This window comes from Desulfovibrio sp. UIB00 (genome assembly GCF_022508225.1).
Taxonomy (GTDB): Bacteria; Desulfobacterota; Desulfovibrionia; order Desulfovibrionales; family Desulfovibrionaceae; genus Desulfovibrio.
The window spans coordinates 1-56995 of the sequence record NZ_JAETXJ010000006.1 but is presented as its reverse complement, the minus strand read 5'-3'; the positions used below and the strand labels follow the sequence as shown (position 1 = coordinate 56995).

At 56.1% G+C, this 56995-nt stretch carries 54 protein-coding genes, 2 tRNA genes and 1 other RNA gene (1 of these 57 cut by a window edge); 34 read left to right on the top strand and 23 right to left on the bottom strand.

Annotated features, from left to right (window positions below):
• The 9 genes from mfd to JMF94_RS10560 form a co-directional block, all read left to right on the top strand.
• Positions 1–442, top strand: the 3' end of a protein-coding gene (gene mfd, locus JMF94_RS10600) for a transcription-repair coupling factor (RefSeq protein WP_240825066.1). Its footprint begins 3002 nt before the window's first position; only the last 442 of its 3444 coding nucleotides appear in the window; its start codon lies beyond the left edge, outside the window; its stop codon occupies positions 440–442.
• A 53-nt stretch (positions 443–495) separates the two neighbouring features.
• Entirely contained in the window at positions 496–1752 is a 1257-nt protein-coding gene (locus JMF94_RS10595) for a peptidylprolyl isomerase (RefSeq protein WP_240825065.1), read from the top strand.
• 114 nt (positions 1753–1866) lie between these two features.
• Positions 1867–2826, top strand: coding sequence for a SurA N-terminal domain-containing protein (locus JMF94_RS10590; RefSeq protein WP_276612906.1), 960 nt, complete (start codon positions 1867–1869; stop codon positions 2824–2826).
• Between the two features lie 81 nt (positions 2827–2907).
• Entirely contained in the window at positions 2908–3945 is a 1038-nt protein-coding gene (locus tag JMF94_RS10585) for a helix-turn-helix domain-containing protein (protein WP_240825063.1), read from the top strand.
• Positions 3942–4694: a DNA repair protein RecO C-terminal domain-containing protein gene (locus JMF94_RS10580; RefSeq protein ID WP_240825062.1), complete on the top strand. Its 753-nt coding sequence runs from the start codon at positions 3942–3944 to the stop codon at positions 4692–4694. The genes JMF94_RS10585 and JMF94_RS10580 overlap by 4 nt, the downstream gene beginning before the upstream one ends.
• A gap of 109 nt (positions 4695–4803) precedes the next feature.
• Positions 4804–5682, top strand: a complete 879-nt coding sequence (gene glyQ / locus JMF94_RS10575) for a glycine--tRNA ligase subunit alpha (RefSeq protein WP_240825061.1) — start codon at positions 4804–4806, stop codon at positions 5680–5682.
• Positions 5683–5685: 3 nt separating this feature from the next.
• Entirely contained in the window at positions 5686–7770 is a 2085-nt protein-coding gene (gene glyS / locus JMF94_RS10570) for a glycine--tRNA ligase subunit beta (RefSeq protein WP_240825060.1), read from the top strand.
• Between the two features lie 198 nt (positions 7771–7968).
• Positions 7969–8235, top strand: coding sequence for a 30S ribosomal protein S20 (gene rpsT / locus JMF94_RS10565; protein WP_240825059.1), 267 nt, complete (start codon positions 7969–7971; stop codon positions 8233–8235).
• Positions 8236–8401: 166 nt separating this feature from the next.
• Positions 8402–8478, top strand: a tRNA-Arg gene (locus JMF94_RS10560).
• Positions 8479–8903: 425 nt separating this feature from the next.
• Here JMF94_RS10560 and JMF94_RS10555 read toward each other — a convergent pair.
• Entirely contained in the window at positions 8904–9575 is a 672-nt protein-coding gene (locus tag JMF94_RS10555; RefSeq protein WP_240825058.1) for a Crp/Fnr family transcriptional regulator, read from the bottom strand.
• A gap of 218 nt (positions 9576–9793) precedes the next feature.
• Between JMF94_RS10555 and JMF94_RS10550 the strand changes: the two genes are divergently transcribed.
• From JMF94_RS10550 to JMF94_RS10535, 4 genes are all read left to right on the top strand, one after another.
• Positions 9794–11242: an aryl-sulfate sulfotransferase gene (locus JMF94_RS10550; protein ID WP_240825057.1), complete on the top strand. Its 1449-nt coding sequence runs from the start codon at positions 9794–9796 to the stop codon at positions 11240–11242.
• Between the two features lie 92 nt (positions 11243–11334).
• Positions 11335–12735: an SLC13 family permease gene (locus JMF94_RS10545; protein ID WP_240825056.1), complete on the top strand. Its 1401-nt coding sequence runs from the start codon at positions 11335–11337 to the stop codon at positions 12733–12735.
• A gap of 27 nt (positions 12736–12762) precedes the next feature.
• On the top strand, positions 12763–14349 hold the full coding sequence (locus tag JMF94_RS10540; RefSeq protein ID WP_240825055.1) for an outer membrane homotrimeric porin: 1587 nt from the start codon (positions 12763–12765) through the stop codon (positions 14347–14349).
• A gap of 40 nt (positions 14350–14389) precedes the next feature.
• Positions 14390–15757, top strand: coding sequence for an aryl-sulfate sulfotransferase (locus tag JMF94_RS10535; RefSeq protein ID WP_240825054.1), 1368 nt, complete (start codon positions 14390–14392; stop codon positions 15755–15757).
• A gap of 204 nt (positions 15758–15961) precedes the next feature.
• Here JMF94_RS10535 and gcvH read toward each other — a convergent pair whose 3' ends face one another.
• The 4 genes from gcvH to JMF94_RS10515 all read right to left on the bottom strand — a co-directional run bounded on the left by gcvH (position 15962) and on the right by JMF94_RS10515 (position 19970).
• The gene (gene gcvH / locus JMF94_RS10530) at positions 15962–16342 is read right to left on the bottom strand and encodes a glycine cleavage system protein GcvH (protein ID WP_240825053.1); all 381 of its coding nucleotides are present in this window, start codon (positions 16340–16342) and stop codon (positions 15962–15964) included.
• A 25-nt stretch (positions 16343–16367) separates the two neighbouring features.
• The gene (locus JMF94_RS10525; protein WP_240825052.1) at positions 16368–17741 is read right to left on the bottom strand and encodes an FAD-dependent oxidoreductase; all 1374 of its coding nucleotides are present in this window, start codon (positions 17739–17741) and stop codon (positions 16368–16370) included.
• Between the two features lie 9 nt (positions 17742–17750).
• Positions 17751–18572 (bottom strand): glutaredoxin family protein, encoded by an 822-nt coding sequence (locus tag JMF94_RS10520; protein WP_240825051.1) that lies wholly within the window; start codon positions 18570–18572, stop codon positions 17751–17753.
• A 63-nt stretch (positions 18573–18635) separates the two neighbouring features.
• The gene (locus JMF94_RS10515) at positions 18636–19970 is read right to left on the bottom strand and encodes an MFS transporter (protein WP_240825050.1); all 1335 of its coding nucleotides are present in this window, start codon (positions 19968–19970) and stop codon (positions 18636–18638) included.
• A 330-nt stretch (positions 19971–20300) separates the two neighbouring features.
• Here JMF94_RS10515 and JMF94_RS10510 point away from each other — a divergent pair, with 330 nt between their 5' ends.
• Together JMF94_RS10510 and tnpA are read left to right on the top strand one after the other, a co-directional pair.
• Entirely contained in the window at positions 20301–21833 is a 1533-nt protein-coding gene (locus JMF94_RS10510; protein WP_240825049.1) for an outer membrane homotrimeric porin, read from the top strand.
• A gap of 179 nt (positions 21834–22012) precedes the next feature.
• Entirely contained in the window at positions 22013–22465 is a 453-nt protein-coding gene (gene tnpA / locus JMF94_RS10505; protein ID WP_240825048.1) for an IS200/IS605 family transposase, read from the top strand.
• 376 nt (positions 22466–22841) lie between these two features.
• Here tnpA and JMF94_RS10500 read toward each other — a convergent pair whose 3' ends face one another.
• Entirely contained in the window at positions 22842–24290 is a 1449-nt protein-coding gene (locus JMF94_RS10500) for an aryl-sulfate sulfotransferase (protein ID WP_240825047.1), read from the bottom strand.
• Between the two features lie 298 nt (positions 24291–24588).
• On the opposite strand from JMF94_RS10500, the gene JMF94_RS10495 reads away from it, so the two are divergent.
• The 3 genes from JMF94_RS10495 to JMF94_RS10485 all read left to right on the top strand — a co-directional run bounded on the left by JMF94_RS10495 (position 24589) and on the right by JMF94_RS10485 (position 29073).
• Positions 24589–25257 (top strand): Crp/Fnr family transcriptional regulator, encoded by a 669-nt coding sequence (locus JMF94_RS10495; RefSeq protein WP_240825046.1) that lies wholly within the window; start codon positions 24589–24591, stop codon positions 25255–25257.
• A gap of 372 nt (positions 25258–25629) precedes the next feature.
• Positions 25630–28509 (top strand): response regulator, encoded by a 2880-nt coding sequence (locus tag JMF94_RS10490; RefSeq protein WP_240825045.1) that lies wholly within the window; start codon positions 25630–25632, stop codon positions 28507–28509.
• 84 nt (positions 28510–28593) lie between these two features.
• The gene (locus tag JMF94_RS10485; protein ID WP_240825044.1) at positions 28594–29073 is read left to right on the top strand and encodes a cupin domain-containing protein; all 480 of its coding nucleotides are present in this window, start codon (positions 28594–28596) and stop codon (positions 29071–29073) included.
• Positions 29074–29156: 83 nt separating this feature from the next.
• On the opposite strand, the gene JMF94_RS10480 is transcribed toward JMF94_RS10485, so the two are convergent.
• Both JMF94_RS10480 and JMF94_RS10475 read right to left on the bottom strand, forming a co-directional pair.
• A complete protein-coding gene (locus JMF94_RS10480; RefSeq protein WP_240825043.1) occupies positions 29157–29585 on the bottom strand; it encodes a DUF302 domain-containing protein in 429 nt (142 codons plus the stop codon).
• A gap of 375 nt (positions 29586–29960) precedes the next feature.
• Positions 29961–30413: a hypothetical protein gene (locus JMF94_RS10475; RefSeq protein ID WP_240825042.1), complete on the bottom strand. Its 453-nt coding sequence runs from the start codon at positions 30411–30413 to the stop codon at positions 29961–29963.
• 13 nt (positions 30414–30426) lie between these two features.
• Here JMF94_RS10475 and JMF94_RS10470 point away from each other — a divergent pair, with 13 nt between their 5' ends.
• From JMF94_RS10470 to JMF94_RS10450, 5 genes are read left to right on the top strand one after another with little or no spacing between them, the layout of a single operon-like run.
• The gene (locus tag JMF94_RS10470; RefSeq protein ID WP_240825041.1) at positions 30427–32502 is read left to right on the top strand and encodes a TonB-dependent receptor; all 2076 of its coding nucleotides are present in this window, start codon (positions 30427–30429) and stop codon (positions 32500–32502) included.
• Positions 32503–32559: 57 nt separating this feature from the next.
• Positions 32560–33588 carry an ABC transporter substrate-binding protein gene (locus tag JMF94_RS10465; protein ID WP_240825040.1) on the top strand — a complete coding sequence of 343 codons (1029 nt, stop codon included), beginning with the start codon at positions 32560–32562 and terminating at the stop codon, positions 33586–33588.
• Complete coding sequence (locus tag JMF94_RS10460; protein WP_240825039.1) at positions 33575–34588, top strand: iron ABC transporter permease; 1014 nt, start codon at positions 33575–33577, stop codon at positions 34586–34588. The genes JMF94_RS10465 and JMF94_RS10460 overlap by 14 nt, the downstream gene beginning before the upstream one ends.
• The gene (locus JMF94_RS10455) at positions 34581–35339 is read left to right on the top strand and encodes an ABC transporter ATP-binding protein (RefSeq protein ID WP_240825038.1); all 759 of its coding nucleotides are present in this window, start codon (positions 34581–34583) and stop codon (positions 35337–35339) included. The genes JMF94_RS10460 and JMF94_RS10455 overlap by 8 nt, the downstream gene beginning before the upstream one ends.
• A complete protein-coding gene (locus JMF94_RS10450; protein WP_240825037.1) occupies positions 35336–36370 on the top strand; it encodes an energy transducer TonB in 1035 nt (344 codons plus the stop codon). The genes JMF94_RS10455 and JMF94_RS10450 overlap by 4 nt, the downstream gene beginning before the upstream one ends.
• A 33-nt stretch (positions 36371–36403) precedes the next feature.
• On the opposite strand, the gene JMF94_RS10445 is transcribed toward JMF94_RS10450, so the two are convergent.
• The 3 genes from JMF94_RS10445 to JMF94_RS10435 are packed head-to-tail and all read right to left on the bottom strand — an operon-like array spanning position 36404 to position 38557.
• Positions 36404–37225, bottom strand: a complete 822-nt coding sequence (locus JMF94_RS10445; RefSeq protein ID WP_240825036.1) for a class I SAM-dependent methyltransferase — start codon at positions 37223–37225, stop codon at positions 36404–36406.
• Positions 37222–37995 carry a DUF364 domain-containing protein gene (locus JMF94_RS10440; protein WP_240825035.1) on the bottom strand — a complete coding sequence of 258 codons (774 nt, stop codon included), beginning with the start codon at positions 37993–37995 and terminating at the stop codon, positions 37222–37224. Before JMF94_RS10440 ends, JMF94_RS10445 begins: the two co-directional genes overlap by 4 nt.
• Positions 37988–38557, bottom strand: coding sequence for an FmdE family protein (locus tag JMF94_RS10435; RefSeq protein ID WP_240825034.1), 570 nt, complete (start codon positions 38555–38557; stop codon positions 37988–37990). Before JMF94_RS10435 ends, JMF94_RS10440 begins: the two co-directional genes overlap by 8 nt.
• A gap of 354 nt (positions 38558–38911) precedes the next feature.
• Here JMF94_RS10435 and JMF94_RS10430 point away from each other — a divergent pair, with 354 nt between their 5' ends.
• Positions 38912–39076: a chaperone protein gene (locus JMF94_RS10430; protein ID WP_240825033.1), complete on the top strand. Its 165-nt coding sequence runs from the start codon at positions 38912–38914 to the stop codon at positions 39074–39076.
• A 319-nt stretch (positions 39077–39395) separates the two neighbouring features.
• Here the strand turns inward: JMF94_RS10430 and JMF94_RS10425 are convergent, their stop codons facing one another.
• The 10 genes from JMF94_RS10425 to JMF94_RS10380 all read right to left on the bottom strand — a co-directional run bounded on the left by JMF94_RS10425 (position 39396) and on the right by JMF94_RS10380 (position 45984).
• Entirely contained in the window at positions 39396–39854 is a 459-nt protein-coding gene (locus tag JMF94_RS10425; RefSeq protein WP_240825032.1) for a hypothetical protein, read from the bottom strand.
• Positions 39855–40096: 242 nt separating this feature from the next.
• Positions 40097–40172 (bottom strand) — tRNA-Thr (locus JMF94_RS10420).
• A 57-nt stretch (positions 40173–40229) separates the two neighbouring features.
• Positions 40230–40610 carry a hypothetical protein gene (locus tag JMF94_RS10415; protein ID WP_306666374.1) on the bottom strand — a complete coding sequence of 127 codons (381 nt, stop codon included), beginning with the start codon at positions 40608–40610 and terminating at the stop codon, positions 40230–40232.
• Positions 40611–40657: 47 nt separating this feature from the next.
• Positions 40658–41647, bottom strand: coding sequence for a tRNA glutamyl-Q(34) synthetase GluQRS (gene gluQRS, locus JMF94_RS10410; protein ID WP_240825031.1), 990 nt, complete (start codon positions 41645–41647; stop codon positions 40658–40660).
• Between the two features lie 4 nt (positions 41648–41651).
• The gene (locus JMF94_RS10405; protein WP_276612905.1) at positions 41652–42164 is read right to left on the bottom strand and encodes a rhodanese family protein; all 513 of its coding nucleotides are present in this window, start codon (positions 42162–42164) and stop codon (positions 41652–41654) included.
• A gap of 19 nt (positions 42165–42183) precedes the next feature.
• Positions 42184–43353: a C40 family peptidase gene (locus tag JMF94_RS10400; protein ID WP_240825029.1), complete on the bottom strand. Its 1170-nt coding sequence runs from the start codon at positions 43351–43353 to the stop codon at positions 42184–42186.
• Between the two features lie 88 nt (positions 43354–43441).
• Positions 43442–43837, bottom strand: coding sequence for a flagellar basal body rod C-terminal domain-containing protein (locus tag JMF94_RS10395; protein ID WP_240825028.1), 396 nt, complete (start codon positions 43835–43837; stop codon positions 43442–43444).
• Positions 43838–44020: 183 nt separating this feature from the next.
• A complete protein-coding gene (folE2, locus tag JMF94_RS10390; protein ID WP_022657494.1) occupies positions 44021–44800 on the bottom strand; it encodes a GTP cyclohydrolase FolE2 in 780 nt (259 codons plus the stop codon).
• Positions 44800–45216, bottom strand: coding sequence for a nickel-responsive transcriptional regulator NikR (gene nikR, locus JMF94_RS10385; protein ID WP_233483062.1), 417 nt, complete (start codon positions 45214–45216; stop codon positions 44800–44802). The genes folE2 and nikR overlap by 1 nt, the downstream gene beginning before the upstream one ends.
• 57 nt (positions 45217–45273) lie before the next feature.
• Positions 45274–45984, bottom strand: a complete 711-nt coding sequence (locus JMF94_RS10380; protein WP_240825027.1) for a 50S ribosomal protein L11 methyltransferase — start codon at positions 45982–45984, stop codon at positions 45274–45276.
• Positions 45985–46230: 246 nt separating this feature from the next.
• Between JMF94_RS10380 and ilvA the strand changes: the two genes are divergently transcribed.
• On the top strand, positions 46231–47766 hold the full coding sequence (gene ilvA / locus JMF94_RS10375; protein ID WP_240825026.1) for a threonine ammonia-lyase, biosynthetic: 1536 nt from the start codon (positions 46231–46233) through the stop codon (positions 47764–47766).
• 112 nt (positions 47767–47878) lie between these two features.
• On the opposite strand, the gene JMF94_RS10370 is transcribed toward ilvA, so the two are convergent.
• Entirely contained in the window at positions 47879–48379 is a 501-nt protein-coding gene (locus JMF94_RS10370) for a protoporphyrinogen oxidase (RefSeq protein WP_240825025.1), read from the bottom strand.
• Between the two features lie 77 nt (positions 48380–48456).
• Positions 48457–49398 (bottom strand): spidroin-2, encoded by a 942-nt coding sequence (locus JMF94_RS10365; RefSeq protein ID WP_240825024.1) that lies wholly within the window; start codon positions 49396–49398, stop codon positions 48457–48459.
• 136 nt (positions 49399–49534) lie between these two features.
• On the opposite strand from JMF94_RS10365, the gene JMF94_RS10360 reads away from it, so the two are divergent.
• From JMF94_RS10360 to JMF94_RS10320, 9 genes are all read left to right on the top strand, one after another.
• Positions 49535–50119 carry a manganese efflux pump MntP family protein gene (locus JMF94_RS10360; protein WP_240825023.1) on the top strand — a complete coding sequence of 195 codons (585 nt, stop codon included), beginning with the start codon at positions 49535–49537 and terminating at the stop codon, positions 50117–50119.
• A 44-nt stretch (positions 50120–50163) separates the two neighbouring features.
• Positions 50164–50574 (top strand): OsmC family protein, encoded by a 411-nt coding sequence (locus tag JMF94_RS10355; RefSeq protein WP_240825022.1) that lies wholly within the window; start codon positions 50164–50166, stop codon positions 50572–50574.
• A 99-nt stretch (positions 50575–50673) separates the two neighbouring features.
• On the top strand, positions 50674–51819 hold the full coding sequence (locus JMF94_RS10350; protein WP_240825021.1) for a glycosyltransferase: 1146 nt from the start codon (positions 50674–50676) through the stop codon (positions 51817–51819).
• Positions 51820–51906: 87 nt separating this feature from the next.
• Positions 51907–53262, top strand: a complete 1356-nt coding sequence (glmU, locus tag JMF94_RS10345; protein WP_240825020.1) for a bifunctional UDP-N-acetylglucosamine diphosphorylase/glucosamine-1-phosphate N-acetyltransferase GlmU — start codon at positions 51907–51909, stop codon at positions 53260–53262.
• Positions 53263–53394: 132 nt separating this feature from the next.
• Positions 53395–53640, top strand: a complete 246-nt coding sequence (gene zapB, locus JMF94_RS10340) for a cell division protein ZapB (protein WP_215647360.1) — start codon at positions 53395–53397, stop codon at positions 53638–53640.
• Positions 53641–53646: 6 nt separating this feature from the next.
• Positions 53647–53919: a cell division protein ZapA gene (locus JMF94_RS10335; protein WP_022657505.1), complete on the top strand. Its 273-nt coding sequence runs from the start codon at positions 53647–53649 to the stop codon at positions 53917–53919.
• Positions 53920–53931: 12 nt separating this feature from the next.
• A non-coding RNA gene (ssrS, locus tag JMF94_RS10330) (6S RNA) lies at positions 53932–54115 on the top strand.
• A gap of 211 nt (positions 54116–54326) precedes the next feature.
• On the top strand, positions 54327–55886 hold the full coding sequence (rny, locus tag JMF94_RS10325) for a ribonuclease Y (protein WP_240825019.1): 1560 nt from the start codon (positions 54327–54329) through the stop codon (positions 55884–55886).
• 256 nt (positions 55887–56142) lie between these two features.
• Complete coding sequence (locus JMF94_RS10320) at positions 56143–56601, top strand: TRIC cation channel family protein (protein ID WP_240825018.1); 459 nt, start codon at positions 56143–56145, stop codon at positions 56599–56601.
• Positions 56602–56995 lie beyond the last annotated feature (394 nt).

Here is a 56995-nt window from a genome sequence, read left to right as displayed (position 1 = left end):
ACTTACTTTGGGCTTGCCTGCGCATATTCCCGCATCGTACATTGAGGACGGGCGCGAAAGGCTGCGCTGCTACAAAACGCTCACATCGGCCTCTGGCGGCGCGGCGCGTGAGGAAGCGGCCCTTGGCATACGCGACAGGTTTGGCCCCTTCCCCGAAGAACTGCGCAACTTCCTTGCCGTGCTGGATTTCAAGCAGTTCCTCACAGAGTTGCAGGTGCAAAAGGCCGATGTGCACATCAACCATGTGCGGCTTGTCTGGCCGGACGGGCAGACCGCCGTGCAGCCTGAGCGCATAGTAGCCCTTACGGCTTCCATGAAGGACGCGCGCATGCTGCCGCCTGCCGGGCTGCATCTGCCAATGCCGTCTGATGTTTCGTTCCCCGAAGGGTTGGACAGGTTGCGTACCGCCCTTGAAGGTATTCGTGTTAAAGCCGGGGCATAGGTGCTGGTTTGTGGCTGTGTCTTTTTTTCAGGTCATAGAACTGGTCTGAATATATGGGAAAAATGGTGGACGGATTCATGCAGCCCCTCATAGCTTTGGCGCGTTTTTTCCAGAACGTCGCTCGGTCTGCCCGACTGGCCCGCCCACTAGGCGTGGCGCTGGCCTGCTCTTTTTGCCTGCTGCTGGCGGCCTGTTTTGAAACCCGGCTCCCCGACGGCGTGGTGGCTACAGTCAATGGCGAGCCCATCAGCTTGCGCAGATTGCAGACCCTGCTCGACAGCCGTTCTCCTTCTCTTGGGGCCATGCGCACTCCATCGCTGGAAAACATGCGGCGCGAATACGGCGAAGGGCTGGGCACTCTGATCATTTACGCTCTGGTGCGGCAGGATTTGCAGCGGCTTCAGATGTCGGTCAGCCCTGCCATGCTGGATACAGCCATGGCAGAAGTCAGGAATGATTACGGCGGCGCTGACGGGCTGGAAAAATATCTGGCTGAAGAATCAATTGACCCTTCAGAATGGCGGGCTTTGCTGCTTGACCATCTCTCCATGCTCACATTTGAAAAGCGGGTTCTTGCAGCTGGCATCCGTGTTTCGCTGCCCGAACTGCGCGACTACTACCAGACCCACGAAGACGATTTTCAGATGCCGGAAACTCTGCGCGTCTGCCTGATTTCTGGTGAATCGCGCAAGGACGTGGAAGGCTTTTGCGCGGTGTTTCCCGGTGGCATGAGCGAGGCGCGCAGCAAGGTGCAGCTCCAGTGCCAGAATGTGCGGCCAGCCGATCTGCCTCAGGGATGGCGCAAGGCAGCTGCCAGTCTTAAACCGGGACAGTGCGCCCCCGTGCGGCAGGAAGAAGGCCTGTGGCGTAGCCTTGGGCTGATTGAAAGCCGCCCGCCAGCGCACATTACCCTGGCGGAGGCCTATCCGCTGGTGGAAGGCATCCTGCGGGAGCAGAAGATGTCCGAGGCTTTTGAACGCTGGCTTGAAAAGGCTCTGGCCAATTCCCTCATCATGGTGGGCAAGGAGCTTGCCCCCGATCTGCTCGCACCCCCGGCGTCACACGCTGGCGGGCAGGGCAGCGATGCCCCCGCCGTGCCGGATGTTTCTGGCGCTGCGGAGGACATGAAGGCTCTGCCCCCAGGCAAGGATGATGTGTACGAGGGTGATGTGCTTGAAGGTTCCCACGATCCCAGGGCCAATGGAGCATTGGAAAATCAGGGGCATAATCCTGAAACGGCTCCTGCTTCAAAAGCCTCGGGCGACCAGCAGCGCAGGCGCGATAACGGCGGCTCCGTGCGGCGCCGCTGAGGGCTTGCATGCAACGTGCCCCGGCTACTGGCTGGCTGATGGCTGCGGGTGCAGCCGTTGCATTGCATGTTGCGCTGGATTGGGATATAATTTTACAGATAAAGCGCGGAATTTTTGCGCGCAAGCAGGGAGTATAACGTGAGAAAAACGCTTATTTTGGCGCTGGTTATCTGTTTTATGACCGCTTTTGGCGCTCAGGCCGCACAGATCAACAAGGTGGCGGCCGTGGTGAACGGTCAGGTTATCACCATGTTTGACCTGCAGAAAAACGCTGTTCCTGATCTTATGCGGGCGCGTATCAATCCCAACGATCCCGCCCAGGCCAAGGCCGTGGACGCCGTGCTGCGCAAGGCGCTGGACGGCATGATCATGGATATTCTGGTTGCGCAGGAAGCCAAGCGTCTCAAAATTTCCATTTCTTCTTCTGAAATTGACAGCGAAATCACCAAGATCATGAAGGCGAACAACCTTACTAAACAGCAGTTTGAAGAACGCCTGGCCCAACAAAAGACCAGTGTTAGCGAACTGCGTGGCAATATTGAAAAAGGTTTGATTCGCCAGCGTGTTATGGCAATGGAAGTGGGTCGCCGGGTTGTTGTGACCCCCGATGAGATCAAGGCCTACTACGATGCGCACAAGGACACCCTGTATGACCGCTCAGGTCTGCACATGGCCCTTCTGGTGTATCATCCCAATGCCAATGCTGCGGCCTTGGCTGCGCAGATCAAGTCTGGCGCGGTTTCGTTTGAGGAAGTGGCGCGCAAGTATTCCATCGCTCCCAATAAGGAAAACGGCGGCGACATGGGCCCCGTGGTGTGGGACAAGCTCAACCCCGAGTGGGAAGCCCGCCTCAACAGCATGAAACCCGGCGATGTAACGGAGATTTTTGAACTTCAGGGCCGCAAGGCGCAGGTGCGCCTGTACCGCCCTGGCGGCGGTGAACTCAAGATGCTCACCTTTGAGCAGGCCAAGCCGATGATCGACGGCATCCTGCGCCAGCCCAAGGCCATGGAGCGTTTTGAGGACTACACCAACCAGCTTCGCAGTCGGGCCGTTATTGATATCAGAATGTAGCAGGGCCGCCACGGGTGGTTCCGGCTTTTTGCTGGCAACCGCCGCCCCCTCGGGGCGGCAAGACCATTATCGAGGCTTTTCATGACCTTAGTGGAATTGGGCGCTGCTTTGCGCGTTGAGCGCGAAAAGCGGGGTCTGGACATGGAAGATGCGGCAAACAGGCTGAAAATCAGCGCCCGTCTTCTGCGCGCTTTGGAGGAAGGGGACGAGACGTCCTTGCCCCCTCTGGCGTACACCAAGGGGTTTATCCGTTCATACGCGTCCTATGTTGGCCTTTCGGCTGAGGAAGTCAGTGAGGCGCTTGGGGCGCTTGAGGCTGCTTCTGAACCCGTTGCGCCGCAAAATGTTTATGAGCCCGAGATGGTTCTCACCCCGAGGCGCAATCTCAAGCCCATTCTGGCCGGGCTTTTCATGGTGTGCGTGGTCGCTGTGGTGATGGTTGCCTGGCAACAGGGGGTATTTGACTTCCTGAGTCGGCAGACGCGCCGTCTGGCGCAGCCTGCCCCCTTGCAGAGCGCCGAGTCTGTTGACCCCGGCAATCTGGCCAGTCGGCCTTCCGCCCCTGCTGCTCCCTCTCAGGGACAGACTCCGGCTCCGGCGGTTGTCAGCCAGCCGCAAAGTGCTGCTGCTCCTGCACTGGGACAGGCTCCGGCCCAGGCGACTGTGCAAAGCTCCGCGCAAACTTCGGCGCAGGCTTCGGCCCCATCGGCGGGTCAGCCTGTCCAGCCTGCTGCCCCTGGTCTGCCCCCGGTGCGCGGCACTGCCGCAAACGCGCCGACTGCTGGTGCGCCCGCTTCAACGGCTCCAGCTACTCCGGCGGCCTCTGCCGCTGCGCCCGCTGCCGCTTCGCAGAGCAGTGACGTGCCCGTAGGCGCTCACAAGCTGATTATCACCGCTACAGAAGAATGCTGGATTCACTCCAGCGCTGACAAGACCGACACTCGCCAGTTTTCTCTGCATAAGGGCGATACTTTTGCCCTCACGTTCAGCAAGAGCCTGGAATTGAAGCTCGGCAACGCTGGCGGTGTGCGCCTGCGGTATGACGGTGAAGAACTGCCCCCGGCGGGGCAGAGCGGCCAGGTGCGCAACCTGGTGTTTCCCCCTGCGGACAGGCCATGACCGAATGGGCAGATCACGCGCTTGTGCTGCGAATCGGGCACTTTCGCGAATCAGATCTGTGGCTGAAAATGCTTTGTCGCAAACACGGCCTGCTGACGCTGTTCGCCTTTGGTGGCAGCCGCAGCAGGCGTCGTTTTTGCGGCTGCCTGGATGTACTCAACAGCCTGCATTGCAGGGTAAAGGCCTCGGGGCGCGGTAGCTTTCTCAACCTTGAGGAAGCCGTGCTGCTGGGCGGGCCGCAAAGCTTGCGCGGCAACTGGCGGCGCATGGGGCTGGCGGCCAACTGCCTGCGGTTTGTGGAAGCGCTTGGCGTCAATGACGAAGGCGCGGACGAGGCCTTTCTGCTGGTTGAAGATTTGCGCAAGACGCTGGAAGAAGCGGAAAACGTGCCTTCGCTGTTGCCCCTGTTTTTCCGCCTGCGGTTTGCTGGTGTTTTGGGGTTTGCGCCTGACCTGGGCAGGTGCGGCACCTGCGGCGCAGTCATAACCGGCCCCGCGCAGTTTGTGGTTGACGAGGCCCAGTTGCGTTGCCCGTCGTGCCGCGCGACAACGGGGCCAGCACGGTATGGCGTGGAGCTGGGCGCGTCCGGGCTTGACCTTTTGCGTCATGTGCAGCAAGAATTTCCCTCCGGCTGGCATGCGGAAGAACTGCCTGTGGCAGATCGGCGCGCGTGCGCCAAGGTTATTGATGGTTTTGTGCAATATCACCTGGGTCTCTCGTGGGAAGGGGGCTACTTTCGCCACGTGTGACCGTGTTTGCGCCGAAATTTTCGATTCGGTTTGGGATGGTTTGGGGCGGCGTTATTAATGAACAGCCGCGCGTATGCGTCTGAAAAAGGCTACGAACAAAGGACAGCGCATGTATTTTCAGGATGTCATTTTAACTTTGCAGAACTACTGGGCCAACCAGGGTTGCGTCATCGAACAGCCTTCGGGTGTGGAATGCGGTGCCGGTACGTTCAACCCCAACACGTTTTTGAGGGTTATTGGGCCGGAACCGTGGAGTGTGGCCTATGTGGAGCCCTCCCGCCGTCCTACTGATGGCCGCTACGGCGAAAATCCCAACCGCCTGCAACGGTATTTCCAGTTTCAGGTGATCATGAAGCCCTCGCCGGACAACGTGCAGGATCTGTATCTGCAAAGCCTCAAGGCGCTGGGTATCAACCCCGCGCAGCACGACATCCGCTTTGTGGAGGACGACTGGGAATCCCCCACACTCGGCGCCTGGGGCCTTGGCTGGGAAGTGTGGCTCAATGGTATGGAAGTGAGCCAGTTCACCTATTTTCAGCAGGTGGGTGGCATTGACCTTTCGCCCATCAGCGTGGAACTGACCTACGGCCTTGAGCGCCTTACCATGTATTTGCAAGGCGTTGAATCCGTGTATGATCTGGCCTGGAACAAAAACGTCACCTACGGCCACATCTACCACCAGAATGAAGTGGAGCAGTCACGCCACAACTTTGAAGCCAGCAATCCTGAAATGCTGTTGCGGCATTTCAGCGATTTTGAAGGGCAGTGCAAAGCCCTGCTTGAGCTGGGATTGCCCTGGCCTGCCTATGATTATTGCCTCAAGTGCTCGCATACATTCAATCTTCTGGACGCCAGAGGAGCCATCTCCATCACAGAACGCACCGGCTACATAGGCAGGGTGCGCGCCCTGGCGGCTGGAGTGGCGCGACTGTACGCAGCCCAGCGTGAAGAACTGGGCTATCCCATGCTCAAAAAGGATGCGAGGTAAGCCGTGGCGACCTTTGTGCTTGAAATCGGCAGCGAAGAGTTGCCTTCCCGTTTTCTGGCCCCCGAAGAAGGGGAGCTGGCCTCACGTTTTAGCGGCGCTTTGGACGAAGCCGGGCTTGAATACGGCGCGCTGCGCGTCATGAGCACGCCCCGGCGCGCGGTGGTGATTGTTGAAGACCTCAACCCCGTGCAGGTGGAGAAGGAAGAGGTCGTCTCCGGCCCGCCCGCGCGCGTGGCCTATGACGCTGAAGGCAAGCCCACAAAAGCCCTTGAGGGGTTTGTGCGCACCAATGCCTGCGCTCTTGAAGACGTTTTTCGGGTGGAAACGGACAAGGGCGAATACGTGGCCGTGCGCAAACGCACCGGCGGCGCGTCCGCAGCTGGTTTGCTTGCGGATATCTGCCCCACGGTGATTACCGCGCTTTCATTCCAGAAGCGCATGCACTGGGGTTCATATTCGCTGGCCTATGCCCGCCCGTTGCGCTGGATACTGGCGCTGCTTGATGATGCCGTGGTGCCCTTTACTGTTGGCCCCATGACCTCAGGCCGTGAGACCAGCGGCCACCGCATCCACGGCGCTGGCCCCTTTGCCGTGGCGCATGCCAATGAATTTCTGGCCACCCTCGCCGGGCCTTGCGCTGTTACCATTGATCCTGCCCAACGCCGCAACGTCATTATTGAGGGCGGCAATGCCCAGGCGGCTGCCGCTGGCGGCAAAGTGCTGTGGAAAGACAGCCTGCTGGACGAAGTGCAGGGCCTTGCCGAGCACCCGGTGCCGCTGCTGGCCGATTTTGATCCCGCCTATCTTGAGGTGCCGCGCGAAGTGCTGCTTACCAGCATGGAAAGCCACCAGAAGAGCTTTGGCATTGAAGGTGCCAATGGCGAACTGCTGCCGCATTTTCTCACCGTGCTGAACATCACCCCCGAAGATATGGGCGTGGTCAAGCGCGGCTGGGAACGCGTGCTGCGCGCCCGGCTTGAAGACGCCCGCTTTTTCTGGCAGGCCGACCTGCGCGATACCTTTGACCACTGGCTGCAAAAGCTGGATACGGTCATTTTTATCGGCGGGCTTGGCAGCATGGGCGACAAAACCCGCAGGCTTGAGGCTTTGTGCCGCTGGCTTGCCGAAAGCTGCGCGCCCGAACTTGCCGACGATGCCGCGCGCGCCGGGCGCCTTTCAAAGGCGGATCTGGTGAGCGGCCTTGTGGGAGAGTTTGATACCCTTCAGGGTATCATGGGCGGCATCTATGCTGGCCGCAAAGGAGAAAGCAAGGCCGTGGCCGAAGCTCTGGGCGAACAGTATCTGCCCGCCGGGCCGGATTCTCCGCTGCCCAAGAGCCTCGCAGGCGCGCTGCTCTCTATGGCGGATAAGGCCGACACTCTCGCAGGCTGCTTTGGCCTTGGCATGATCCCCACTGGCGCTGCCGACCCCAACGGCCTGCGGCGTTGCGCGCTGGGCATCATCCGTATCATGCTTGAGTTCGGTCTTGCGGTTGACGTGCGACAGTTCTTTGCCATGGCGCAACAGCTTTATGGTGATCGCCAGTGGAAGCTCGCCCCGCACGATGCTCTGGACAAGCTCATGGAATTTTTTGCTGCGCGTTTGCGCAACTATTTCATGAGTCAGGGACAGGACACGCTGCTGGTGGATGCGGCCCTTGGCGCGGGCGCGGAAGATGTGAAAGACTGCGGCGCACGCCTTGCGGCGCTGGCGGCATTTAGCCAGGCGGCGGACTATGAAGCTGCGGTGCAGACCTTCAAGCGCGTTGCCAATATTCTGCGCAAACAGGGGCAGACTGAGGAACTTTCTGACCACTGGGATCCCGCCTTGCTGCGTGAAGACGCAGAAAAAGCGCTGGCATCCACACTGGAAGAAATGTTGCCTCGCCTTGATGCTCTGTGGGCCGCCCACGACCATGCCGCTGCGCTGGCCTGCCTGAGTGCGGTACGCCCCGCTGTGGACGCATTCTTTGCAGGTGTGATGGTTATGTGCGATGATGCGGATCTGCGCCGCAACAGATTGAGCATGCTGCACGGCCTTGGCTCGCGGTTTGCGCGTCTGGCCGATTTTTCTGCTTTGCAGATGTAGGTTGTGTAACGGTTTTGCCGGAGGTGTGGGGCGCTTTTGACGGTTCCCCGCATCTTCAAACAAGAAAATATTTGATAAAAAGACACGATTGCTTGACAGCTAATCGTGCCAGTGGTAAGAACCCTTCTTCGCGACAACGCGCTAACTTTTGTTTTCATGGCTTGCGCGGGCAAGCCCAACATATGTGGAGGATTCAAAGTGGCCAACCATAAGTCAGCCCTCAAGCGTCACAAGCAGAGCTTGCAGCGGGCAGGCCGCAATCGCGCCGCCCGTACCCGCGTGAAGAATGCCATCAAGCAGGTTCGCGCCGCCATCCAGAGCAACGAACAGGGCCAGGCCAGCGAAGCCCTGTCCAACGCCACTTCCGTGCTTGCCAAGGCTGCCGGTAAGGGCGCCATGCACTGGAAGAAAGCCGCACGCAAGATTTCGCGTCTGGCTCATGCCGTTAACGGCATCAGCGCTTAGTAGTTTTCTTTACTGGTTTGAGGCGTGCTTGCCCTAGGGGCGAGCACATTCCCTTACGGGAAGTTGCAGAAAATAATTTTTAACAAGTTCACAGGCTTTTCAAAAAATATTTTGAAAAAAAGCTTGACGGCGACTGTGACTTGAGTTAGTTTCCTCTTCGTTGAACGCGCTCGTAGCTCAGCTGGATAGAGCAACAGGCTACGAACCTGTAGGTCAGGAGTTCGAATCTCTTCGGGCGCACCATTAAAATCAAGCCCTTACGGTGATTAACCGTAAGGGCTTTTTTGCGTCTTGCTCACTTTTAGCTATATTTTAGGGCTCTACACCAAAGACGGGGGCAACCCGCTTCAGCGAACACTCAATTCGCTCATTCATTCAGTTGCGGTGTAGCTGGGGAGAGTGTTGAGCACTCATCCTGAAAAACTTGCGTGGAAACAATTTCCCGCAAGGCTGTGATCAATTCCCACTAATCTCACTGGCAATCATACTAATGCCCAGCTTTCTTTCACAAACGGCGGGTTGTGCGCGGCACTGCACCCTGCCGAAATGCGAGAGCGTCTCATGCTTTTACCCGAAGGCTGCCCAATCTGACGCGTATATCTCCGGGTATCAGAATTTGACGCACCCCCTCACCGAAAATGATTTCCCTTTCTCTGTGCTGGAGCACATTAACTCCCTGCCAGCATAAAAAATTCTTCAGGCCGCAGAATTGTTACGGTTTTGCCGGAGAATGGTCCAAAGAGGCCGCTTTCTTCCTGCTGCCGCAATATCTTGTACAAAGAAATTCTGTGTACACCCAAAAGGCTGGCCATCTCCTGTTTGGAGACGCCCATATCGGCCGTAAGGGGATCGCTGCCGGGGATTATGTGCTGCGCCAAGAACTTGCATGTACGCACAAGTACGTTATCGAGGTACAGAGACGAAGCCTGATTTGAGAGCACCCGTAATTTGCGGGACATGGAGCACAACAGGTTGATGAGCAGATGGGGATAGTCCTTGCAGATTTCTTCTACATTTTCAGCAGTAAAAGCATAACTCACGCAGCTTGTTGAGCATGAAAAATAACTCTCGGCAGGCATGGGATCAAAGAAAGGCGTTTCGCCAAAAACGCAACCCTCGTGAATATACCAGAGGATTTTTTCCACCCCTTCCAAATTCTGATTCGTCAGCCGAACCCTACCTCGATCTAAAAAGTACAATTCCCGCCCAAATTGTACGCGATGGCCCTTGGGCCAAACAAGTTTTCGCCCCAGATGCAATACAGAACGCCAGCTGGAATTCATTTCGCGCATTTCCTTGAAGGCCAGGCTGCGTCCACAATTGATGCCGCGTTTTTCCATGTTGCCTCCTTAGAACAGTTGACCTGGCTTTCTGATAACAGGTTTTTATTTCAAAATGCAATTAATTGTGAAAAATGTTGCAAATGAAACACACGCCGTGGCTGAATCCGTACTATTCTGCCCCATAGAGTGGATCAAATACCTTGCGCGCTGTTCTTTGTGCTTCTGCCGGAGATTGCCGCATTCCGCAAACATTAATTGGCTTGGAGGAATTTAATATGGGCCATCCAACAATTTATCCCACTGGCGTTACCATATTCAAACCCGAAAAATGCTGGGGTGGGTACACTATTTTTCAAGCGCAGGAAGTAGGCGCAGTGCTTATGGATATGAATGGACATGAAATAAATGTCTGGAAGGGTGTTCACGGAATGCCCAATAAAATTTTCCCTGGCGGATATCTTGTGACAAGCAGGGGACGCCGCAGTGGCAAATTCAGTGTGCAGGACGGCCTTGATGTTGTCCAGGTTGACTGGGACGGCAACATCGTATGGAAATTCGACCAGAATGAATTTGTTGAAGATCCTGGTTACCCTGGACGCTGGCTCGCGCGTTATCACCACGACTTCCAGCGCGAAGGCAACCCCGTGGGCTACTATGCACCTGGCATGGAACCCAAGGTGCTTGAAGGCAAAACCCTTATCCTGGCGCACCGCAATGTGCGAAATAGCGCAATCAGCGACAAGCAGTTGCTTGATGATTTGATCCTTGAAGTGGACTGGGAAGGAAACATTCTCTGGGAGTGGTCGTGCAACGAGCATTTTGACGAAATGGGCTTCCGCGAAGGCCCCAAAAACACGCTTTGCCGCAACCCCAATTACCGCCCGACCCAGCCCGAAGGCATGGGTGACTGGATGCACATCAACTCCATGTCTGTGCTTGGCCCCAACAAGTGGTACGACGCTGGCGATGAGCGTTTTCATCCCGACAATATCATTGTTGATGGGCGCGAGGCCAACATCATCTTCATCATCAGCAAGAAGACCGGAAAAATCACCTGGAAGATCGGGCCGGACTACGACACCTCCCCCGAGCTCAAGGCCATAGGCTGGATCATTGGTCAGCACCATGCGCACATGGTGCCGCACGGGCTGCCGGGCGCTGGCAACATCCTGGTTTTCGACAACGGTGGATGGGGCGGCTACGACGTGCCCAATCCCGGCTCCCCCACAGGCGTAAAAGCCGCCCTGCGCGACCATTCCCGCGTTCTTGAGATAGACCCTGTTTCTCTCAAGATTGTCTGGCAGTACACCCCCAAGGAAGCCGGATTTCTTGAACCCATGGACAGCAACCGCTTCTACAGCCCCTTCATCAGCGGTATGCAGCGCCTGCCCAACGGCAATACCCTCATCACCGAGGGGTCTGACGGGCGCGTATTCGAGGTTACCCCCAACCACGAAATAGTGTGGGAATTCATTTCACCTTACTGGGGGAAACATGTGCCCATGAACATGACCTACCGCGCATACCGAGTGCCTTACGAATGGGTGCCGCAGGTGGCAAAGCCAGTAGAAACGCCGATTGAACCGCTGAATGTTTCCACCTTCCGTGTGCCTGGAGCCGCCGCAGCCGGAGATCGCGCCAAAGAAGTGACCGTTGAGGGCTGCCAGCCATACGAAGGCAGTAACGCGCTCTGCGTGGCTTCTGTGGAAGATCCCAAGGGTTAGCTTTAGAGAAATTTCGCTTTGAAGTGATTCCGGGTTCGCCTCTGCCCAGTAGCGGGGCGAACCCGAGATCCCCGCTTTCACAGGAGATCATCATGATTATCAAGACTTCAGACATGACGCCCGGGCTGCTTGCCAAATGGGGCATCAATCTGGCGCTCCCCCTAGCCTTGTATTTCGTCCTTCCCCGTAGCGAAAGTCTTACTCCCCCCATGATAGCATTTTTGGCGGTCACGCTCTGGGCTGTAATTGCCTGGGCACTGGATACGCTGAACGACATTGCCGTGGGTATCCTGCTACCCATCCTTTACGTACTGCTTTGCAGTACTCCCCAGAAGGTTGTTTTCGCTTCATGGCTTTCCGAGGTGCCGATCATCGTTATTGGTGGTTTCACCTTGGGCAAGATCATTCAGGTGACAGGCCTTGGCAAACGCATTGCCCTGACGTGCGTCAAGCTTACCGGCGGCAGTTTTTCCGGAGCACTTGCAGGCATTACCCTTGGCGCGGCCATTGTTTCTCCTCTTGTACCTTCCATCATGGGCAAGGCAGCAATTTTCTGCGCCGTGGCAGTGAGCCTTTGTGATGCCCTGGATTTCAAGCCCAAAAGCCGCGAAGCCACAGCCGTAGTGCTTGGCACCTGCATTGCCGTTGGGGCAACCAAGCTGGCCTATCTTACAGGGGCAGGCGATCTGGTTATGGGCATGGGCATCGTGGACAAGGTCATGGGCATTCAAACCAGCTGGATTGAATACGCCAAGTTCAACTTCCTTCCCGCCATGTTGTACACGGCCATGTCGCTGGCAATTGTGCTTCTGGTATTGCGCACTTCGGTCAACAAAAATTCGCTGCGCGCCGCAGTGGAGCAGAAGCACGCAGAACTGGGCGATGTCACAGACGAGCAAAAACGGGCCCTTGTTCTTCTTTGCCTCACCCTGGTGCTGCTTGCCACAGACAAACTCCACGGCCTCAGTGCTGGCTCTGTGATGGTTATCATTACGGCCCTGTCCTTCATGCCCGGCATAGGCCTCATGGACGGCAAGCGCATGGCCTCCATTAACTTTGCGCCGCTGTTCTTCATCATGGGCTGCATGGCCATCGGCAGTGCAGGCGGCTTCCTCAAGGTTACGCACTGGCTGGCAGGCCTTGTGTTGCCTCTGTTCAGCGAAACAGGGGCCTGCCTGGCCTCTGTGTGCTCATATGTCGTGGGCGTTGTGTTGAACTTTCTGCTCACACCGCTTGCGGCTACCTCGACCCTCTCTGCCCCCATTACCGAACTCGGTATGCAGATGGGGCTGGATCCGCGCATCCTGTACTTTTCATTCCAGTACGGCCTGGACAACCTGATATTCCCCTACGAATACGCGTTGTATCTCTATTTCTTCAGCTGCGGCTACATCAACTTCAAAGAAATGGCTCTGGTCATGGCTTTACGCATGGTGCTGACGGGCGTGTTTGTGGCCTTTGTGGCCATGCCTTACTGGCGCATGCTTGGATAATAGGAATCGACACAAGGAGGCGGAAGGATGAAAAAGCTGGGCATACTACTTTTGGCAGCAGGATTGCTGCTCGGGAGCGCACATCAATCCAGGGCGGTCGATTTTGACGTCAAGGGAAGCTGGCAGTTTGCCTTTGACTACATCAACGGCGGAAATTTCATGGGAAAGGACCGTAACGGCAACAATGTTGGGGGGCAGCAGTGGGCCGCCATACACCAGCAAAGGGATGAGTTTGAAGCTATCCAGAGGTTGCATCTGCAACTGAATGCCAAGGCTTCTGAGAATCTTGCCGGCACCGTTTTTTTTGAAATTGGCGAACAGCGGTGGGGCATGGCTGCTCAGGGCGGCGCGTTGGGGGCAGACGGCAGCAATGTTGTCAAAGTCAAAAATGCCTATCTCGACTGGGTCGTTCCCAATACTCCGCTGAAGCTGCGCATGGGCCTTCAAGGCATAAAACTCCCCGGATTTGCTCTGGACAGCCCCGTTTTTCAGGACGATGTGGCCGGAATAGCGGCATCCTGGAAAATGAACGATGCCGTCAGCATTACCGGCGTGTGGATGCGCCTGCTCAACGACAACTGGAGCGGTACGACCTCACAGCCTGCCAGTTACATGGATAATTTCGATCTGTTTGCACTGACCGTGCCTGTGGCGGTGGACGGACTCAAAATTACACCCTGGGGCATGGGCGGCGCCATGGGGCCAAACAGCCTCATGCCCGCAACCGTTACCAACATGCCCGGCGGCAGCAAAAAGGTCGCCTTGACCAATCCCATAACCGGGCAGGCTATCGACGGCCTGGAATTACGTGATGGTTTGTACCCGGCGGCTTTCAGCTCCGGCAGGGGCACCTCCAGACTGTGGAACGATGATTACAGCTCCATGTACTGGGGCGGGCTGACCGGGCAGTGGACCAGCTTTGAACCTCTTAGAATTTCTTGGGATTTCATTTATGGCAGCGTTGACCACGGCAAGGAAGACCTGAACCGCCGGGGCTGGTTTGGCATGCTGCTGGCTGAATACGCTTTGGATTGGGGGCTTCCCGGCCTGTACGGCTGGTATTTCAGCGGCGATGACGACAACCCCAACAATGGTTCGGAACGTCTGCCTTACCTTGCTACCACCAATAACCTGACCAACTCGCTCTCCACCTTTGGTTACCGGGGCAATCCCATCATGGGCGGCGGCAAGGGCGTGCTGGGCGTTAACCCCAGTGGCACATGGGGCGTAGGCGCGCGCATCAAGGACGTGAGCATTCTTGATGACTTAAGCCATACCCTGCGCGTCAACTACTTTGGCGGCACCAACGATACAAAAATGGCCTCATACATCACCGGGCGGCATGCCACTGATGCTTCAGGAAGGCAAATCTACCGCAATAACACTGACTTTAACACGTTCGGCACGTATCTCACCACAGCCGATACGGGTATGGAAGTCAACCTCGATAGCAAATACAAGGCAGCGGAAAACCTGACATTTATCCTTGAGCTGGGCTATATCCACCTTTGGCTGGACAATGACGTATGGGGCCACTACCAGAATATCTCTGGTAGTAGCCTTAATGTCAAGGATGCGTGGAAGGCATCGTTTAATGTGATTTATTCATTCTAGGCAGCACAGGTAACAACGCCGTTCACCGGAGGAAATGACCATGAAGTATAGAGCTTCCATTGCTTTTATTGCGGGTTTGCTTGCTCTTGGACTGTCTACTCAAGCGCCAGCCTATGAAGTACATGACGGCCCTACGGGCGTCATCAAGCTTGTGCCCGAAAAAGTTTTTAAGGGGTATACGCTGTTTGCCCCCACGGTTAAAAGTACAACCACGTATCTCATCGATATGAATGGCGATGTTGTACACACGTGGAAGAGCAAGTACCCTCCCGGCCTCTATGCCACGCTGTTGCCCAACGGCAATCTGCTGCGCGCAGCCGCCCCCAAGGATCAACCGGTTAAAATTGGCGGCGCAGGCGGCATTATTGAAGAGATGGACTGGAACGGCAACGTGGTGTGGTCGTACACCATGCTTACGGAAAACGAGATCCAGCACCACTGCTTTGACCGCATGCCTAACGGCAACACCATGATTCTTGGCTGGGAGCGCAAAACTCCCGCCGAATTCCAGGCCAAGGGCCGCAAGCCCGGCACGTGGCCTGAAGAAGTCAAGATCAAGGGGCAGGCCGTGCGCGACTTCTGGGTGGATTTTGTGCGCGAGGTGGACAAAAACGGCAAGACTGTCTGGGAATGGCATGCCTGGGATCATATCGGCACCGGCCCGGATCAACTGGACATCAACTTTGCTCTGCCCACACCTGTGGGGCCGGGATACGACAGCTTTGACTGGTCGCATTTCAACACCTTGCAGTACCTGCCCAAGACCGACCAGATTTTGCTGAATTCACGCAACTTCAGCGAATTTTACATTGTTGACAAAAAGTCCGGCAAAATCGTCAAGCGCTGGGGCAACCCCGCTGCCTACGGCAAGGGGACGCGTCCCGAATGGTACTATGACGGCACCCAGCAGGTTTTTGGTGAACATAACGCCACCATGTTGCCCAACGGCAATGTGCAGATATTCGACAATGGCTCGGAACGCCCCGAGGGCAACCGATCCCGCGTGATCGAGGTCGACCCGACCAGCGGAAAAATTGTTTGGCAGTATGCCGCCAATGGTTCAAACAGCTTCTTCAGCTACCGACAGGGCGCTGCGGAAAGGTTGCCCAACGGCAATGTGCTGGTGACCTCCACGCATCAGGGGCATCTTTTTGAAGTAACCCCCGCAGGCGAGGTTGTTTGGGAATTTGTGAACCCCATTATGGCGGGGCAGGCCAAGCCTGTATTCTCTGACCGTGATGAAGCCGTGCCCAATGCCCACCAGACATTCACCAACATGATCCACAGGGCTTATCGCTATGCCCCGGATTATCCCGGTCTCAAGGGCAAGGATCTGAGCGTCAAAGCTCCGTTGTTGCCCGGCTATCCGAAATTCTTTGAAGTTTGGAAGCCCACTGCAGTAAAATAAAATCCGCTCCATGAAAGTTCACAGCCCCTGAGTCTGTAACAGACCCAGGGGCTGTGCATTTGTGCGCCAAAAATTGTTATTCAGTCAGTTTCGGCAGCGTGGTGAGTGCACATGAAGAAGAACGTTGCTACCGCGTGATAAAAGAATAGCCCCGAAGGGCAATTCTTCGGGGCTATTGCTGGGGGAGCTTAACAATGGGGGCGGTCAGCTTGCCACGGCCTGAGCGTATTCCTCGGCTGTAATGCATCCGCCTTCATCGTGGGCAGTGGGTTGCACCTTTATCAGCCATCCCTGATTGTAGGGATCATCGTTGAGCAGTTCCGGGGCGTCTGCGAGGGCTTCGTTAATGGCCGTAACCTGACCGGAGACGGGCATGATGGCCTCGCTGGTCACTTTTACGGATTCAATGGAAGCGCAGGATTCTCCCTGCCGGAAGCTTGCGCCAACAGCGGGCAGATCAACAAAGATCACCCCGCCCAGTTGATCCTGGGCAAAGTCGGTAATGCCGATGATGCAGGTGCCGTCGGGCTGGCTTTGCGCCCACAGATGTTCTGCATGATATTTTCTGTCGTGAGGAATGTTCACGGTATTCTCCTTGGTGGTCGCCGGGTCAGTTGGATTCCACGCGCACCTTGGGCGCTAGAATGGACATGGACACAATTTCATCCAGCGTGGGATGGGCAAACATGATTTTGTGCAGGTTTTGCGCCGTATAGCCTTCCTTGATCAGCAGCAGGGCCACCATCACAAGGTGCGAAACGCCCGCGCCAACTGCGGCGATGCCTGCAATTTTGCCATCGCTCCAGACTGTTTTGACAAATCCGGCTGTGCCGCCGCTTGCCTGGGCAATGGGATTCAGGGACAGGGCCGCCTGTGAGACTTCCACGTTCTTGCCTTCGCGCAGGAGGGCCTCCGCTGTCTGACCAACGCGCATGACTTCCATTGCCCCGTAAACGCATGAGGGCACCGGGCCGGACTGATATTCTCCGGCGCTTTCGCCCAAGATGCGTTCCGCCACATACACAGCCTGATGTTCCGCAGCGTGGGCCAGCAGCACAAGGCCGTTGATGTCGCCCACGGCGTAGACGTTGGGGGCGGCTTCAAGAAAGGCGTTTGTCTCAACATAGCCGCGCTTGTTGAGATTGCAGCCCCAGTGCTGGGCGTTCAGCCCGGCGGTGTTGGGCGTGCGGCCTACAGCCACCAGAGCCTTGGCTGCGTTGATTACCGTGCCGTCTTCCAGAGTAAGCTGCGCCTGCCCGTCAACAGTGCGCAAATCTTTGGCCCGTGCGCCTTCATGACAGGTTATGCCGTTTTTTTGCAGTGCCCGGCGCAATTCTGCGGCGATATCGGTATCTTCCAGAGGTGCGATGTGGGGCGCAGCCTCCACTATTGTTATCTTGCTGCCCATGGCCGAGAAAAAATCACCAAGTTCAAGGCCGATGGCCCCGGCGCCAATAATGACAAGGCTTTCAGGAACAGATTCAATGCGCAGAAGGTCGGTGCTGTCCAGCACGCAGTCGTGATCGGGCGTCAGGCCGGGAAACGCTGCGGAAGATGACCCGCAGGCCAGAATGATGTGCTGGGCATTCAGATCCGTAGTGCCGTCTTCGGCATGAACGCGCACTGTGCCCGGCGCGATGCCTTCGCCGCGCCCGGTAAAGATCGTCACACCCATGCTGGCAAGGCTTTTGCCAAGCGTTTTGCTCGTCCCCGAGGTGAAGCGGCTCACGCGCGTTTGGAGCGCTGCAAAGTCAACGGCAATTTCGCCCTTGGCTACACGGGTTCGTTGCTGGGCATGCAGAAGCGCCAGTGGGGCCACAGCGCCGAGCAGCATCTTGGTGGGGATGCAACCGCAGTTCAGGCAGGTTCCGCCAAGGTGCGTTTTTTCCACCAGAGCAACGCTCTTGCCTGCCTGGGCAAGAATCCGCGCTGCCGTTGTTCCGCCGGGGCCGCCGCCCAGAATAATGGTATCAAAAGACTGCATGACGCCCCCCTATTTAACGATGTCTGCCTTGAACAGGTGCTGGCGCGAGGCGGAGCGGTACATGAGCAGGTTCTGCTCCGGCAGGGGTTCAAGCCCGCGCATGTCCCACACCATATCCGCCGTGACGGGGGTGATGCTGTAGGGCAGGGTGGGCTGACCGCAAGCTTCGGCTACAAGTTTTGCCGCTGCTGCTGCGTCTTCCCTCTTGGGCCAGTCCCAACCTTCGGTAACGGGCAATGGCATAGCCAGAAAGCGCACCGCGCCATCGGGCGTGGCCTGCACAAGGGCGATGGTTTTTGCCAGTTCTTCCTTGCTGGGCGCACCGCCAAAAATTTTTGTGCTTGCCTCAGGGCCGCCCACAAGATTGCAAACTACGTGCACGTCCTTGATCTTCAGCAGCTTTTCCAGCAGTTCCGGCTTGCGGCCATCGGTCTGCAACCAGACCTGCAAGCCGCCAGCAGCCAGTCGATCAACAAGAACCGCAAAATTATCTTCCTGCCCGGCAGGGCATTGCGAAGGATAAAGCCCCGCAATTTTGCCGTGGAGCATGTCGCTACGGGTTACGCAGGCCTCCAGCGTGTGCCCCGAGAGCAGATAGGCGATAATTTCACCGGAACCCTGCTTGATGACTTCACCATCAGAGAACAGGGGAAATTCCACTCCTTCAGGATTGCGGTAAATGGCCTTGCGGTTTGTGCGGTAGAACGTGTTGAATTCCTGCGCGTCAGCCTTGAAATCTATGGTGTCGTATGCAAGCCCGCGTTCGGCAAGAAAGGCTTTGACGATCTTGCAGCGGATGCAGTCCGGCGCGGTATAAAGGGTTATGCCCATGTGAGCCTCCTGTTACAAAAAAACCGTGAATGCAGATGCGTAAATTCCTGTTTTAGCCGGAGGTTAGGCAATGTCTTCGAGCGACTTGCCACCCGTGCGCGCACCCCATACGCCAACGATAAAGGCGGGGATGATGCACAGCATGCTGAAAATATAAAACACTCCGTCAAAGCTGTATGCTGCATAGACAACAGGAATGAGAGGTTGTGAGAAAGCAACGGCCAGACGCCCAATTGAGGAATGGAAGCCAGTGGCGGTGTTGCGCAGGTGGGTGGGGTAGGATTCCGCCGTGTAGGAAAATACGGTGAAACCCATGCCCATCACAAAGGCCGTAAGCACAGCGCCGGTAAGCACCACTGCCCAGTATTGGCTTAAATTGCCGAAGATGGGGGCAAGCACGGCCATCACAAGCAGCATGATGACAATGGGAATCTTGCGCCCCCCCTTGTCGGTAAAGGCGCTGGAGGCAAACAGTCCAAGTGGTACGCCAATGGAAATGAGCGTGGTGGCCATAAGTGTATCTTCAAGCGGGAAACCGTGGGCCTTGAGCAGGGTGGCAGTCCAGTTGGTGACCACAAAGGTGGCGGGGTTGGTGCAAACCACCAGCAGAAGAATAACCAGAGTACGCTTGAGGTATTTGGAGCTGCACATGCCAAGCAGCACTTCCTTGAGCGGGGGCTTCTGGGTCAGGCATTTGCTGGCCGCATCGGCAAGGTCGATGTCCCTGCCAGTGAGGTCTTTCATCACGGCTTCCGCTTCGGCAATGCGACCACGGGCCACGAGCCAGCGGGGGGACTCATCAAGGTAGCGCCAGGCGATGATAAGAGCGATGTAGCCAACGCCGCCCATATAGAAGATGTAGCGCCAGGCTTCTTCGTGCAGGGGAATGATCAGGCGGCAGAGCATACCAACGACCGGCACGGCGCAAAAACCAACGCCCGCGATCATGTTTTGCCATTTGCCACGGCTCTCGGCCGGGGCCATTTCTGCAATATATGCCTGCGAGCAGACCATGAGGCAGAACACGCCAAAGCCCGTCAGGGCGCGTGATGCCACAAATACGTGGAAGCTGTCTGTAAGGCCGTTGATGATAGAGGCAGTGGAAAACAGAGTGATGGCAATGAGAAAGGTTTTGCGCCGTCCGATGATGTCCGAGATAAATCCGCCGACAAATCCGCCGAGGGTCATGGAGGCAAAATACCAGAAGGTCACGGTTCCGATGTCCTTCATGGTCAGCCCCCAGTTGTGCATCAGCGCCGGGGCAATAAAGCCGAAATTCCAGTTATCCATCTGTTCGCAGAAGTACGCGACCATGATGATAAAGAACACTGCCTTGTGGCGTCCTGTAACAGCAAGGCCGTCAAAGTAGTTATTGCTGATGCGCGGCGAATCCTGCATTACGCCTCTCCTTTTCATTGTCTGCCATTTTGCATTTTTTGTGAAAAAAATCATCCACTGCCGTATTGGTTCAAAAAACTAGGCCAGCAGTGGTGCTGGTGACGTTGTTGTGGCAACCTTTTCTGAATATTTTTTTCACATTTATAAAAATATTATTTTAAAATAGTATGTTGGGCTATTTTTAAGAGGCGATGTCTGTTGATTGTGAAAAAATAAACTTTTTTCAAAAAACGTTGTTGCGGCAACGGTGCAGGCCCTCGGAAAGCGCCATTACAGAGCATTACTGGAAGAGGTTTCTGTATGGTTGAACCAACTTGCACAGGAGGAATGATGAAAGCTGTTCGCAACAACGTACTGGGAGTGTTGCTTGCCGGGGGCTTGCTGCTTGCGCCGGAAGCGGCCGAGGCGGTTGATTTCAAGGTCAAGGGGGCATTTGACGTAAGCTTTGAAGCGTCCAATGTCATGCCGCGCGGGATTAAAGGGAGCGACACCTTTGGCGCGATTGAACGCTTGCGCACCCAGATAGACGCCATTGCCAGCGAAAACGTGTCCGGCAGCCTGATGTTCACTGTAGGCACTGGCACCATGAACTGGGGAAAATCCGGTGACGGCGCATCTCTTGGGGCGGACAGTTCAAAAAATCTTGGCGTCCGGCATGCGTACATTGACTGGCTCGTGCCCAAGACAGATGTAAAAGTGCGTATGGGCATGCAGCCACAGCTTCTGCCCGGTTATGTGACTGGCTGGAGCGCAGTGTACGGCCAGTATTCCACGGGTGTGACCGTCAGTTCTCCCCTGATGAGCAGCGGCGATTACAAGCTGGGGCTGACGGGCTTCTGGGCGCGGCCTTATAACGACAATTCGGAAGTTACGCAAAACGGGCAGACGCAGAAAAACTACCTTGATAACCTTGATCTGCTGGCGCTGACCTTGCCGATCACCGGCAACGGCCTGAAAATAACCCCCTGGGGTATGTACGGCCTCATTGGCGAAAACAGCCTGCGTGGCATCAACAACAATACCGATCAGCGCGAACCTGCCATTTACGCCCCGCGCGGCGGGCTTATGCCTGTGCTTGGCAGCGGCGGCAACTACTTCAGCACGTTTGAAAAAAAGTATCGCAACGCAAACAATACCTGGGGCAATGGCTTCTGGGGCGGCCTGACCTCTGACGTTACGGCTTTTGAGCCTTTTGATATCGCGGCGGAGTTCACCTATGGCCGCGTGGATATGGGCGAGCTGAAAGATTACACTCAGTTCAGCTCCACCCGTCAGGCCAAGACTTTTGATCTCGTACGCCAGGGCTGGTACGCGGCCTTGCGTGTGGATTACAAATGCGACTGGGGCGTCCCGGGCATCACCGCCTGGTACGGCAGCGGCGACGACAGCAACCCCTACAACGGTTCGGAGCGTCTGCCTGTGTTCAACTCCCCCTGGCCGGTCACGCCTCTGGGTTTTGGCGGGGGATTCTTTGATCTCAATACATGGAAGGTCCTCGGGCACAACCCCGGCGGTCTGGCTGGCGTTGTGGGCACCATCAAGGATGTCAGCTTTATTGACGACCTTAGCCACACCTTCAAGCTCGCGTATTTTCATGGCACCAACAGTGCGGAAATGCCCCGCAAGGCCAATATGACGAGCTATCCCAGCAGGGCCGACGGCCCCATGGCCTACCTCACCACCACCGACCATGCCTGGGAAGGCAGCGTGTCCAATACCTACAAGATTTACGACAACCTCCTGATGAATGTGGAAGCCGCGTATGTGAACCTGCATCTTGACGGCAGCACGTGGCGTGGCGTGGAAGATTCGCAGTATCGGGATAACTGGCGCGTTTCGCTGTCCTTCCGTTACCAGTTCTGATTTTTTGCGGCCCTTGGGCTGATGCGGCGGGGGAGCTTGCTCTCCCGCCTTTTTTATGGACGAAAACTCCCCGCTAAGCGGGGAGTTTCAAAAAGGCGAAGCCTATCCCCATCAAAAAGCAGCTCTCCTTTGCTACAAGAAAGATGTCCTGACTTTCAGTGTAGCAAAGGAGAGCAACAATGGATGATCAAAGTTTAGAGCACACACGGTGGAATTGCAAATATCACATTGTATTCGCGCCAAAGTTTCGTCGTAAAATCATATACGGGAAGTACAAGAAAGAGATTGGCGTGATTTTGCGAAAGCTGTGTGAATATAAACATCTTGAGATATTAGAAGTACATGCCTGCATAGATCATATACACATGTGTATCAAGATACCGCCGAAGTATAGTGTGGCACAAATAATGGGGTATTTAAAAGGGAAGAGCGCGTTAATGATATTCGAGCAGTTTTCAAACTTGAAGTACAAGTTCGGAAACCGCCATTTCTGGTGCAAAGGCTATTTTGTCAGTATCGTGGGAGTAAATGAGGCAACCATAGTGAAATACATTCGAGAGCAAGAAACGCGAGACAAAATAGCCGATCAACATAGTCTTTTTGAGCACAAAGACCCATTTATGGGTCGCTAGGAAAAACGGCGAAAGTCAGGACACGCCTCCTTAAGGGGGCAGTCGAATAACAGGCCCTTATAGGGCCTAATCAAACCGCCCCTTGAAGGGGCGGTGCTGATTTATGGCGAAAAATCGTGAGGATAAGATTTGTTGTGGGGGCTCCCTTAAAATTTTTACCTTGTCCTGCGTTGTTGCGGGCTGCCTTCTGATCTGAAATTAGGGGCGGAAGCTGGCTTGCCGGTGATATTGACCCCGCGCAAGAGGTGTCCTCATTCTGCAAGAGGCACTTGTCTGCATCATGAGGAACAGGCTTTGAGTGGGGCTTCATCCATAAACGGACAGAGGCCCCGCCCGAAGACGGAGCCCCTGCAAGGAAGGTATGGCGAACCGTTGTCTATTCCGTGGCAGCCACGCAGTGTCCTGCGCCGCTGTAGTACCCGATGGTGCCTTCAACCTTGACTTCGGACATTGCCCCAAACGGGGCCGCGCCGGGTACGCGGAAGGTTTTGACTTCCAGAGGTTCAATGGCTTTTTCTTCCGGCACATCTGCCTGCGGCACCCAGGAGTAGGGGAGGCGATAGGCGCGGTACACCCAGTTCATGGGCAGGCTGATATGGCCCTTGTAGGGGCAGATGTATTCCCACACGATTTCGTGTTCTGCCGTCACTTCAAAAACGCGGCCGTCAGAACCTTCGCAAATAAGCGTGTTGCCGTTGGGCAGGCGCTGGGCAGAGCTGATGAAGGGGCTGTAAAAACGGCTGGCGTCCAGAGGCACGAGGAAGCCTGCTTCGTGCGGCGTGTACTGCCACACAATCTTGCGGGCCACGGGGTCTATTTCGAGCACGCGGGAGTAGTCGCGCTGGGCAGCCTTGACGCCCTTAAGCGCGCCGGGATTGGGGTTGCCGTAGCCGCCCCAGCCGCCGTTGTCGTATACCAGAATATTGCCCTCGCCGGGCAAACCACGGGGGATCATGTGCGCGTGGTGCTGACCAATGATCCAGCCAATGGCCTTGTCTTCGGGGCTGCGGTCATAGTCCGGGCCAAGCTGCCAGACAATCTTGCCGGTTTTTTTGTCCAGAATGAGAATAATGTTGGTTTCGCGGCCATCAATGATGATGTTGTCGGGGTGGAAGCGGGCATCGCCAGCCTCAAACCATTTGTTGGGGCCAAGGGTGGACATGGAGTTGACGTGCATCCAGTCGCCCACGCCGGGGGCGTCTTCCATGAGGGTGCCACCACGGTAGTTGGGGTCGCGGCACATGGCGTTGAGTGCGGCCTCGGTGAAGCCCATTTCTTCAGCATGGTCAGAGCAGTTCCATTCCCACACGATGTCGCCGTCCCAGGTGACTTCGTAGATTACGTCGTCAACCAGCGTTTTGTCGCTGATGTAGGGCTGCACAGTGTTTTTATGGCAAAGCACCAGTGTGTTGCCGGAGTCGATCTTGGGTTCCTGGCCGGGGGCGTAATAGCCTGTGGAGCTGCCTTCGCGCTGAAAATCGTGGTGCTGGCGAGCCATCCACTGAGCCTTCTGGCCGGGATCTTCCACAAATTCGGCGCGGTCGAACTTCCATACAATTTTTCCGTCCCAGTCGATCTGCACAAGATCAAGCTGATCCTGGAGGCCGTGCTTGGGGTGGCGGGTGCCGGTGCTGCCCATGAGCATGCCGCCGGGGAACATCTTGTTGGGAAAGCCGTGAACGTCCTTCCATATGCGGATTTCATGACCGTTCATACCAAGAAGCAGAGCACCGTTGTCCGGTGCCTGAATGATGGTGAATCCACTCCAGGCTTTTTCCGGGTTATAAACCGTTACGCCTGTGGGATAGATAGTCGGGTGTCCCATGACAACCTCCTCGGGTGGGCTGAATGTGCTTACATTGAACCGTTGAAGGCTTTCCGGCAAGCAGTGCAACAACACGCAATGCCGAAGTGAAAGTCTCACGATGGCTGGTCAGTGCCCTGAGGCCTTTGACCGTGTACGCTGGAATGCTGCCACAAGATAAATGGTCAAAACGTTGTCCTTGCAACATAATTCACAAAAAGGGTACTGTAGGTTCCAAAACAGCATGTGAAACGCTGGCATGATAGAGGCCGGAATTTCGCTTTCTGCCTTGAATTCATCACTTCCCAGGGAGGCTGACGTGTCATTTACTGAATTACTCAGACAAAATGAGTGTTGGCGAAGCGTGGCGCTGACAAAGCCGCGTCTGTTTCGTAAGGGGCATAAATTTTATGACAATCAGCCAGAAATGTACTTTCTGGTGAGTGGCAGGGTTCGCCTGATGGCTCTGGCCCCCGATGGAAGTGAAAAAACGCTCTGGTACCTTGGCGATGGCTCATGCTTTAATGAAACACCAATGTTTATGGACGGGGATAAGAGCATAGCCACAGGGCAAGGCGAGGTGCGTTTTTTTCACGATTGTGCAGAAGACTGCTATATCTGCACATTTACCAGAGAAGATGTACATCGTTTGGGTATGGAAAATCCTGAACTGTTTTTTAATCTTTGCAAAAGCTACAGTGTAAAAGTTACCTTGTTGTCAAAAAATGCTGTTTCACTATGTATGGAATCGCACCTTACACGCATCTGCAAGTTTTTGGCTTCACGGATTGTGCCGGGCTCAGAACCGCTGCGGGCCAAACGCGATATTTCTTACCGAGATATGGCTGATCTGCTCGGCATGCACCGCATCACCCTATACAAGGTCATGCGGCAGGCGCAGGAGCGGGGTCTGTTTTCTTTTGACAAAAACAGCGATGAAATCTTTATTCTCAAGCCGGACGAGTTTTACAAAGAGGCGCGTATGTAGATGGATTGTCCCACAGCCTTTTGCGGTGCATTTTAGCATTGTTTGCATACTACTGTTTTTTTGTATGGCGCAATGCGGAATGATAAGAAAAATGGCAGCATGCGTAGGTGTATTGCAGGTGTTTGAATGCCTGCAACATCTGGAATGCGCACGAGTGTTGAAAAATTAAACAAATTAACATATTATAATATCAGAATAAACAGTTTTATGTGTGAAGCGCGCAACCTGTGGTAGCTGGACTTAGCCTCTGGATGCATCTACTATAAATTCAAGATGTAATCAGATGCCACGAGGTGCGCAGCGCGCACGGCAGGCACCCTTACGCAGATTCCTTGTTTTTTATAACTGGGCTTGCGACGCAGGGGTGAATAGATGCAATCACTGCTACCCACTGTGAAACTGCCGAAGATCAGTTTTCATCATCCATCTATCCTGCGCATTGCTGCAATGTGGCTGGTTGGCATGGGCTGCGCCCTGTTGCTGGCTTCTGACGTCAGTTTTTTCACTCTCACGGCAAGCGCAGCTACGGCCAATGCGCAGGGCATGCAGCCAGCAAGGCAAATGGCCAAGCCGCAAACAGCTGAGCACAAGGCCGTGCTCATTCTCTCCGGATCGCAATACGGCCTGCCTGTTACAGACAACATGGCTGCCGGAACAGTTGAAGTCCTCAGGGAAAAAGGTCTGAGTTTCAACGATATATACGTTGAAATGCTCGATCTTGTCCGTAACAACAGCAAATATTGGCGTTCCAGGCTTGCATCCGTATTGCAGGAAAAGATTGTCCAGGCAGACATAGGCCTTGTGGTAGTGCAAAATCAGGCTGCACTGGAATTTTTTGCATATGAGTGCGCTGGCATGGTGCCTTTTGATGTGCCCGTGCTGGCAACCCAGATATCGAATCCTGCGGTATTGTGGCGCGGTCGCCCGCACTCTGTTTTGTATGTGGGCAGTCGCTGGGATATTGCCGGAACACTCCGCTACGGGCTCGATCTTTTTCCGCAAACGCGTCAGCTGGTTGTAGTTGCCGGAGCATACAATAAACAGTCTTTGTTCCATACTCAGGTGGTTTCGGCCCTGGCCGCATTGCCGGAAAATATTGAGATGGAGGATACTGCGGCACTGCCCTACGCGGAAATGCTGGAGCGGATTTCGTCATTGCCGCCCAATACCCTCGTCTTGCTTGGAACTTATTACAAAGACAGTACCGGGCGCAGTTTTGTTCCCGCCGAGGTGGCCGCTGATGTTGCCAGGCTGGCAAACGCGCCCGTGTTGGCGCTGTATGATGCGCATGTCCTCCAGGGGGCAACGGGGGGGTCTGTCGTAATGACCACAGAGGTCGGGCGGCAAGTCGGCAAAGTCGGTTTTGAGTTCCTGACCGGAATCCGCAAAATTGATGCCGACAACACCGATGCCGCAGTGCTGCCGCAGCCCATGTTTGACTGGGTTCAGTTGCTGCGTTGGGGGGCCGACACTACCAGGTTACCCCCTGATTCCATAGTATTGAACCGCCCGCGAACCATTTGGAGCGAATACCGCAATTCAGTAATTGCCGCAGCGGCAGCCATTGCCATTTTAGCTGCTTTGGCCATAGCCCTGGCAATGCAGAGCCAAAAGCGCAAAAGGGCGGAGCAGGCCACTGCCGCACTTAATGATCAACTTGAGGAGCAGGTTGCCAGCCGTTCAGCCGAGCTTGCCGCGCGTACAGCCGTGTTGCAGACCATATACGACTGCGCCAGCTCCGGCATAGCGCTGATCTCCGACCGTAAATTTATTCGCGGCAACCGCAGAATGCACGAAATGTTTGGCTGGCCAGATGGCGAGATGATCGGCAAGTCCGTAAGAATATGGTATGTTGACAACGAGGCGTACCTTGATGCGGGCAAAATCCATTACGAGCGGATATGGAACGGTGAAACCTTTTGCAGGGAAGAAGAACTGGTGCGCCGCGATGGAAGCCGTTTTTGGGCGCGTTTGACGGGCACGGCGGTTGATCCGGCTGACCCCTCCAAGGGGATAGTGTCTGTTATTGACGACATCACAAATGAACGCCTGGCAATGGCGCAGATGACCCTGTCCCGTGAGCAGGCCGAAGCTGCCAATGCCGCCAAGAGCGTCTTTTTGGCAAGCATGAGCCACGAAATCCGTACGCCGTTGAACGCCATAATCGGGCTTGCCCACCTTTTGCGGAAAAGAACGCAGGATAAGGATACAACGGAAAAGCTGGAGCGCGTTCAGGCATCAGGCAGGCATCTTCTCCGCCTTATCAATGATATTCTTGATTTTTCAAAGATTGAAGCAGGCAAGCTGATTATTGTTGCGGAACCTATGGATATAAGGGCCATCTCCGACAATGTGGTGTCAATCATGGCAGAAAGCGCTTCTGCCAAGGGCTTACAGCTGCATGTGGAGTCTGATCCTGTGCCCTGGGCGCTCAAGGGCGATGCCTTGCGCGTTACGCAGGCATTGCTCAATCTGGTGAGCAATGCCATCAAGTTCACGCACTCGGGCAGTGTTACCATCCGCACCCTGATGGACGCGGAAATGGAATCAAGCGTGAGACTCCGCTTTGAGGTGACAGATACCGGCATTGGCTTTGCCGAGGTGCAACTGCCAAACCTGTTTGCTCCCTTTGAGCAGGCTGATTCTTCCATGTCCAAGCGTTTTGGCGGCACAGGCCTGGGCTTGCCCATTACCAGAAAACTGGCAGAACTCATGGGCGGGCAGGCCGGGGCCCATAGCACATTGGGGCAGGGCAGCACCTTTTGGTTTACGGCGGTTTTTGACAAAGCTGAAGACGCCAGCCTTGTTAAGGCCAGGGAGCAGATCAAGGATGCCTGCAAGGAAATTTCAGTAAATTTTGCAGGCAGCCGTATTTTGCTTGTGGAAGATAATGAAATAAATATGATTGTTGCAACAGAAACACTGGCAGAGGCCCTCCTTGAAGTGGAGGTTGCGCGTGACGGGCTGGAAGCCCTCGCCAAGGTGCGCCAAACCAGCCCCGGCTACTATGCCCTGGTGCTGATGGATATGCAGATGCCTAATATGGACGGTCTGGAGGCGACACGCGAGCTTAGAAAAATGCCGACCGCTCAGCATCTGCCCATCATTGCCATGACGGCCAATGCATTTAATGAAGATCGCGACCGCTGCTTTGCTGCGGGAATGAATGATTTTATTGCCAAGCCGGTGGAACCGGATCAGATGTTTGCAACCATTTTGCGCTGGCTGCGGCGGGTGCAAAATATAGGGTGATGTAGAAACGTAACTGCCTGTATAAGCTAAAATATTTTGATATATTCCCCCATTTTTATAAAACGGCGCCGTGCAGGAGAAGTCATGCTTAAAAAAAATTACGCCCTCGCGATGGCCGCAGGCATTGCCATTTTTGCTGCGGGTTTCTGGGCGGGCGGAAGAAACGCGGTGCTGTTTGAGATTGGTCAGGCTGTTGCCGCAGCGGCCCCAGCCACTGGCGTGACCAAAACGGTGCTGTTTGAAGCCGATCGCTCGTGGGATGGAACGCCCTATGGCGCATACCCGGCCGGGAATGCGGACATCAAGATTGTAAAAATTGTGATTCCCCCCAATTCTCGGTTGGGCAGCCACACCCATCCCATGCCGAACATTGCCTACGTGCGTGCGGGCGCGCTGACAGTAAAAAGCGAGGTGGACGGTCTGGAGCGGCAGTTGAAGCAGGGGGACTTTCTGGCGGAGATGGTCAATAAGCCGCACTATGGCTATACGGGCGATGAGGGCGTGGAGCTCTTTCTTGTCTACTGCGGGGTGACTGGGCAGGAGTTGTCAGTCAGCACAAAATAGCACCTTTCTTTGGCGCAAAGACTTGTGAGGCGAGCCGGGATATTTCCGGCCCGCCTTTTTTATGGCGTACCCGCCGCAATTTTCTACTGGTTTCCAGTATCAGGCTGCTGTTGAGCCGCCTCATGGGTGAGTCGCTCCAACAATTTCTGTATTTTTTGCGCAACGTCTGTGTTTTTAACAATTCCGTGGCGACTCGCTATCCATGCGGGATCGTTCCAAAGCAAGCAAACCCCCTGGGGCGTCTCCACCGCCAAAATGCGCAAGGGCAGATCAAGGGCTGCCTCCGGGGCTTCAAGCATGAGGGCTGTGCCCACAGCCGGATTGCCAAAGGTAATTACGCGTGCGCCAGCCATATCAAGGCCTGCCTCCACGGCATTCTGTTTATGATCTATGGTAGAGAAAACAGGAATTTTTGCACTCTCGATGGCGCTCAGCAAGCGCTTCCAGACAGTTTCAAGGTCATCTTGAGGGTCTGCCTGAACACGCTGCAGGCCAGTATCAGGGGTGTTCATAACTACTCCTGCTGTGGGTGACAGGTTTATTTATCTGCGTTCAGGGTGCCAGCATTGCCCATCCGATCAGGTGTCCAAAGGGCTGGCGGGTGATGTGCCGCATGCCGCAGGGCACGGTAATAGGAAAAGACGAGGAAGATCAGGCATGCTCAGGATGCTACGTAGGAATTCCAGAGCCGAATGGCGGCAGATTCGCTGACTGACCACTGCAAGGGACAGTTCCCGCAGTCGCAATAGAGGCGGAAGATGTCGTGGGTTCTGCCTTCAGGTCTGGATGTTTGGAGCTTGGGGTAGTTGCCGCATTTTATACAGGGCCGAATCACGGGAAGGTTGTCTTTATTCATTGATAAAACATAGCCCTTGGCAGAGAGGCCGTCAAAGATTTGTTGCAATCAGATAAATGAAACTATGGATATTAATTAGCCTATTGATTTGTAATATTAAATTATCTGCGCCCCTCCCCACCATATACGCCAAGTGTAATTGCACTATTTCCCGGTGCAGAAAAGCCTCAGCATCAATTCCCATTCTGCGCTGTTGCAAGAACATTTCTCTTTTTTTCTCATCCAGAATTTTTGAAACCAGCATCTGTTGAGGAAGGCTGATGGGCCGTGCGGTTTTTCTGTTTTTTAACAGCAAGTTCAGCAAATTACCTGTTGCTGCCTGAAATATAAGGAGATCACTTCTAAAAGCTTTGCCAATAATCACGGTTCCCAATATATCGTGCCACCGTTGCCCCCCTTCAATCGGTTGTTTACACAATAAAATATTAATTATCAGAAGCAATTTTAAATAATTGGCAGGAAGAGGGCAGGGAAGACGATTCAAATCTGGAGGCGCAATGAAACAGTGGCAAAGGCACGCGGCGGTAATGGCTCTATTGGGGATCATAGGCAGCCCATGTGCTGCATCCGCCGGTAATGAAGGCAATGGCGAAGTTCAACTTTCTCCTCTGGAAATGGCAGCTTCCAAGGATACCATCGATCACATCACCCAGGTGGACATAGAGCGGAAAACCGCCAGAAACCTCTGGGAAGCCCTGCGCGGCGTGGAAGGCGTGAATCTGCAAACTTCCGCAGGTCGCAATGAGGGAACCATCAGCATTCGTGGCTCCAACCGTTATCAGGTGGGCCTGTATATTGACGATATCCCCGTTGCAACCGCGTATCGCAATGAATGGGATGCCAACAACATCCTGACCTATGGCCTTGAATCCATCGAAGTCTCCAAGGGCTACAGCTCGCCCTTGCTGATCAGCAACAACAACCTTGCGGGTGCAGTGAACCTGCGTACGGCAAAACCCAAAAAAGAGTTTGAAGCCACCGCCAAGTACATGAATTTTTTTGACCGCAACGTGCAGAATCAGGGTCAAATGGCTGCGGCAAGCGTGGGAACCAAGCAGGATCTCTACTACCTCAAGGGAACGTTCATATTCAACAACCAGAATTTCTTCACCTATCCTGCCAGTTTTGACTCAGCGCCCTATCAGCCGGGCAGCCGCGCGCGCAACTCGGACAATCAGACCCTCTCTGGCAACATCATTGGCGGATGGACGCCCAACGACGATGTGGATGTCATGGTGGGCTACACGCGACAGCATTTTCAGAAGGGCCAGCCCTTTGATGCCGCCCAGACCCGAACGGGCGACTCGACCACCTATCCTTACAAACGCTTTTGGGAATGGCCGGAATACGAAACCAGCCGTGTGTACGCCAATGGTAATTTCAACCTCAGCAGCAAGGCGCACCTGAAGGCTGTTGCCTATTACGACTGGCATCAGGACACTTCAAAAAGCTACACCGATGTGTCCATGACCAAGCGGGACTCCGCAGACAAGACGTATGACCAGTTCACCACCGGCGGGCAGCTGACGTTTGACTATACCTTCAACCCTGCCAACAAGATCGCCCTTTCCGCTGGTTATCGTCTTCTTTCTCACAAAGAATATAATGACTACAGCGTGTTTGACGATACAGGCGTGAAGCCGAAGCTCAAGAAAAAGGCCGCAGATGTAGGGTCGCAGCTGGATGAGCACATCACGGAAACCTACACCGATCTGGGCGCGGAATACACCCTTAAGCCCGTGGACAAACTTACTCTGGTCTTCGGCAGCAGTCTCAGCACCATGGTTCCGCAGACCCTTGAAAGCCGCGATCACACCACGGGCGACATGAACTCCTACAAGGACGGGCTGAGCGACCCCAAGACCTTGTTCAACTATCAGGTCGGGGCCTTCTATGATCTGACGGAACACCATGAAGTGTTCGCTACCTTTGCCAAAAAATCACGTTTTGCCACCATGCGCGAGCGGTACATGCGCACGAATGGCACTCCGGCCAATCCTGATCTTAACCCCGAACAGGCCTATCATTATGAACTGGGCTACAAGGGTATTTTTGGCGACTGGCTCAAGCTCAACAGCAGCGTGTACTACAGCGATGTGACAGACCTGATCACCTCGCAGGGTACTTCTGGCAACATGTCGTTCTCCAACCTGAACCGGGCCACCTTCTACGGTTACGAACTGGGCGCGGAAGCTGTGTTCAACCAGTATGTGAGCGTGGGGGCTGTGTTCAACTACATGCACTGGAACAACTGCACCAACGACGACAAGCTTACCCAGTTGCCCGAGCTTACAAGCACCCTGTACAGCGTCATTACGCCTGTGGAAGGATTTTCAATTATTCCGCAGGTCAACATGAGCAGCGGCTTCTACTGGAACAGTGCTCCTTACGATACGTATTACCGCAAGGCTCCCGGCTTCACCACCGTGGATCTCAAGGCTGTTTACGATATCAACAAGAACTTTTCCGTGGAAGCTGGCGTGAAGAACATGTTTGATCAGGAATATGCGTACAGCGCATATTATCCAGAGCCTGGCCGCAGCTTCTTCATGGGTGTTACCGCGACCTTCTAATACCTCAATCTTAATCGGGTGGGGCCGCCCGCAGGCGGCCCCACTTGGGGCAACATCATGCAGATCCGCCGTACATTTCTGATTTGGGCAGCACTTACGCTTGCGGCTTTTTTGTCCTGTTCCGGCGGCGCACGAGCGGCAGAGTCCGCCACCAGCGGCGATGCCAGAAGCGTCTATTGCCCCACACCTCCCTCGGCCTTCACGCTCTACGCCTTTGCGCCGGAGCTGCTTGCAGCCTGGAACACCCCTCTGCGGGATTATGAAAAAAAATTTATTCCCCCCCAGTATCACGATCTGCCCATCCTGGGTGGCTGGTATGGGCAGGGCTTTATTCCTGACAGGGAAATGCTGCTGGCAAGCGGCATCAAAAAAGCTTTTTACCTTTCCATGAGCATGCACGACCGTTTACCCATAGAGCAGACCCTGACCAGCCTCGGCATGCAGGTATCCACCGCTCCGGGCGGCAGCATGAAGGATATGGCGGCCTGCTTTCTGACAATGGGGCGGCTGTATAATCGCGAACAGCGCGGGCAGAGCCTCGCGGCGTATGCTGATGCAACGCTGAACCGCGTGGCTGCGGCCATGAAAAATCTGCCCCCGGATCGGCGCACGCGGGTGTATGTAGCGCTGGAGGCCAACGGGCTTGCATCTGTTTGTAAGGATTCCGTTCGTTCAGAGGTGCTTGAAGCCGCAGGCGCGGACAGTGTGCACATGTGTCCACCCGGCACGGAAAACGCTCAGCTCAAGGTCACGTTTGAACAGGTCATGGCCTACAATCCGGATGTTGTGCTGGTATTCCACCCCAATCTTATGCGCCGCATACGCACAGACCCCCAATGGTCGGCCTTGCCTGCGGTGCAGGCGGGCAGGGTCTATTTTATCCCGCGCGGTCCCTTCAGCTGGATAGAGCGTCCTGCAACCTATATGCGGCTTATGGGCGTGCAATGGCTGGCAAATCTGCTGCACCCAGATCTGTACGCTGCGGATATCAAGGCAGAGAGCCGCCGATTCATGAAACTGTTTTTTAATCTGGATCTGAGCGATGCGCAGATAAACGAGCTTTTTGAACCTTATGGCACGTTCTGAAAAAATTTTGCTCTGGCTGGGGGTGCTGCTGGTTGCCGCAGTGCTGCTCTCGCTGCACATGGGCCGCTACCCCTTGGACATGAGCGCGCTTTGCCGCGCGCTTGCCGATGCATGGTCGGGAAACACTCTCAGCCCGGATCAAAGGCAGGTGCTGTTTCTGTTTTTTAATCTGCGGCTGCCGCGCATTGTCACGGCTCTGCTGGTGGGTGCAAGCCTTGCGGTATCTGGCAGCGTGTATCAGGCCATGTTTCAGAATCCGCTGGTGTCGCCCGGTATTCTGGGTGTGCAGCATGGGGCGGCCTTTGGCGGAGCAGTGGGCATCCTGGCTTTTTCATCCATGGCGGCCACACAGGTACTGGCCTTTATTGGCGGCGCGCTGGGCGTTGGTCTTGCCCTGTTTTTTTCCATGCTCTACCCAAAGGCGCGTTTTCTTGCCCTGCTCATCGGCGGCATGGTGAGCAGCTCCTTTTTTGTGGCCCTGACCTCGCTTGTGCAGTACGTGGCAGACCCCAACAGGCAGTTGCCCGAAATTGTGTTCTGGCTCATGGGTTCGCTTTCGCGCACAGAGCCGCGTCACCTTGTATGGGGCGGGCCGCTCATGCTCGGCGCGCTGGCCTTTATCTGCCTTAACGGCAAGATCGTGAACGCGCTTTCCATGGGCGACGACGAGGCCATGGCCTTGGGTGTGAACAGCATGCGTATGAAGATGCAACTGATTGCGGCGGCAACGCTGGCGTGCTCGTTGACTGTTGTCATGGCGGGCGTCATCAACTGGGTTGGCCTTGTCATTCCGCACGTGATGCGTTTTATCTGCGGGCCGGACAATCGCCTGGGCCTGCTGAATTCAGCCTTGGGCGGCGCGCTTTTTATTCTGCTGACGGATTCGTTTATCCGCACGATCTGGACTGTGGAACTGCCGCTGGGCATCGCCACGTCAATCATTCTGTTGCCGCTGTTTGCCTTTAGCCTGTGGTACGACTGGAAGAGACGCTATGATTGAAGTGCGTGACCTCACCCTTGGCTATTTTGATGCACCGCCTGTGCTACAGCAGGTTTCTCTGCGCGTGGGCAAGGGAGAAGTGGTGAACGTGCTTGGCCCCAACGGTTGCGGCAAAACAACGCTGCTCCGGGCCATTCTGGGATTTTTGCCCGTGCCGCTCCGCAGCGTTTTTCTGGAAGGCCGCCCGCAGGAAGAAATCTCGCGGCGGGATATTGCGCGCACACTGGCCTATGTGCCCCAGATGCATACGGGCGTTTTTGCCTATCAGGTTCTTGATGTGGTGCTTATGGGGCGCACAGCCCGCAGCCCCTGGCTCAGGTTTTCCGCAGATGATGTGGACAGGGCCATGAACGCTCTGGAGCAGGTGCGCATGACAAGCTGCGCGCGCAAATCCTATCTGGAGCTATCCGGCGGGCAAAGGCAGCTTGTGCTTATTGCGCGGGCCTTGTGCCAGGGGTGCTCGGCCCTTGTCATGGATGAGCCTGTCACCGGGCTGGATTACGGCAACCAGTTCCATCTGCTGGAGTTGATTGGCAAGCTTTCCGGCTCCGGGCCGGCGATCATGCTGACCACCCACCACCCCGAACAGGCGGTGTATCTGGGCGGGCGGGCCATACTGCTCAAGGCGGGGCATGTTGTTGCAGATGGCCCGGTTTCCACCACTGTTACCGCCCAACAGATCAAGGAACTGTACAACCTCCCCCCCAGGGCTCAGCGCTGGATGCACCTTGCAGAACCGGATGCGCCATGAGTATGGAACCCGCAGCCGACAGGCAAATTTTTGCCGCTCCCTGTCTTGAGGAGCCGCCAGCAAAGCCGCGCACCAGAGGCCCGTGGTTTTTTGCGGCCTCTTTTGCGGCGCATCTTGCGGTGCTGGGCATGCTCTGGTTTTTGGGCAGCCTGTTGCCGCCCACGGGCAATGGAGATTTTGGCGGGGTGGTGATTACCCTGACTTACGGCGAGCCCGGTTCCGGCACAACCGGAGAGCCAGCCGGTGCTGGCGGCGGTGGCACCCAGACGGAACAGAATGCAGCATCGCAGGTGGATGTGGCGGCACCTGCCGCAGAGGCGGCAGCCGCTCAAAAAGAAACAAGCCCAGCCCCCCAAGAGCAGAAAAAATCCGCCGAACCCACCGTGACAGATTCCCAATCTCCCCTTGCTATACCCCGGCTCGCTGAAAAGACGGCCGCAAAGGAAAAGCCGCAGCCCGCCAAGATCGACAAAGCCACAAAAGCCGCACCCCGCAAGGAACATAATGTTCAGCACCGGGAGCAGGCAGGCAGCAATACGACAGCCAAAGTCGCCGACCTGAAACCGAGTACCACGACTGCTGGCGCAAGTTCAGGCGCACGTGCTGGCGTAGACTCAGGCGCTGGCAGCGGCGCAAGCCAGAGCAAGCTGCAAGGCCAAGGGTTGGCAATGGCAGAGGGATCAGGGCAGGGGCGCGGCAGCGGCAGCAACGGTCAGGGCAACGGGGCTGCCAGCGAAGAGCAGGGGGATGCCGGGGGCTACCTGAAGGGCAATTACGAATACATCAAAAAGCGCATCCGCAAATATCTGGAATACAGCCCGCAAGCCAAACGAATGGGTATTCAGGGGCTTGTGTATGTGGCCTTTACCATCACCAGGGACGGCTCGGCGCAAAATGTGGAGCTGCGCACCAGCAGCGGTTTTGATTCGCTGGACGAATCGGCGTTGGAAGCCGTGCATCGGGCATCGCCCTTTGCGCCGCCGCCGCATGCCGCCCGTGTGGTTGTTCCCATCCAGTTCAGCCTCAAATAGCAAAAGGCCCGGCCAGTGGCCGGGCGCTGTGAGCTATATTTTCCAGAACATGACGGCCAGCTTTGATTCCACCTTTTCCTGAATAATCCCGTTGCGACAGAGGCTTGCCAGCTTTTTGCGCATTTCGGCTTTCAGACTGTCAGAAACTGTCATCATGCTGCTGAAATAATTGAGGTGCATCAACTCTGCATCCTCAAAGGTCGTTTCGCTTTCCCACGCTCGGTCAAAGTATTCCACCTCAGGGTAAAAACCCATCAGAAACAGCATGTTGAAAGCGCAAAAAAAACTGCGGGCAATGCGGGCTTTCTGTTCATCCCAGTCGAGCAGGCTCTTGAGCTGATCCCTGACAGAATGGCGCATTTCCACATGCGTGATCATGCAGCAGGCGCGGCTGGAGGCGGCAATCATCTTTTCCAGCGTTGCGCGGTTGTTGATAGCTGGCGTGCGCGATGCCAGAACCAGATCAAATTGTCTGCGCCAGCCCATGTTGTCGATGTCTGCCGTCTGCCAGTCCAGAACGCGAAAGCTGACATTGGGGCAGTTGTCTTCAATGGCATTGCCCTTTGCCAGATCAATCATACGGGGCGCAAGGTCAAAGCCTTCCACCCGCCCTACCAGCGGGGCCATTTCAAGACTTTGCGCACCGGGTCCGCAGCCGATATCCAGCACCGCGCTGTTGTGGTCAAGGCCAGCCTTGCGCGCAAGATGTTCCATCAGGCGCTGGCGGTGTTCGTCTGCAGTTTTGCGACGGATGCGCTTGTTGAACGATGGCGCGCGCTTGTTCCAGAATTCCTGCGCGTCCTTGCGGTCTGGCTGGTAATCGACCCAAAGCTGATCAAAGGATTCAATATTCACTGGGCACCGCCGGGCAGCAGATTTACCTTGAGGCCCCCACTGGCAAAAATGGCCTCGCAGTTGTTGTCTTTAAGGGCGCGGGCCACGCCAGCGGCATTTTCCACCACCAGGCCGGAAAGCGAAGCAAAACCGTGCCGGAACAGCAGGGGATGCATGGGCGTACTTGGCCCGACCATGAAAACCTTGGCCTTCTGGGTCAGTTCCAGCAGGCGGGTGATGGTTTTGTTGATAAATGTTGTGCCCGTGACAAAAACAATATCCTGCTCCGGCAGAATATATTCCGCTGCGGCGTCGGGCAGGTCGCCGGGCTGTGGATTGCGCTCAAGAATGCACATGTCGCAGTGCTGGCGCAGCATGCGCAAACCGGGAAAATGCCCGATCACCGCAACCTTTTTGCCTGCGGATTCTGCACGAAAAAATTTGAAGGCATCTCCGGGCATGCGATTTATGCCGGGCTGAATGGGGCTTTCTGGCCGCAGGGCCAAGGTGTTGTTAGCAGCATTCAGGGCCGCAAGACCAATGGAGGCCTGATTGAAATCCCACGACTTGAGACGTTCAGCCACCTTCCGCAAGGGCTGGCCGACAATTTCATATGGTGAGAGCGCGGAATCCTGCGCGCCCGGCATGGTCGGGAAATGCTGGGCCATGCCCACGCCCCCGGCGTCCGATTCCACCATCAGCCAGTGATCGCCGTAAACAAAGGATTTAACCAGTTCGGTTGACGGAACGGAATCAATAAGTTCGTCATACAAATGCCAACGATTATGCATGGCTGCCCCCAAGCGGGCTGTAATATGCGCCATTGAGGCATGCCCGGCAGTATGTTTTGCCATCCTGCACAATTTCCTTGCAATCCAGCACATCCTCGCCACAGACGCAACAGGTCGCAATGCGCGCGGGCGGGCCGGGCAACTCGCCCTCCGGCATGGCGATACTCACAGGCTGGCAGGAAAAAATGTCGTTGTCGTCGTAGCCTTCCCAAAAGGAGAGCTGGGCGGCTTTATCCGCATGGTGGGGCGGCCTGTCGGAGGTGATGACGCTGACGCGCACGGCCTTACCTGTTTTCAAATCCAGAAAGGACATGGCTGTTTTTCCGTAGCTGTACATCTTGACCCGCCTGCGGCCCACAGTCACACCAGTAACCACGTAGGAAGCATCTGCGACGCAGCGGTCTGTCTCCAGAAAAATGACAAGATCTCGCATGTCATCTTGCGGCGACATTCCAAGGGCTTTGAGCGCCATCAGGGTCATGCGGATGCCCAGAATCTGCCCGCTGCAAATGTGACCGTGATACTGTTCCGCTTTTTCAAGGTAAGGTCTTATATCTTGCATTATTTTTATGTGTAAGAGTGTTTGTATGTTCAAATGCGTACATTTTATTATATGTCCGCACGCTGGTTGTCATTCTGGTAGCTGTTTCAACAAAAGCGTGAACATTGCGCAGTAGCAAAAGTGCAGGCTGCGGCAGGAGGTACGTGCGCAGAAAGCCGGAGGGGCAGGCCCGGGCGGATGAAACGGGAGGGGCGGGAGCTGGCGGTGGGTATACGTGCACTGCCTGACGGGCGCGCCAAAGTTTGCGCGGTATGCTGCCGCTGCGGGTATCCGGGCTGGAACTGTCGGCTTGTGCCCTTGACACTGGGGTGCTAGTAGTAATGTATAGCATAACTCCAGAAAGGGGGACTCATTATGGCCCAGAAAACGAGAGTTGATGACTACACCACCTGCCCGGCTTGTCAGGGTAAGGGAAAAGACGATGCTGGCACAAAGTGTTTTGAGTGCAACGGAACAGGTAAAAAGCAACATGCCTGCACTGTTCCCGAAGGCCCCGAACATGAAGGCGTTTGCGACTAGCACCGAGCGGCCCCATTAACGAACATAACTTGCCTCCTGATCAAACCTGCGCGGCAGACAGAAATCAGGATGATACAAATGATCGGCTTTCTCCTTGGCGGGGAAAGCCGATCATGTTTTTTGGGGGGGGCAACGATCGAGTGCAAGAATTAACACCCCGCATGCATCGGAGCCGGGGCGCATTTGGTAGGTTAAATATATTACGGTAATGCTCTCAATCCGTTTTTATTTTGTCTGACCAAGTGTAGCAAAGGCCAAAAAGAGAGCCTGAAGTGACCTAGGAAGACTACAACCTACTAATTATTAAGAAAATTGTAGTCTAAAATATTGGATTGGTTTCTGCTAGCTGCGGACAGAGATGTTCATGGATTCGGCGTATTCCTTCCTCATTAATGATTTTAAAACGACCGCTGGAGTTGTCGTCTCGAGCCAGCAGTGCCCAAATTTCATCAGGGCCTTGAAAGACGGCCCCATTTATATATTGAGAGGCTGTGAGCCAGTTGACATTGGGCCTGTGGTGGTCATTTCCATCTTGCCAAGTTCGCCATGAGAGGTCTATCAGGAGCCGTTCAGCCCTTTGGGTTGTTGTTATTACAGCCCATTGACTGATGCCATCCCGATGACCAATACAAACAAAGGGGCGACTTTCATTTGTTAAAGTATTTTGTGCTCCATAGTTCCGCTGAAGTTCTCTTATCGGCGGCATATTTTCGTTGATCTCCCTACCAATAAAACTGTTCACGATACCAACCTCGATGTCACTTGCTCTCATTGGCATGATCCGCCCTCCATGTTTTTGGTGTAGAGCCTGTTTTTGTTTGCACCGTGCTAGAAATTAAGCATGATATCCTATAAGGCAAGCTGTGCACCGAGGGAAATGACATGTTGCCCTTATGGATGAGTTTTCTAGCTTGTACAGTTAGTAGGGATCGAGGAGCCGTGTTAGTGGGGGCCATGTAATTCCCTTTGAAGCTCCAACAAAAAAGCCCTCGCGGTTTTCACCGTGAGGGCTAAATTCTGTGGAGCCAGCTAAGAGACTTGAACTCTTGACCTGCTGATTACGAATCAGCTGCTCTACCAACTGAGCTAAGCTGGCAACCGACATGAAGTGCCAAAAAACAGGGCCTTTGTCAAGCGGATAGGTCTGTTCGGCTTACGCGCATTCCACCACGAGGGGGATAACGTGCAGCTCGCGGTTCACTTCTTCCGTGTGGCCCAGCTTCCACTTGGTGGATTCCGCAGGCCAGCCGAGGTGGGAGGCGACATCACGCGCAACGCCAGCCACATTCAGGATGGGGTGCCGCTGGAAAACCTGAGGCAGTCCATAGGTCAGGTTGCAGGCAAGGCACTTGCCGGGGCGCTGGCGCAGTTCAAAGGCCAGCTTGGCCTTTTGCGGCTCAACGCTGCGGCAAACCAGGCCGATGTCGTAAGCGCCTTCTTCAGCGCCGCCAAAGAGCGCGTCAAAAAATTCATCTGCACGGCCAGCGGGAAAAATCTTGTCCAAAAAGGTCTGATCCAGGTTCTGCATGGTCATAAACATCCTCTGTCATTACATGAGCGGTGTTTGTATTCAAATGGCCGTCAGGCCACAAGCGCGCGTAGCATCTCGCGCCCAAGGCGGATATCATCGCCATCAAGGCGCGAAAGCGAAAAATACGGTATCAGTTCCGCAGGGCTGGCGGCAGTGCCGCCGGGATTGCACCCGGCAAGCGCGCCGAGCAATCCGGTTATTCTGCGGGGGTCTGCGCCCATTTGCCGCAGGTTGCGCAGCGCGAGGCTCTGGTGCCTTTTGGCAAGGCGCTCGCCTTCGTCATCCAGAAGCAGCGGCACATGCGCATAAGCGGGTGCACCATAGCCCAGGAGCTTGAGAAGAGCAATCTGTCTCGGTGTTGAAATGAGGATGTCGCGCCCGCGCACCACCTGATTTATGCCCATGAGCGCATCGTCCACGGCCACGGCAAGCTGATAGGCCACAACGCCGTCAGAGCGACGCAGGGCAAAGTCGCCCCCGCAGTCTGCCAGCGTGAGCGATCGCGGCCCAAAAACAGTATCGGTGAAATTGACGGACCCGTCCGGGCAGCGCAGACGCAGGCAGGGGCGGCGGCCTGACTCCAGCAATGCCTGCCGCTGCGCCTGATTCAGGCTGCGGCAAGTGCCAGGGTAGGGCGCTCCAGCATCATCAACATGCGGCGCACCTGCCATGCTGCGCAATTCCTTGCGCGTGCAAAAGCACGGATACGTCAGGCCTGCACTTTCAAGCTGCGCAATGGCCGCCGCATAGTGCTGGCTCCTGCGGCTTTGCTCAAACGGCCCCAGACATCCGCCAGCCGGTTCCGGCTTGTCCGGGCCATAATCCCAATCCAGGCCAAGCCATGTCAGGTCTTCAATGAGGGCTGCGGAGTATTCGGGGCGTGAGCGCTGCGGATCAATATCTTCAATGCGCAGAACCACCTCGCCAGAGCTGGCCCGGGCGGCAAGCCATGCGAGCAGAAAGGCCCAGGCATTGCCAAGATGGATATAGCCGGTAGGGCTGGGAGCCAGCCTGCCGCGAATAACAGGCGCGGCGTGCATAAAACTATTTTTTGTTCCAGGGCATGGCCGAAAGCAGTATGCCCAGACCGCAAAAGCCAGTCACGCCTGCAAACACGAGCCCAGCGCCCACAAAGGCCGAAAGCCACAGCATTGAGGGCCACGCCAGGGAGCCGAGAACGCCAGCCAGCACCAGCCCGCCAGCGCCAATCTGAATCTGTCGAAAAATGGGCAGCGTCTGTTTGGAGGTTTCCACAGGCAGCCCCTGTTTGGCCCAGGCGCTGACGCCGCCTTCCATCTGCCATGCGGGGCCTGCCGCAAGTTTTTGCAGCAGGTCGCTGTTCTTGGTGGTGCGGTTGCCGGAATTGCAGGTAAATATGATGGGGAGTTCAGCGGTGGCGGGGCGCAGATCCATCCACGAAATGACCGAAAGGGGGGCCGCTTCGGCACCGGGAACACGCAATGCCGCGAGTTCGTCCGCTTCACGCACATCCACAAGGCGAGCCTTGTTATCCTGCAGCATCTTCAGTGCTTCTGCAGGAGAAATATTAGGAAGCATCAATTATGTCCTATGAATTCTAATCCCGGTTTTTGGCGGGAGTTTTTTTGCTCTTGCCATCGTCAGACTTGGAAGAAGCCACCTTGCCATCGCTCTTGTCCTTCTTGCCGGATTCAGACTTGGTGGATTCGTGCTTGGTCGATTCGCCCTTGGAGGCGCTGGACTTGGAAGAGCCAGACTTGCTGTCGCTCTTGGCGGCTTCAGATTTGTGGCTTTCCGTCTTGCGCGCTTCAGCCTTGGGGGCGTCAGATTTGCGGGCCTCGCTCTTGCGTTCGGACTTTTCAGCTTCAGCTCGGGAAGAACTGGATTTGGACGAAGATGCACTGCTCTTTTTGTCCGACTTGTCTTCCTTGACGGATGCCTTGCTTGAAGACCTGGAGGACGACTTGTCAGCCTTTTCCACCTCGATCTTGCGGGTGGAGTGCTTTTTGTCCAGACTGGCCACTTCCACAAACTGCTCGCGCGATTTGGAAGGATTTTTATCCTTGGAGCGGTCTTTGTCTTTTTCCTTGCCGCGATCCTTGCTGCTCTTTCTGTGGTCGTCGTTGCTGGCAACGCTGGAGCGGGAGGAGGGCTTGTGGCTGCGATAAATATCGCGCACGGCCTTTTCTTCCGCGTAGTCGTTCAGGCGGGTCTGGGCTTCGGCCACAAGATTTTCGGTGCCGTCCATCTTGACGCGCCGGGCGCCGAGGAATGTGCCTTTGAAATAGGGGTCGTCCAGTGAGTTGACACGGACGGTGGTGCGGCGGTGGGGGCTGTGGATGAACTTGCCGTCGCCCACATAGATGCCGGTGTGATAGCCCCGGCGGGGGTGGCGGAAGGCGACAATATCGCCAACCTGCATCTCTTCCACATTATTGATGCGCTTACCCACAACGGACTGTTCACGGGCGGTGCGCGGCAGGCTCACGCCCACGCTTTTGTATGCCCAGCAGACAAATCCCGAGCAGTCAAATCCTCCCGGCGACATGCCGCCGGGAACATATGGGGTGCCGATGGCAGACCGTGCCTTGCGCAAAAGCTGCTGGCTGCCCTGCTGCTCGTTGTTGTCAAAAGCAGCTTCATAAGAACGGCGAAAACGCTGTTCCGCTTGTGTGCTGTAGTCACCACGCTGGTTGTTTTTTACTGCGCAGCCAAAGGTCATGGCGCAAGCCAGAGTCAGCGCACACAGTTTCAGGCATCTACCCATCGGCACTCCGTGTGGGTTGCGCCGCAGCACAAAGGCAACGGCGGGTCACGCAAAAAAAACGGGAATAACCCCGTTTGTCTGTAGTTGGTCAAGCCTTGATGTCTAAAAGCGTACCCAGCATGGTATCACTGGTGCGCACTACCTGCGCGTTTGCCTCATAGGCGTGCTGGGTGGAGATCATCTGAGTGAATTCCCGCGCAAGATCCGTACCGCTGGGTGCGGATGCTTCCAGGGGAATACCGGAAGTGACATCAAGAACGGCGTTGGCGGCATTCCAGTCCGAGCTGGGGCCGACTTTTGATCCCGCGTCTTTCAGCGCGGCTTCAAAACTAACGCCTTGATCGTTGGCATTGCTGGAGTAGACGGCACGGCGCGGCTCAAAACCAGCCGTACTGACGTTGGCTACATTATGCGCTGTAACAGCCGTGCCCCACGAAAAGGCATTCAAGGCTGATGCGCCGATCTGTAGGCTACTGCTACTCATCATTCACACCTTACGGCTTAACTAGCACAAGTATTACCCGAATACAAAAACTTTTTTTTGGCCCGGTTGGCGGGTGGTTGGGGTTTTTTGCAATCAAGGGGCGAGGCGGCTTTTCAGAGTATTATCGCGTACTCAGAACATGCTGCCGCAAGGCGCCAGTGTAATCAGCGTCAGCACGGCATGTCAGCGAACAGAGAGATCGCGTTCAATGCGGGCAAAGGCATTGTGGTTGTGGATGGATTCCATGCTCTCCACCTCAACGCTGAACCACTCCACCTGCCCGTGGGCCGTGAGCTTTTGCGCCACGTTGCGCACCACATCCTCCACAAAGGTGGGGCGGGCAAAGGCGCTCTCTGTGACGAATTTTTCATCCTCGCGCTTGAGCAGGGTGTAGACGGCGGACGAGCCGGATTCTTCGGCAATATCGATGAAATCTTCAAGCCACGAAAAAGCCCGCATGCGCAAACGCATACGCACCATGGCCCGCTGGCTGTGCGCGCCCTCGCGGCTGATGGCCTTGGAGCAGGGGCAGACAGTCATAACCGGAACATCGGTTTCAAGAACGAACGACTGGCCCTTGTCGTCCAGCTCGCCGGTGAGGCGGCATTCGTAGGCAACCGTGGCCGGGCTGCCCGAGGCAGGGGCCTTTTTGACAATAAAATAGGGAAAACAGAACCGGGCATAGGCCCGCCGCGCGCCAAGCCGTTCCTTGATATTGACCAGCAGCCGCCGCACGGACTGATAGCTGATCTCATCGTTCCATTGCTCCAGAGCCTCAACAAAGCGGCTCATGTGGGTACCCTTAAAGGATGAAGGCAAGTCCACCCCAAGGTCTACGGTAGCCACGGTCTGTTGCGTCCCCTGGCAGCGGTCGCGCACCAGCAGGGGCAGCTTCAGCTCGCGAACACCCACGCGGTCAATATTCAGGGCAACCTGCGGGGCGTGGCTCTGTACGTCTTCCATTATGCCAGATCCTGTCCTGTAGTAGTAGCGGTAAAAGTGCCGTGCTTGACGCCTCGGCAGGAGATCAGTTTGTCGGCAAGGGCGCGCAATCGTTTGGGTTCGCCCTTAAGCACAAGCACCTCAAGGCAGTTGTAGTGATCCAGATGCACGTGAAGCGTGGTGACAATAAGATCGTGGTCGTCGTGCTGGATGGCCATGAGCCGACGGGCCAGATCGTTTTTGTGGTGGTCATACACCAGGGTGAGCGTGCCCGCGCCGGAAGCGTCGTTGCTCCAGCGTTCCTCCACCAGCGCCTTGCGGATAAGGTCGCGTATGGCTTCAGAACGGTTGGGATAGCTTTTGCGTTTGCACAGCTGGTCAAAAGGTTCCAGCAGATCTTCATCCAAAGAAACGCCGAAGCGCGCCAGGTTTCCCATGGTATTTCCCGTATGGCCCATAAGGGCTGATTGCTGTGGTTGAAGAACGCCCCGAACTCAGGCCCGGCGGCTGATTTCCCAAACGTGTACGGTAACGGGCACTGGCTGGGCGTAAAGGGGATCCACTGTTTCGTGATACACCCGTCTGCCTTGCCAGCCGCCGTTTTGCAGCGCGTGCAGAAAAGCATCGTACACTGTGCGGCCCGGCTCCGCCACCCATGCCGCGCCATCAGGGGCAAGGGCATGGTCAAGGAAGCGCAGCACCGGAGCCACAAAACGTTTTTCATACATGATATCGCCGCCCCAGATGCGGTGCATGCTCTGCGCCCGCACGGCGGGCCGCCGCCAGTCCATGACTGTCCACAACGGTTGCGGCACTTCGTTGATATCGGCGTTACGGGCCGCAAAGTGCAGGGCGGCTTCCTCATAGTCCATGGCAGTCATTTTTGCGCCAAGCCATTGGCCCACCATGGCGGTGAGGCCCAGGCCGCAGCCGATATCCAGACAGGGCTGCCCGGCAATGTATTGCCGTTGCTGCGCAAGCCAGCCCGCCAGGGCAACGCTTGAAGGCCAGAGTTCCGTCCAGTAGGGCAGGCGCTCATCGTCAAAATCATCGGGCGAGGCCGTCATGGCGTCCCAAAGCTGCTCAAGGTCGGCGGCCCGGGTGAGCCGCCACAGGCGGCCTGCGGCGCGCACTGAAATGTGCGGCGTGTATTCGGTCAGGCCGTGGGTTTCAGATTGGGAAAATTCGGAAGTTGGTTCGGTCATTCGGCAAGCATAGCGCAATGGCCTGTAGCTGTACAGATACGCAACAGTGGGGCAAGCCGTGAGCCGATGTGCCCTGCCGCGTGAAAAAAACATGGCAGAAACAGAATTTCGGCCCATAACGCAGCGCGAAGTTTAAAAAGTAAGCACTTGAGAAGCATTTCTTGCAGGTATATAAAGATTGGCCTCACAAAATGCGTTTTTCGACCGCAAGGGCGGCCATGCGCGAAGCCCCGCAAGGACATTTTCATGGACAAGCACAGCGAATACCTGAACCGTATCCTTTTGAGCCGCGTGTACGACGTGGCGGTAGAAACCCCTCTGGACGAGGCGGTCAGTCTTTCGCGCCGCACCGGCAATAATATTTTGCTCAAGCGCGAAGACCTCCAGCCTGTTTTTTCCTTCAAGATTAGAGGCGCCTACAACAAGATGGCGCATCTTTCCAAGGAAGAGCTGCGCAGGGGCATTATTACCGCCTCGGCTGGCAATCACGCTCAGGGCGTTGCCCTTGGCGCGCGCAGGCTGGGGTGCGAGGCTACCATCGTCATGCCCGTGACCACGCCCGCCATCAAGGTCGAGGCTGTGAAGCGGTTGGGTGGTCAGGTTGTGCTTTCCGGGGAGTCTTTCAGCGATGCCTGGAAGCATACGCTTGACCTGATTCAGGAAACCGGCTGCGTGTATATTCCGCCCTTTGACGACCCGGATGTCATCGCAGGGCAGGGCACCATCGGCATGGAAATTCTGCGCCAGCACCCCGGCGATATACACGCCGTGTTTGTCCCCATCGGCGGGGGCGGCATGGCGGCGGGCGTCGCGGCCTACATCAAGAACCTGCGGCCTGAAATCCGCGTCATCGGCGTGGAGCCTGTGGATTCCGATGCCATGCGGCGTTCCGTAATGGCCGGGCAGCGGGTGGAACTGCACGATGTGGGCCTGTTTGCCGACGGCGTGGCCGTCAAGCTGGTGGGTGAAGAAACTTTTGTTCTGTGCCGCGACCTGCTTGACGACATCATCACCGTTGAAACGGACGCCATCTGCGGTGCCATCAAGGATATTTTTGAAGACACCCGCGTTGTGGCCGAGCCTGCGGGCGCGCTCGCTCTGGCTGGCCTGCGGGCCTATGCCAAGGCGGGGGATCTGCATGATGCCACCCTGGTAGCCATTGTGAGCGGCGCAAATATGAACTTTGACCGTCTGAGCCACGTGGTTGACCGCGCGGAAATAGGCGCTCAGCGTGAAGCCCTGCTGGCAGTGACCATCCCCGAAACCGTGGGCAGCTTCCGGCAGTTGTGCGCCTCTTTTGGCAGCCGCAACATTACGGAACTCTGCACCCGGTATTCAGACCCGGTAAAGGCCAGAGTACTGGTGGGCATCAAGATCAACGGGCGCGATGATGTGGCCCAGGTGCTGAAAGAACTGCGGGGCAAGGGCTTTGAGGCCATTGACCTTACGGATAACGAACTTGCCAAGGTGCATGTGCGGCATCTGGTGGGCGGCAACGCGCCCCAGATTCTGCACGAGCGTTTGCTGCGTTTCACCTTCCCCGAACGCCCCGGCGCGCTGCTGGACTTTATGGACGCCATGCGCGTGGATTTCAGCATTTCGCTGTTCCAGTACCGCTATCACGGCGCGGATTTTGGCCGCGTGCTTGTGGGATTTGAAGCGCCCGATGAAAAGAAGGAAGCTTTTGAGGATTTTCTCAAACGCGTTGAAGCCATGGGCTATCCCCATGTGGAAGAATCCAACAACGATGCCTACAAGATGTTTCTGGGCTGGCACGAATAAGCCCGCCTGAAGCGGAATAAATGTAAAACACCGGCTGCCCTGCAAAGGACAGCCGGTGTTTTACATTACGGCCTGTTGAGCAAAAGCCGCGTCAACTATGTGCAGAGTCTGTTTACTGGCCGAGCAGCTTGCGCGTTTCGGGGGTGAGGCCTTTGAGACTGGCAAAAACAGCCTCGGCTCCACGCTGGTCAGGATCCTGAACAATGGCAATAATGACCTTGTCCTCCGTGGCGTTGACCTTGGTTACGCCGGGGACGGGAAAGGCCTGGCTGCGCAGTTCGCCGTTAAACGTCCAGAACGGCCCCTGCGGGCGGGGCTGGGAAGCGTTGGCTTGAAGAGGGGCCAGTTTGTTGGCAAGGGATGCGCTGTCGTCATTTTGCGTATTGGGCAGAACAAAAATGCTGATGAGCGCGGCGTAGTCGTCTTTCTTTTCGTTGGAAAGGCCCAGAATCAGCATGCATTCATCGGGATTGCCCGATTTGAAGCCCATTTTTTCTTCGCCGTCCCAGCCCTGGGGCAGGTCGGCACTAAAAAGCGTAAACGAGCGCGGTTCAGCCTGTGCTGTAACCGTCAGGCAGAGCATGAGAAGGGACAGAAAAAATAAAGTCCGCATGGGAACCTCCGGGTTGCGGAAAAATCAAATCCGTATGTGCAGTTGGGTATACGCGCAGCCCGTGTGCGGGGCAAGCATCAGCGCCCGAGCGCCAAAAGGAACGGAAAACTCGCGCCCAGCACAAGCAGCAGAAGCCCAAGAACGTTGAGCCAGTAAAATTTGCGGGGGGCGCGCAGAACAAACAGGGCCACCCAGCAGGCAATGGCGAGGGTCATGGGCACAAGGCCCATTGCCTGTTCCGCCAGACCTTGCGGCAAGGGCCCCTGACGCAGAGAAAAGCCGATCACAAGCCCCCATCGGTCAATGCAGCGGGGGATAAAGCCCACCATGGCCCACAGGGCGCACCAGCGGGCAGCGCGCTGCTCGTCTGCCAGCGTGAATGCGGCTCCGCCGTTGCGGGCCACAAGGGAAAGGATGATCAGCGCAACACTGCCCGCTGGGGCCAATGCGGTAAAGTAGTCGTGCAAGGTTTTGGGAAGCACGGCCAGAACCACATCCCCCATGCTCAGCCCTTGCGGCAGGCCGGAAAAGGGCCAGTTGGGCAAAACCTGCGCGGCAAAAAAGCAGAGGGCCGCCAGCAGCGCAAGGCCGACACGCAGGCCGATCTGCCCCGGCTGCCAGTAATCCTGCGCAGCTTGCGGCACGGGGGCAGCGCGGTCAGCCGCAAGATACAGCAGCAGGCTGATTATGCCAGCCAGCCAGGCGGCAACCGCCGTTGTGTAGGGCAGCATGGCGGGCATCCACAAGGATACGCCTTCAAACATGTGTTCCGTGCTGCGTACGCTTGCCAGCAGGGCAAGAACACTGCCTGCGGCCAGCAGCGGGCCAAGAACAGCCAGCCCCGCAGCGCAGCGGGCGAGGGTGCGCGCGCCATAGGCGCTGAGCCTGGCCTGTCCGCGTCTGCCGGTGGCCAGGGTGAGAGCAACAATAATGGGCATGGCCGAAGCGGCGCTTGCGCCCAGGGTCAGAACAGCGGCAATCCATTGCCAGCAGAAAAGCCAAGAAGGAATAGTTTGCATACCCAGCCTTGTATCCCGAGGCCGTGTCAGCCGCAAGCGAAAGACCTCTCTTGCTCCTGAGCGGCCCTTGCCCTATAGTTCACGCCACTCTGCAATCAATTTGGGCGGTCATGGCGCACCGCAGCATGGGGTTTTTATGTCGTTTTTTGCTGTTCTGCTTCTGGCCGTTGCTCTTTCCATGGATGCTTTTGCCGTTGCTCTGGCTTCGGGCTGCGCCCTGCGCGCGCCGCAGGCGCGCCATTACTTCCGCCTTTCTGCGGCATTCGGTTTTTTTCAGTTCGCCATGCCGGTGGTGGGGTGGTATCTGGGTATTACCGTGCGTTCTTATATGGAAGCGTGGGATCACTGGATCGCCTTTGCCCTGCTGGGCTGGATAGGCGGCAAGATGGTATTTTCGGGGTTTTCGGCCCTACGGGCGAGTTCCTCCTGTCCGCGCCCTTCGGTGGATCCCACTGCGGGGCGCAACCTGCTGGTGCTGAGCGTTGCCACAAGCATAGACGCCCTGGCCGTGGGGCTTTCTTTTGCAATTCTGGGAACTTCTGTCTGGAGCCCGGCCCTGATGATCGGTCTGGTGTGCGCGGTCATCACCGCTGTGGGCGTGTATCTGGGCAAGGCGCTGGCCAACCTCTGCGCGGTCAACGGCTGGGCGGAACTGCTGGGCGGGCTGACCTTGCTGGCTATTGCCTGTAACACGCTGCGCGAGCATAATGTTTTTGGTTAATCATCCATAACTGCCGTTTGACCGGCAAAACCGCAGGAGTTGCCATGGCTACCGTCAGTGCAAAATATCTTGGGGATCTGCGCGTGGAGTGCGTCCACAACCAGAGCGGCACAAAGATCATCACGGACGCCCCCTCGGACAATCAGGGGCTGGGCGCGGCTTTTTCGCCCACCGACCTGTGCGCCACAGCCCTTGGAGCCTGCGCCATGACCATTATTGGCATTTATGCAAAGACGCATGGCGTGGACGTGACCGGCACAGAGATGGAGATCAGCAAAACCATGAGCGCCGACCCGCGTCGCATCGGCAAGATTGAAGTGACCTTCAAAATGCCCGACCGCGAATATTCCGCAAAGGAAAAGGCGGTAATTGAGCGCTGCACACAAAGCTGCCCCGTGCACCACACCCTGCACCCCGATGTGGAGCAGGTGTTTACCTTTATTTGGAAGAACTGAAATCGGCGTGCGGGGGTGCTGAAAGGCGCGCCTTGAATCTGCTTGGTGCGCGTTATCAGCACTCCTGCATGGTGCTTACCCGGCATAACAGGACATCGCATGACTCCTCCACCATTGGTTTCAGTAATAATCCCCAGCTATAATTACGCCGATTTCCTTCCTCACGCTGTTTCCAGCTTGCTGCAACAGCGCTGCCCGCAGGTGGAAGTGGAAGTGATTGTGGTGGATGATGGCTCAACGGACAACACCGCTGAGGTTGCCCGTTCTTTTGGGCCGGATGTGCATTATATCTATCAGGAAAACCAAGGACTTTCCGCAGCCAGGAACGCTGGACTGCGTGCAGCGCGCGGTGATTTCATCGCCTTTCTTGACGCGGATGACCTTCATACAAAGGGATTGCTGGCGAGCCAGCTGAAAGCTTTTGCCGTTCAGCCTGAAATTGATATTGTCATCTGTCGCTGTCTGGATTTTTCAGAAGGCGTAAATGGGCAGATCGATGGGTTGTGGTCGCTGGTCAACAGCCATTGGGATGTGCATGCATGTAATGCCAATCTTGCTCCTGTGCATTGCTATATGGTGCGAACAGATATTGTGCGGCATGCTGGTTATTTTGATCAAAGTCTAAAATCCTGTGAAGATCAGGATTACTGGTTGCGTTGCTACGGTCTGGGGGCCAAAGTGGGCATAAATACAGATGGTGTGGTGCTTTACCGCAAGCATGGCGGCGGGATGACGGAAAACCGCGCCCGTATGTATCACCATGACTCACTTATGCACGAAAAGGTTGGCCGTATGCTGGCCGAGCTGCCGGAGTTCCCCTTGCAGGCCAAGTGCGCAGGCTGGCTGGCCCATGCCGCCGGCTGCCTTGTTTCTGCCGGATATCTCTGCGAGCTTGATCCTGAGCGTTCACGGGCCATGCAGGCTTTTTTTACAAAGGCAGTGCTCGCAGCCGCGCCGCTGTTCAGCCACAGTGTGCCGCGCAATGATACGGGCAACCTGCGCTATGTTCAGGATTATTACGGGGGGCGGTGCCTGCGCCTCGCCAATTGGTCTGGCCTGCAACTGACGCCCGCAGCCGCAAAGGCTGTGATGGTGCTCAAGCGCATGTTTCCCCGCATGGCCGATCTTTCTTCAGATGCGCTGAATGCGCGCCTGCACAGCACCTATGCCAGACTTTGCGTGATTGGCCTGCCGTCGCACGAGCACGGGGTAAACACCCAAACAGCGCCGCGCAACGCAGATTAACTCTGCGGTCTTGCTGTTTGGCCCGCAAGAGGCTATTGGTCTGCCTGCACAGATTCCCGCCATATGTGGCGAACGAAGGAGATATCCATGCCGAAGAACGCGGCTTTGATTCTTGCAGCGGGCAAGGGAACCCGCATGCACTCGGACAGGCCCAAGGTGCTGCAAACGCTGCTGGGCGAGCCAATGCTTGCCTGCGTCATTGAGGCTCTGCGCCCTGTTTTTGCGGAAGACGTCTGGATTGTGGCCGGGCATCGCGCCGAAATGGTGCAGGCCGCCTTTCCTGATGCCCGCTTTGTGCTGCAGGAGCAGCAGCTTGGCACAGGCCACGCTCTTATTCAGGCTCTGCCCGCACTGACCGAAGCCGGTTGCACCCATTTGCTGGTGGTCAACGGCGATGCGCCCCTGCTTTCGGAATCTCTGGTTCGTTCTTTTCTTGCCGAGGCCGTTGGCGCTGACCTGGCCTTTGCCACCATTGAGCTGGACAACCCCGGCGCGTATGGCCGGGTGGTGCGCCAGCAGGGCAAGGTCAAGGCCATTGTGGAAGCCAAGGATTATGATTCCTCGCTTTACGGGCCGCCCTCCAACGAGGTCAACGCGGGCATGTACTATTGCAGCCTTGGTGCGGTGCAAAGCCTTTTGCCACACCTGAACAACAGCAACAAGAGCGGCGAATATTACATTACAGACCTCATCGGCCTCGCCGTTGCGGAAAAATACGAAGTTCTCGGCATCCAGTGCGGCCGCGATGATTCGCTCATGGGCGTGAATTCGCCGCTTGAGCTTTCCCGCATGGAAGAAACCCTGCGCGCCCGTATTGTTGATGATCTGCTTGCTTCGGGCGTTATCGTACATGCGCCGGGATCGGTGCGTGTGGGGCCTCTGGCGCAGGTTGAACCCGGCGTGGAATTGACGGGGCCGTGCGAAATTTATGGGCGCACCAGCATCAGCCGTGGGGCCAGCGTTGCCTCGCACTGCGTAGTGCGCGACTGCGTGATCTCAAATAATGCAGAGATCCGCTCCTTCTCCCATCTGGAAAAAGCCCGCGTGGGCGCATCCGCATTGGTGGGGCCCTTTGCCCGCCTGCGGCCCGGCGCGGTGCTTGAAGAGCAGTCGCATGTAGGCAATTTTGTGGAGCTTAAAAAGACCCACCTTGGCAAAGGCGCCAAGGCTAATCACCTTACCTATCTTGGCGATGCCGAAATAGGCGAGGGCACCAACATCGGCGCGGGCACAATTACCTGCAACTACGATGGAAAGCACAAGTTCCAGACCAAAATCGGCCGCTATGCCTTTATTGGCAGCAATACCGCCCTGGTTGCCCCTGTGACCGTGGGCGACGACGCCCTTGTGGGGGCAGGATCGGTCATTACCCGCGACGTGCCCAACGGCGAGCTTGCCATTGCCCGCGAAAAGCAGAAAAATCTGCCCCGCAGGAATAAATAAACGGCCCTGGCGGCCTGTGCCGCAAGGGTTTAGGCTTTTTGCAGCCCGCGTCGGCACAGGTCGGCGCGGGTATTTTTTCGCCCGAGCGTATCCATTCTTGCCAAGGTCATGTCGCAGTGTTATCTACAAATCATGGAACTTTTGGAGCAGCTTGAATCGCAGGTTGAGGCGCTTTTGGCCCGACTTGACCGCCTCAAGGCGGAAAACGCGAAAATCAGTGCGGAGTCTGCCGACGTGGCAGCCAGAAATGACGCACTTGATGAAGAAAACCAAAAGCTGCGCGAAGCTCTTGAAAACGAAGAAACGCTGCGTACTGAGGCGCTGAATCGCATTGACGCCTTGCTGCGCAGGATTCAGGAGCACGACAGCGTCGAGTAGGTTTTTGTGAACCAGGATACTATCAACCTCACCGTTCTTGGGCTGAGCATTGCATTCAAGCCTGGAGCCGACATGCGGCGCGTACAGGAAGCCGTGCGGCTGGTGGAGGAACGGTTCGCAGACCAGAAGCTGAGGTTCCACGGAGGGCAGACCAAGGACATTCTGCTGACTTTTATGGCCCTTGGACTGGCGGATGATTTGTTGCAATCGCAGAAAGAGCAGGCGGACGTGCAGAATCGCGTCTCAACCTTGCTTTCAAAAATAGAGGAGTCCTCTTAGGCTCCTTTGGGCGCTTCCCTGGGACGCGCGTGATTTATGCCTCGGTGCTAACCTGACAAGAATATAATAGGGAGCCGTCACTGTCTTTGTGTGTGCACGCCCGGCAAGACCGGGAAGCCCGGAAAGGACATACAGGCGCCCGACCTGGTTATCCAGGTTCTGTACCGCAAGCATGACACGGCGCTCCGGGGAACGCGCCTTCTTTTGACGTATCTGGCTGCCATTCTTAGCAGCCGGTGCTTTTGCGCAGTTCATTCCTGACCGTCAATCGGTATCCAGCCAGGGTTTCAGCAGCCCCTTTGGGCTCATTTTGCTACGGCGTGCGGCAGTTTTGCCGCTTGCCGGTGTTCGTCGGCCCGCGCCTCTTGGCGCAGGGTCCGTATTGATAAAAGAGAGAGGCTGGATTCATGGATCCATTGTTCATTGCAGCGCTTGTAGCTGCGGCGCTGCTGGGGGTTGCGCTGGGGGTGTTTGCGCACAAGCGTTCTGCCGCAAAACGTGTGGGCGACGCCGAAGATCTGGCGAAGCGTATAGTTGCGGAAGCGCGCAAAGAGGCGCAGGCCCAGAAAAAAGAGATATTGCTTCAGGGCCAGGACGATCTGTTCAATCAGAAGCGGGAACTTGAAAACGAATTCAAGGAACGTGAGCGCGAGGTCAAGGCCCGCGAACGCAAACTTGAAGAAATGGGCGGTCGCCTTGAGGAAAAGCTTGAAAAAGCAACCACAAGAGAACATGAACTGCTGACTTCAGAGAAGGATCTGGCCCGCAAGGAACGCCAGCTTGCTGAATCTGAAATGTTTTTGCAGACCCGTATTGAAGAGCAGGAACAGCGGCTTTCTGAAATTGCAGGGCTCACCGCTGATGAGGCAAAGGTCCGGCTTTTTGGCGAAATTGAAGCCAAAACCCGGCACGAATCGGCGCGCATGATCCGCCAGATTGAAATGGAAGCGCGCGAAACTGCCGACCGCAAAGCCAAAGAAATCCTCTGTAATGTCATCCAGCGCTATGCGGGCGACTACGTCAACGAGCAGACCGTGACCGCTGTGACCCTTCCGAGCGAAGACATGAAGGGCCGCATCATCGGGCGCGAAGGTCGCAACATCCGCGCGCTCGAGGCTGCCACAGGTGTGGATCTTATTATAGATGATACGCCTGAAACCGTTATTCTTTCAGCTTACAGCCCCTTGCGCCGCCAGGTTGCCAAAATGGCGCTTGAGCGCTTGATCCAGGATGGTCGCATTCACCCTGCCCGCATTGAAGACATTGTGCAGAAGTGTGAGCAGGAACTGGACACCCAGGTGCGCGAAGTGGGCGAGCAGGCCACTTTTGACGCGGGCGTTCACGGTATCCATCCGGAAATTGTCCGTTTGCTCGGGCAGTTGCGTTACCGTACCTCGTTTACCCAAAACGTGCTCCAGCACTCTCTTGAAGTTTCGGCCTTGTGCGGCATGATGGCCGCCGAGCTCGGCATGGACGTCAAAAAAGCCAAGCGGGCTGGCCTGTTGCACGACATAGGCAAGGCCGTTGACCATGAGGTGGAAGGCCCGCACGCCCTTATCGGCGCCGACCTCGCCAAAAAGTACAACGAAAGCCAGGAGATCATCCACGCCATTGCAGCCCACCATGAAGACCAGCGCCCCTCAACGGCCTTGGCAGTGCTGGTGCAGGCGGCTGACTCCATCTCCGGCGCGCGCCCTGGCGCACGTAAAGAGCTGCTTGAAAACTATGTGAAGCGGCTTGAAGATCTGGAAGGCATTGCCACCAGCTTTGATGGCGTCAGCAAGGCATACGCCATTCAGGCTGGCCGTGAGATTCGCGTTATGGTCAACTCCGACATGGTTGATGACGACACCACGTATATTCTCTGCAAGGATATAGCTGAAAAGATTGAGAAAAATCTGACCTACCCCGGTCAGATCCGTGTGACGGTCATTCGTGAACGCCGGGCAGTGGGGCTGGCCAAGTAGAGCAGAAGCTTTGAAACAGGCGCTCATCGTGGGCAAAACCCGCTGTGCCTGTTCGCGGTAATGATTGGCAGGCAAATCCTTGCCAGAGCATTTCACGACGAAATGATTTGGCGTTCAGGTGCAGCGTATGCAGAACCTCCCCTTATTTGTGTTAGACTTGGCGGCCAGCTTCGTGCTGGCCGCTGCCGCATCTTGCCGGGCGCGCTCTACGGGCGCACATTTCAGCGGTGCTGCCGTTCTTGCCTGTCTGGCTGGGATGGCAGCACCGCTTGCTCGTGATGGGCTGCTCGGCTACGGCGCCATTACCCTCAATCAGGGGGAGTATCTCGCTGCGTGCGTAAGCGGCGGCATTGCCGGTATCATTATAGGGCAAAGCAGCCGGGCCTGGTTGGCCTTTTACTGGTTGGATGCCCTGGGGCTGGCACTTGGGGCTGGCATAGGAACCGTAAAGGGCGTGATGGCCGGGCTTGGCCCTACGGGTAGTATATTGGTTGGAATACTGGGTGGGCTTGTGGGCGGCATTGCTCGAGACCTCTGCCTCGGGGATATGGCCCGTGCCGTGGAGGAAGAACTGTACGCTACGGCAGCCGCCTTTGGCGGTATGCTGGCACTGACCGTGATGCTGTTGACGAATCTGGATCCTTGGCAGTGCGCGCTGTGCGGGGCGCTGCTGGTGATTGCCTTGCGAGGGGTGAAAAAAGTCAAAATCGTCTGAAACGTCGGCGAGTTCGGCAAATGGTTGCGAAAAAACGGCACTACAGCTTGACTCTGTGGCGCCGTTTCGCTATTTTTAACTTCCGTTGCACGAGCAACCCATGCTTTTTGTGGTTAATTTACGAAAAGCTGAAATAAAGGTTGACTTGCGGAACGGGGAGGAGCATAACCGCTCCTCGCGACAAGGGAAAAACGGTCCACGGAAACGCAAGCGAAAAGAATTTTCGCGGAAACGAAAATAACGGTTGACTCCTGACGCGAAGGGGAGCATAAACGCTCCTCGCGATTGAAGAAAACGACTGGCTTCACGGTGAAACGAAAGTTTCACGAAATGAAAAAAAAGTTGTTGACTTTGAAAGCAAAGGGGAGCATAAACGCTCCTCGCGCCTTGAGAA

Bases quoted from the DNA above. Each gene is read 5' to 3' on its own strand.
- JMF94_RS10595 (WP_240825065.1), top strand. From the start codon at position 496: ATGGGAAAAATGGTGGACGGATTCATGCAGCCCCTCATAGCTTTGGCG.
- JMF94_RS10585 (WP_240825063.1), top strand. From the start codon at position 2,908: ATGACCTTAGTGGAATTGGGCGCTGCTTTGCGCGTTGAGCGCGAAAAG.
- JMF94_RS10580 (WP_240825062.1), top strand. From the start codon at position 3,942: ATGACCGAATGGGCAGATCACGCGCTTGTGCTGCGAATCGGGCACTTT.
- glyQ (WP_240825061.1), top strand. From the start codon at position 4,804: ATGTATTTTCAGGATGTCATTTTAACTTTGCAGAACTACTGGGCCAAC.
- JMF94_RS10555 (WP_240825058.1), bottom strand. From the start codon at position 9,575: ATGGAAAAACGCGGCATCAATTGTGGACGCAGCCTGGCCTTCAAGGAA.
- JMF94_RS10550 (WP_240825057.1), top strand. From the start codon at position 9,794: ATGGGCCATCCAACAATTTATCCCACTGGCGTTACCATATTCAAACCC.
- JMF94_RS10545 (WP_240825056.1), top strand. From the start codon at position 11,335: ATGATTATCAAGACTTCAGACATGACGCCCGGGCTGCTTGCCAAATGG.
- JMF94_RS10540 (WP_240825055.1), top strand. From the start codon at position 12,763: ATGAAAAAGCTGGGCATACTACTTTTGGCAGCAGGATTGCTGCTCGGG.
- JMF94_RS10535 (WP_240825054.1), top strand. From the start codon at position 14,390: ATGAAGTATAGAGCTTCCATTGCTTTTATTGCGGGTTTGCTTGCTCTT.
- JMF94_RS10525 (WP_240825052.1), bottom strand. From the start codon at position 17,741: ATGCAGTCTTTTGATACCATTATTCTGGGCGGCGGCCCCGGCGGAACA.
- JMF94_RS10520 (WP_240825051.1), bottom strand. From the start codon at position 18,572: ATGGGCATAACCCTTTATACCGCGCCGGACTGCATCCGCTGCAAGATC.
- JMF94_RS10515 (WP_240825050.1), bottom strand. From the start codon at position 19,970: ATGCAGGATTCGCCGCGCATCAGCAATAACTACTTTGACGGCCTTGCT.
- JMF94_RS10510 (WP_240825049.1), top strand. From the start codon at position 20,301: ATGAAAGCTGTTCGCAACAACGTACTGGGAGTGTTGCTTGCCGGGGGC.
- tnpA (WP_240825048.1), top strand. From the start codon at position 22,013: ATGGATGATCAAAGTTTAGAGCACACACGGTGGAATTGCAAATATCAC.
- JMF94_RS10500 (WP_240825047.1), bottom strand. From the start codon at position 24,290: ATGGGACACCCGACTATCTATCCCACAGGCGTAACGGTTTATAACCCG.
- JMF94_RS10490 (WP_240825045.1), top strand. From the start codon at position 25,630: ATGCAATCACTGCTACCCACTGTGAAACTGCCGAAGATCAGTTTTCAT.
- JMF94_RS10485 (WP_240825044.1), top strand. From the start codon at position 28,594: ATGCTTAAAAAAAATTACGCCCTCGCGATGGCCGCAGGCATTGCCATT.
- JMF94_RS10480 (WP_240825043.1), bottom strand. From the start codon at position 29,585: ATGAACACCCCTGATACTGGCCTGCAGCGTGTTCAGGCAGACCCTCAA.
- JMF94_RS10470 (WP_240825041.1), top strand. From the start codon at position 30,427: ATGAAACAGTGGCAAAGGCACGCGGCGGTAATGGCTCTATTGGGGATC.
- JMF94_RS10465 (WP_240825040.1), top strand. From the start codon at position 32,560: ATGCAGATCCGCCGTACATTTCTGATTTGGGCAGCACTTACGCTTGCG.
- JMF94_RS10460 (WP_240825039.1), top strand. From the start codon at position 33,575: ATGGCACGTTCTGAAAAAATTTTGCTCTGGCTGGGGGTGCTGCTGGTT.
- JMF94_RS10455 (WP_240825038.1), top strand. From the start codon at position 34,581: ATGATTGAAGTGCGTGACCTCACCCTTGGCTATTTTGATGCACCGCCT.
- JMF94_RS10450 (WP_240825037.1), top strand. From the start codon at position 35,336: ATGAGTATGGAACCCGCAGCCGACAGGCAAATTTTTGCCGCTCCCTGT.
- JMF94_RS10440 (WP_240825035.1), bottom strand. From the start codon at position 37,995: ATGCATAATCGTTGGCATTTGTATGACGAACTTATTGATTCCGTTCCG.
- JMF94_RS10435 (WP_240825034.1), bottom strand. From the start codon at position 38,557: ATGCAAGATATAAGACCTTACCTTGAAAAAGCGGAACAGTATCACGGT.
- JMF94_RS10430 (WP_240825033.1), top strand. From the start codon at position 38,912: ATGGCCCAGAAAACGAGAGTTGATGACTACACCACCTGCCCGGCTTGT.
- JMF94_RS10425 (WP_240825032.1), bottom strand. From the start codon at position 39,854: ATGCCAATGAGAGCAAGTGACATCGAGGTTGGTATCGTGAACAGTTTT.
- JMF94_RS10415 (WP_306666374.1), bottom strand. From the start codon at position 40,610: ATGACCATGCAGAACCTGGATCAGACCTTTTTGGACAAGATTTTTCCC.
- gluQRS (WP_240825031.1), bottom strand. From the start codon at position 41,647: ATGCACGCCGCGCCTGTTATTCGCGGCAGGCTGGCTCCCAGCCCTACC.
- JMF94_RS10405 (WP_276612905.1), bottom strand. From the start codon at position 42,164: ATGCTTCCTAATATTTCTCCTGCAGAAGCACTGAAGATGCTGCAGGAT.
- JMF94_RS10400 (WP_240825029.1), bottom strand. From the start codon at position 43,353: ATGGGTAGATGCCTGAAACTGTGTGCGCTGACTCTGGCTTGCGCCATG.
- JMF94_RS10395 (WP_240825028.1), bottom strand. From the start codon at position 43,837: ATGAGTAGCAGTAGCCTACAGATCGGCGCATCAGCCTTGAATGCCTTT.
- folE2 (WP_022657494.1), bottom strand. From the start codon at position 44,800: ATGGAAGACGTACAGAGCCACGCCCCGCAGGTTGCCCTGAATATTGAC.
- nikR (WP_233483062.1), bottom strand. From the start codon at position 45,216: ATGGGAAACCTGGCGCGCTTCGGCGTTTCTTTGGATGAAGATCTGCTG.
- JMF94_RS10380 (WP_240825027.1), bottom strand. From the start codon at position 45,984: ATGACCGAACCAACTTCCGAATTTTCCCAATCTGAAACCCACGGCCTG.
- ilvA (WP_240825026.1), top strand. From the start codon at position 46,231: ATGGACAAGCACAGCGAATACCTGAACCGTATCCTTTTGAGCCGCGTG.
- JMF94_RS10370 (WP_240825025.1), bottom strand. From the start codon at position 48,379: ATGCGGACTTTATTTTTTCTGTCCCTTCTCATGCTCTGCCTGACGGTT.
- JMF94_RS10365 (WP_240825024.1), bottom strand. From the start codon at position 49,398: ATGCAAACTATTCCTTCTTGGCTTTTCTGCTGGCAATGGATTGCCGCT.
- JMF94_RS10360 (WP_240825023.1), top strand. From the start codon at position 49,535: ATGTCGTTTTTTGCTGTTCTGCTTCTGGCCGTTGCTCTTTCCATGGAT.
- JMF94_RS10355 (WP_240825022.1), top strand. From the start codon at position 50,164: ATGGCTACCGTCAGTGCAAAATATCTTGGGGATCTGCGCGTGGAGTGC.
- JMF94_RS10350 (WP_240825021.1), top strand. From the start codon at position 50,674: ATGACTCCTCCACCATTGGTTTCAGTAATAATCCCCAGCTATAATTAC.
- glmU (WP_240825020.1), top strand. From the start codon at position 51,907: ATGCCGAAGAACGCGGCTTTGATTCTTGCAGCGGGCAAGGGAACCCGC.
- zapB (WP_215647360.1), top strand. From the start codon at position 53,395: ATGGAACTTTTGGAGCAGCTTGAATCGCAGGTTGAGGCGCTTTTGGCC.
- rny (WP_240825019.1), top strand. From the start codon at position 54,327: ATGGATCCATTGTTCATTGCAGCGCTTGTAGCTGCGGCGCTGCTGGGG.
- JMF94_RS10320 (WP_240825018.1), top strand. From the start codon at position 56,143: ATGGCAGCACCGCTTGCTCGTGATGGGCTGCTCGGCTACGGCGCCATT.